The 47,089-nt window shown below is 59.8% G+C and carries 52 protein-coding genes; 24 read left to right on the top strand and 28 right to left on the bottom strand.

Going from position 1 to position 47,089, the window contains the following annotated elements; translation table 11 throughout:
• Window positions 1–97: 97 nt before the first annotated feature.
• The 3 genes from qatA to P2081_RS19085 all read right to left on the bottom strand — a co-directional run bounded on the left by qatA (window position 98) and on the right by P2081_RS19085 (window position 3,903).
• On the bottom strand, window positions 98–1,633 hold the full coding sequence (gene qatA / locus P2081_RS19095; RefSeq protein ID WP_278924390.1) for a Qat anti-phage system ATPase QatA: 1,536 nt from the start codon (window positions 1,631–1,633) through the stop codon (window positions 98–100).
• A 141-nt stretch (window positions 1,634–1,774) separates the two neighbouring features.
• On the bottom strand, window positions 1,775–2,680 hold the full coding sequence (locus P2081_RS19090) for a restriction endonuclease (protein ID WP_278924389.1): 906 nt from the start codon (window positions 2,678–2,680) through the stop codon (window positions 1,775–1,777).
• Entirely contained in the window at window positions 2,677–3,903 is a 1,227-nt protein-coding gene (locus P2081_RS19085) for an ATP-binding protein (RefSeq protein WP_278924388.1), read from the bottom strand. Before P2081_RS19085 ends, P2081_RS19090 begins: the two co-directional genes overlap by 4 nt.
• Before the next feature lie 797 nt (window positions 3,904–4,700).
• Here P2081_RS19085 and P2081_RS19080 point away from each other — a divergent pair.
• The 6 genes from P2081_RS19080 (at window position 4,701) to P2081_RS19060 (ending at window position 12,988) form a co-directional block, all read left to right on the top strand.
• The gene (locus tag P2081_RS19080; RefSeq protein WP_278924387.1) at window positions 4,701–5,630 is read left to right on the top strand and encodes a DUF2493 domain-containing protein; all 930 of its coding nucleotides are present in this window, start codon (window positions 4,701–4,703) and stop codon (window positions 5,628–5,630) included.
• A gap of 153 nt (window positions 5,631–5,783) precedes the next feature.
• Entirely contained in the window at window positions 5,784–6,938 is a 1,155-nt protein-coding gene (locus P2081_RS20980; protein WP_369011410.1) for an SH3 domain-containing protein, read from the top strand.
• 356 nt (window positions 6,939–7,294) lie between these two features.
• Complete coding sequence (locus P2081_RS19075) at window positions 7,295–7,501, top strand: hypothetical protein (protein WP_278924386.1); 207 nt, start codon at window positions 7,295–7,297, stop codon at window positions 7,499–7,501.
• 561 nt (window positions 7,502–8,062) lie between these two features.
• The gene (locus tag P2081_RS19070; protein WP_313790361.1) at window positions 8,063–8,656 is read left to right on the top strand and encodes a helix-turn-helix domain-containing protein; all 594 of its coding nucleotides are present in this window, start codon (window positions 8,063–8,065) and stop codon (window positions 8,654–8,656) included.
• Window positions 8,643–10,976 carry a relaxase/mobilization nuclease domain-containing protein gene (locus P2081_RS19065; protein ID WP_278924384.1) on the top strand — a complete coding sequence of 778 codons (2,334 nt, stop codon included), beginning with the start codon at window positions 8,643–8,645 and terminating at the stop codon, window positions 10,974–10,976. Before P2081_RS19070 ends, P2081_RS19065 begins: the two co-directional genes overlap by 14 nt.
• Before the next feature lie 8 nt (window positions 10,977–10,984).
• On the top strand, window positions 10,985–12,988 hold the full coding sequence (locus tag P2081_RS19060) for a type IV secretory system conjugative DNA transfer family protein (RefSeq protein WP_278924383.1): 2,004 nt from the start codon (window positions 10,985–10,987) through the stop codon (window positions 12,986–12,988).
• Window positions 12,989–13,350: 362 nt separating this feature from the next.
• Here P2081_RS19060 and P2081_RS19055 read toward each other — a convergent pair whose 3' ends face one another.
• The 5 genes from P2081_RS19055 to P2081_RS19035 all read right to left on the bottom strand — a co-directional run bounded on the left by P2081_RS19055 (window position 13,351) and on the right by P2081_RS19035 (window position 17,084).
• A complete protein-coding gene (locus P2081_RS19055) occupies window positions 13,351–13,458 on the bottom strand; it encodes a DUF2474 family protein (protein ID WP_278924382.1) in 108 nt (35 codons plus the stop codon).
• A complete protein-coding gene (gene cydB, locus P2081_RS19050; RefSeq protein ID WP_278924381.1) occupies window positions 13,458–14,462 on the bottom strand; it encodes a cytochrome d ubiquinol oxidase subunit II in 1,005 nt (334 codons plus the stop codon). Before cydB ends, P2081_RS19055 begins: the two co-directional genes overlap by 1 nt.
• A 12-nt stretch (window positions 14,463–14,474) precedes the next feature.
• Window positions 14,475–15,887 carry a cytochrome ubiquinol oxidase subunit I gene (locus P2081_RS19045; RefSeq protein ID WP_278924380.1) on the bottom strand — a complete coding sequence of 471 codons (1,413 nt, stop codon included), beginning with the start codon at window positions 15,885–15,887 and terminating at the stop codon, window positions 14,475–14,477.
• A gap of 71 nt (window positions 15,888–15,958) precedes the next feature.
• A complete protein-coding gene (locus P2081_RS19040; RefSeq protein ID WP_278924379.1) occupies window positions 15,959–16,390 on the bottom strand; it encodes a DsrE family protein in 432 nt (143 codons plus the stop codon).
• A 55-nt stretch (window positions 16,391–16,445) separates the two neighbouring features.
• A complete protein-coding gene (locus P2081_RS19035) occupies window positions 16,446–17,084 on the bottom strand; it encodes a peroxiredoxin (protein WP_278924378.1) in 639 nt (212 codons plus the stop codon).
• Between the two features lie 123 nt (window positions 17,085–17,207).
• Between P2081_RS19035 and P2081_RS19030 the strand changes: the two genes are divergently transcribed.
• Window positions 17,208–17,678 carry an RrF2 family transcriptional regulator gene (locus P2081_RS19030; protein ID WP_278924377.1) on the top strand — a complete coding sequence of 157 codons (471 nt, stop codon included), beginning with the start codon at window positions 17,208–17,210 and terminating at the stop codon, window positions 17,676–17,678.
• Window positions 17,675–18,340, top strand: coding sequence for a Crp/Fnr family transcriptional regulator (locus tag P2081_RS19025; protein WP_278924376.1), 666 nt, complete (start codon window positions 17,675–17,677; stop codon window positions 18,338–18,340). The genes P2081_RS19030 and P2081_RS19025 overlap by 4 nt, the downstream gene beginning before the upstream one ends.
• Here the strand turns inward: P2081_RS19025 and P2081_RS19020 are convergent.
• Both P2081_RS19020 and P2081_RS19015 read right to left on the bottom strand, forming a co-directional pair.
• Entirely contained in the window at window positions 18,314–18,913 is a 600-nt protein-coding gene (locus tag P2081_RS19020) for a DedA family protein (protein WP_278924375.1), read from the bottom strand. The genes P2081_RS19025 and P2081_RS19020 overlap by 27 nt on opposite strands.
• Window positions 18,910–19,269 (bottom strand): hypothetical protein, encoded by a 360-nt coding sequence (locus P2081_RS19015; RefSeq protein WP_278924374.1) that lies wholly within the window; start codon window positions 19,267–19,269, stop codon window positions 18,910–18,912. Before P2081_RS19015 ends, P2081_RS19020 begins: the two co-directional genes overlap by 4 nt.
• A 73-nt stretch (window positions 19,270–19,342) precedes the next feature.
• Between P2081_RS19015 and P2081_RS19010 the strand changes: the two genes are divergently transcribed.
• The 14 genes from P2081_RS19010 to P2081_RS18945 all read left to right on the top strand — a co-directional run bounded on the left by P2081_RS19010 (window position 19,343) and on the right by P2081_RS18945 (window position 31,292).
• Complete coding sequence (locus P2081_RS19010) at window positions 19,343–19,558, top strand: YgaP family membrane protein (RefSeq protein ID WP_278924373.1); 216 nt, start codon at window positions 19,343–19,345, stop codon at window positions 19,556–19,558.
• A gap of 1 nt (window position 19,559) precedes the next feature.
• Entirely contained in the window at window positions 19,560–19,991 is a 432-nt protein-coding gene (locus tag P2081_RS19005; RefSeq protein WP_278924372.1) for a YeeE/YedE family protein, read from the top strand.
• Between the two features lie 3 nt (window positions 19,992–19,994).
• The gene (locus tag P2081_RS19000) at window positions 19,995–20,426 is read left to right on the top strand and encodes a DUF6691 family protein (RefSeq protein ID WP_278924371.1); all 432 of its coding nucleotides are present in this window, start codon (window positions 19,995–19,997) and stop codon (window positions 20,424–20,426) included.
• Window positions 20,423–21,013 carry a hypothetical protein gene (locus P2081_RS18995; RefSeq protein WP_278924370.1) on the top strand — a complete coding sequence of 197 codons (591 nt, stop codon included), beginning with the start codon at window positions 20,423–20,425 and terminating at the stop codon, window positions 21,011–21,013. Before P2081_RS19000 ends, P2081_RS18995 begins: the two co-directional genes overlap by 4 nt.
• 33 nt (window positions 21,014–21,046) lie before the next feature.
• Entirely contained in the window at window positions 21,047–21,406 is a 360-nt protein-coding gene (locus tag P2081_RS18990; protein WP_278924369.1) for a rhodanese-like domain-containing protein, read from the top strand.
• 44 nt (window positions 21,407–21,450) lie between these two features.
• Window positions 21,451–22,335, top strand: a complete 885-nt coding sequence (locus P2081_RS18985) for an MBL fold metallo-hydrolase (RefSeq protein WP_278924368.1) — start codon at window positions 21,451–21,453, stop codon at window positions 22,333–22,335.
• Between the two features lie 34 nt (window positions 22,336–22,369).
• The gene (locus tag P2081_RS18980) at window positions 22,370–22,858 is read left to right on the top strand and encodes a bacterioferritin (protein WP_278924367.1); all 489 of its coding nucleotides are present in this window, start codon (window positions 22,370–22,372) and stop codon (window positions 22,856–22,858) included.
• A gap of 37 nt (window positions 22,859–22,895) precedes the next feature.
• A complete protein-coding gene (locus P2081_RS18975) occupies window positions 22,896–23,798 on the top strand; it encodes an MBL fold metallo-hydrolase (RefSeq protein ID WP_278924366.1) in 903 nt (300 codons plus the stop codon).
• Window positions 23,799–23,816: 18 nt separating this feature from the next.
• Window positions 23,817–25,496, top strand: coding sequence for a bifunctional protein tyrosine phosphatase family protein/NAD(P)/FAD-dependent oxidoreductase (locus P2081_RS18970; RefSeq protein WP_278924365.1), 1,680 nt, complete (start codon window positions 23,817–23,819; stop codon window positions 25,494–25,496).
• Window positions 25,497–25,590: 94 nt separating this feature from the next.
• Complete coding sequence (locus tag P2081_RS18965) at window positions 25,591–27,327, top strand: SulP family inorganic anion transporter (RefSeq protein WP_278924364.1); 1,737 nt, start codon at window positions 25,591–25,593, stop codon at window positions 27,325–27,327.
• Window positions 27,324–27,923: a class I SAM-dependent methyltransferase gene (locus P2081_RS18960; protein ID WP_278924363.1), complete on the top strand. Its 600-nt coding sequence runs from the start codon at window positions 27,324–27,326 to the stop codon at window positions 27,921–27,923. The genes P2081_RS18965 and P2081_RS18960 overlap by 4 nt, the downstream gene beginning before the upstream one ends.
• A 233-nt stretch (window positions 27,924–28,156) precedes the next feature.
• On the top strand, window positions 28,157–29,389 hold the full coding sequence (locus tag P2081_RS18955) for an HlyD family efflux transporter periplasmic adaptor subunit (protein ID WP_278924362.1): 1,233 nt from the start codon (window positions 28,157–28,159) through the stop codon (window positions 29,387–29,389).
• Window positions 29,386–30,558, top strand: coding sequence for an FtsX-like permease family protein (locus P2081_RS18950; protein ID WP_278924361.1), 1,173 nt, complete (start codon window positions 29,386–29,388; stop codon window positions 30,556–30,558). The genes P2081_RS18955 and P2081_RS18950 overlap by 4 nt, the downstream gene beginning before the upstream one ends.
• 11 nt (window positions 30,559–30,569) lie before the next feature.
• Window positions 30,570–31,292: an ATP-binding cassette domain-containing protein gene (locus P2081_RS18945; RefSeq protein WP_278924360.1), complete on the top strand. Its 723-nt coding sequence runs from the start codon at window positions 30,570–30,572 to the stop codon at window positions 31,290–31,292.
• A 443-nt stretch (window positions 31,293–31,735) separates the two neighbouring features.
• Here P2081_RS18945 and istB read toward each other — a convergent pair whose 3' ends face one another.
• The 17 genes from istB to P2081_RS18860 all read right to left on the bottom strand — a co-directional run bounded on the left by istB (window position 31,736) and on the right by P2081_RS18860 (window position 45,934).
• Window positions 31,736–32,500, bottom strand: a complete 765-nt coding sequence (istB, locus tag P2081_RS18940) for an IS21-like element helper ATPase IstB (RefSeq protein ID WP_278924359.1) — start codon at window positions 32,498–32,500, stop codon at window positions 31,736–31,738.
• A gap of 14 nt (window positions 32,501–32,514) precedes the next feature.
• Window positions 32,515–34,053 (bottom strand): IS21 family transposase, encoded by a 1,539-nt coding sequence (istA, locus tag P2081_RS18935; protein ID WP_278924358.1) that lies wholly within the window; start codon window positions 34,051–34,053, stop codon window positions 32,515–32,517.
• Between the two features lie 385 nt (window positions 34,054–34,438).
• A complete protein-coding gene (locus tag P2081_RS18930; RefSeq protein WP_278924357.1) occupies window positions 34,439–35,515 on the bottom strand; it encodes a TrbL/VirB6 family protein in 1,077 nt (358 codons plus the stop codon).
• 12 nt (window positions 35,516–35,527) lie between these two features.
• The gene (locus P2081_RS18925) at window positions 35,528–35,941 is read right to left on the bottom strand and encodes a hypothetical protein (RefSeq protein WP_278924356.1); all 414 of its coding nucleotides are present in this window, start codon (window positions 35,939–35,941) and stop codon (window positions 35,528–35,530) included.
• A complete protein-coding gene (locus P2081_RS18920; RefSeq protein WP_012187154.1) occupies window positions 35,938–36,132 on the bottom strand; it encodes a DUF4177 domain-containing protein in 195 nt (64 codons plus the stop codon). Before P2081_RS18920 ends, P2081_RS18925 begins: the two co-directional genes overlap by 4 nt.
• Window positions 36,129–37,115, bottom strand: a complete 987-nt coding sequence (locus P2081_RS18915) for an ATPase, T2SS/T4P/T4SS family (RefSeq protein ID WP_278924355.1) — start codon at window positions 37,113–37,115, stop codon at window positions 36,129–36,131. Before P2081_RS18915 ends, P2081_RS18920 begins: the two co-directional genes overlap by 4 nt.
• A 4-nt stretch (window positions 37,116–37,119) precedes the next feature.
• Window positions 37,120–38,499 carry a TraB/TrbI/VirB10 family type IV secretion system protein gene (locus P2081_RS18910; protein WP_278924354.1) on the bottom strand — a complete coding sequence of 460 codons (1,380 nt, stop codon included), beginning with the start codon at window positions 38,497–38,499 and terminating at the stop codon, window positions 37,120–37,122.
• Window positions 38,496–39,191 (bottom strand): TrbG/VirB9 family P-type conjugative transfer protein, encoded by a 696-nt coding sequence (locus P2081_RS18905; protein WP_278924353.1) that lies wholly within the window; start codon window positions 39,189–39,191, stop codon window positions 38,496–38,498. Before P2081_RS18905 ends, P2081_RS18910 begins: the two co-directional genes overlap by 4 nt.
• Before the next feature lie 2 nt (window positions 39,192–39,193).
• On the bottom strand, window positions 39,194–39,847 hold the full coding sequence (locus P2081_RS18900; RefSeq protein WP_278924352.1) for a VirB8 family type IV secretion system protein: 654 nt from the start codon (window positions 39,845–39,847) through the stop codon (window positions 39,194–39,196).
• Window positions 39,848–39,864: 17 nt separating this feature from the next.
• The gene (locus P2081_RS18895) at window positions 39,865–40,674 is read right to left on the bottom strand and encodes a type IV secretion system protein (protein WP_278924391.1); all 810 of its coding nucleotides are present in this window, start codon (window positions 40,672–40,674) and stop codon (window positions 39,865–39,867) included.
• Complete coding sequence (locus P2081_RS18890) at window positions 40,674–41,828, bottom strand: lytic transglycosylase domain-containing protein (protein WP_278924351.1); 1,155 nt, start codon at window positions 41,826–41,828, stop codon at window positions 40,674–40,676. The genes P2081_RS18895 and P2081_RS18890 overlap by 1 nt, the downstream gene beginning before the upstream one ends.
• Entirely contained in the window at window positions 41,818–41,985 is a 168-nt protein-coding gene (locus P2081_RS18885) for a hypothetical protein (protein ID WP_278924350.1), read from the bottom strand. The genes P2081_RS18890 and P2081_RS18885 overlap by 11 nt, the downstream gene beginning before the upstream one ends.
• Window positions 41,982–44,357, bottom strand: coding sequence for a VirB4 family type IV secretion/conjugal transfer ATPase (locus tag P2081_RS18880; protein WP_278924349.1), 2,376 nt, complete (start codon window positions 44,355–44,357; stop codon window positions 41,982–41,984). The genes P2081_RS18885 and P2081_RS18880 overlap by 4 nt, the downstream gene beginning before the upstream one ends.
• On the bottom strand, window positions 44,347–44,625 hold the full coding sequence (locus P2081_RS18875) for a VirB3 family type IV secretion system protein (RefSeq protein ID WP_040104433.1): 279 nt from the start codon (window positions 44,623–44,625) through the stop codon (window positions 44,347–44,349). Before P2081_RS18875 ends, P2081_RS18880 begins: the two co-directional genes overlap by 11 nt.
• Window positions 44,618–44,911: a TrbC/VirB2 family protein gene (locus P2081_RS18870; RefSeq protein ID WP_024099341.1), complete on the bottom strand. Its 294-nt coding sequence runs from the start codon at window positions 44,909–44,911 to the stop codon at window positions 44,618–44,620. The genes P2081_RS18875 and P2081_RS18870 overlap by 8 nt, the downstream gene beginning before the upstream one ends.
• Window positions 44,908–45,522 (bottom strand): lytic transglycosylase domain-containing protein, encoded by a 615-nt coding sequence (locus P2081_RS18865; RefSeq protein WP_024099342.1) that lies wholly within the window; start codon window positions 45,520–45,522, stop codon window positions 44,908–44,910. Before P2081_RS18865 ends, P2081_RS18870 begins: the two co-directional genes overlap by 4 nt.
• A 43-nt stretch (window positions 45,523–45,565) precedes the next feature.
• The gene (locus tag P2081_RS18860) at window positions 45,566–45,934 is read right to left on the bottom strand and encodes a hypothetical protein (RefSeq protein ID WP_024099343.1); all 369 of its coding nucleotides are present in this window, start codon (window positions 45,932–45,934) and stop codon (window positions 45,566–45,568) included.
• 210 nt (window positions 45,935–46,144) lie between these two features.
• Between P2081_RS18860 and P2081_RS18855 the strand changes: the two genes are divergently transcribed.
• Window positions 46,145–46,396, top strand: a complete 252-nt coding sequence (locus tag P2081_RS18855) for a hypothetical protein (protein WP_040104423.1) — start codon at window positions 46,145–46,147, stop codon at window positions 46,394–46,396.
• A gap of 124 nt (window positions 46,397–46,520) precedes the next feature.
• Window positions 46,521–46,778, top strand: a complete 258-nt coding sequence (locus P2081_RS18850; RefSeq protein ID WP_024099345.1) for a helix-turn-helix domain-containing protein — start codon at window positions 46,521–46,523, stop codon at window positions 46,776–46,778.
• A 71-nt stretch (window positions 46,779–46,849) separates the two neighbouring features.
• Here P2081_RS18850 and P2081_RS18845 read toward each other — a convergent pair.
• Window positions 46,850–47,089: hypothetical protein (locus P2081_RS18845; RefSeq protein WP_278924348.1), on the bottom strand; the 240-nt coding region annotated here is incomplete at its 5' end.

The raw sequence follows: 47,089 nt of genomic DNA, 5'->3' as shown, positions 1-47,089 counted from the left end.
ATCCCATGTCTATCACTCCCAATCCCCCCAACGAAAACCGTCGGGGCAGTGTGTTCACATGGGTCAATTCTCAGTGACAATTTATCGGCATACCGGGTCAGTTCTCAGTGACAATCAACACGAGATTGGTGCCTGCAGTGAATAGCGCCTTGCGATCTCGGGACACGAACAAATACGGACGCAGATCCTCGTCCGCGAGCGCGGGGGCCACCAAAGCCCATCGTCTGACCCATTCGCTCGCAAGAAGGTCGTCCTCCGGAAGTCTCTCCGTTTGACCCCGGCCCTTGGCGGTGGCCGGTTTCTTGGATTTTTCGGGCTCTTCATCATCTTTGCGCAACGCCTCCTCGAGTGTCGCAACGGTTATGGAGGAGCCGCTGACAGCGGCCTCGACCTCGAGGCGTTCGAAGAAATCGGCCTTGAAACGTTCGGCGAGCATCAGCTTGGCGAGGACCGCGGGGTTCACATCGTCACCGATCCCGCGCGCATCCGCGATGGCGAGACGGAGATTGAGCGTGTTCAAAAATCTCTTGATCTGCCTCGGGTTGCCTTGAGCGCCTTCAGCGAGCGGCAGCGCGAGTTGATCGGCGAGAATGAGCGCATTCTCCAGCTCCGCCGAGACCGCACCGAGACGCTTTTCGATCACACCGCGGCTCAGCCCGTTCCCGTCCCAGGGACGTCTGAGTGCTTCGCGACCTAAGTTGAGCAATGTGTCGAAGGGGGCCGAACCGGTGTCGAGCGAGCTACCGGCGACGAGAAGCGTGAGATAGATCTTGGTCTCGACGTATCCCAATGGCGGTAGTCGGAACGGCACCTGAATGAGCTTTTCGAGGTAGTTCCGGGCATAGGTCGACGGGCCCGACGATAGTGGCAAGTCCGGGAAATGGGACCTGACGGCGTATTCGATCATTCCCTCGTCGGCGGCGATGACAAAGGCCGCGCCGGGCACGAACAGGAAGAGCCGTATCGCCTCAAGTGTCTCGATCGCCGTGGCGGGAAGGCATCTGTCCAGATCGTCAACAACAACGACGAGGCGATCTATGTCCGCGGCCGCGAGCAGTTCCTCGAATTCCACCCTGAAGGCATGAATATGGGCAGGCAAGGTTTCGGCTTCAGGGTCGTTAAGACAATCTGTGACATTCTTGACGTACCCTGTCATATCGCCAACCGTCAGATCTTCGCCACCGGCCAAGAGCTTCTTCCCCTGTTCCATGAGCCCGCCGAGCATGTCCGGGGATGGGATGCCGGTAAGTCCGGTCAGGGCGAGGCCACCCGCCTTGGATGCGACTTTCATAAGATCGACGCGCTTAAGCAGTTTTTTGGATGCGTCTTTCAGCTTGGTGGTGAACGCCCGATCCCGCAGCAATTGCTCTACGATCGTTTCGATGATGACGGTCTTTGCGTCTTCGAGGCCCTGGAACAGCCAGCCGTTGAACCGGACGACGGATGTGCGATCGTCCTCTGAAAACGCGTCCTCTAGCATGAGCAACACGCTCGATTTTCCAGCACCCCAGTCCCCATGGACGCCGACCGTGAGAGGTTCGTTCCCAGAGTCTCTGATCACCTTCGCGACCGTCGCTGAGACGGCTTCCGAGTAGATCATGTCGATGGCGGTCTCGTTATCTGGAATAATCATGAAAGTCATTTCTGTAGGATTTAGAGGTTTCAATAATTGTCGATTGCGCGCAGCTTTGCCGCCTCGTCGCTGGCCGAGTGATTAGTTGTAAACCGGCAGGCTTGCCCGATCTATTGGTCTTCTTTCCTCGTTCGGTTCTCGTCATAACAAGTCTCGAACCGGAACAAATGCTTGGTTGGTTTCAGCGGCGCGTCGCAGCTTTTCGTCAAGCACGTCGATCAATGAGAGACGGTTGTGAACGACCTGATGCAGATCCAACCCATCAGCACAGATTATATTTGTGCGTCTACCCGTCCTGAAAGCCTTGAGGCCGTCTTCGGAGAAGCCCGAATTACTGATGAAAAGCCCGCGCGCCCAAGTCGCCTTGCCTGAGACCTTTCCCGAAAAGGTTAGCAGATCGGATTGTCCCGTGCGACCAGCCTGCCATTTGGCTTCCACGAGGTATGTTTCGCCGTGCAACTTGAAGCTTCCGTCAATCTGTTCGCCTGTCAGTTTGAAAGGCGCTCGCGGCGTCAGACCATACGCGGCGAAAAGTTCGGTTAGAAAGCGCTCATATTCAAAGCCGCGCCGCTGAGGCGGGTGTTCAAATAGGCCGATCAGGCGCGCCGATAGCGTGTGCGCTAACTCGTCCGAAAGCGTGGCCTTCTTTGGTTCCGGAGTCGCCTCCGGCTCGGTTTGGGCTCCCGCCAGTGATTCAAGAAACGTGGGATCGTTTAGCTCGGGCACCTTTATCGACAGACGCAAAAGGAGCGCGTTCAAACCATCTACTTCCGCGCGGGTTAGCGGCTCGCCTTTACCTCTGCGCCAAGTCATCGATTGCCGGACGATCGCCAACATCAACGCACTGAGCTTGTGTCGCCGTTGACTGAGGGTTGACGACAACATTTGAACAATGGCCGGACGCTTGCTCCCTCCGGTCCACAAGTCCTCGCATTGGACTTGTGCTGCTGCCAATGGGAATGCGGTCCGTGAGTTTCCGCTCCCAGGCAAGAAGTTGTAGAGAAGGTCCGCGAGATCCTCGACGCATTGTTCCTCGACGAGATTCATGAGCGACCCCACAGGCATGAGAGCGGAGCAGCGAACATGTTTTCGCCGAACGGTACGACCCGGTCATGGTCGTAGAGTATCATGCCTTGGACGAATTTCTTGCCGCAGGCGTCCGCTAGTTTTCGCATTCCCGAAAAATCACTTGCCGAAACGGTGGCGGACGACTTCACCTCGATCCCGACGACCTCACCTCGTCGGTTCTCCAATACGATGTCGACCTCGTTCTTGTCCTTGTCTCGGAAATGCGAGAATGTGCACCGCTGTTCGCTCCACGTCGCGATCTTCCGCAACTCGCCGAACACGAACGTCTCCAGGATCGCGCCAAAGCTCGTTTTGTCTTTTCGGACTACATCTGGCGAAATATCCCGCATTGCTGCCAAGAGGCCCGCATCGAAAAAATGGAGCTTGGGCGACTTGGTCAGGCGTTTTAGACGGTTCGTGAACCAGGGCTGCAGGGTGTGAACGAGATAGAGGCTCTCGAAAACACTCACATACTTTTGTGTGGTGACATGATTGAGGTCGATGCTGGCACCGATGCCAGTATAATTGACCAGCTGTCCTGAGTGCTCGGCAAGCACCGACATCAGTTTCGGCATGATGGCAAGTTGTTCGATCTGGGCCACGTCTCGGACGTCGCGCTGGACAATCGCATCAAGATACCCGTGATACCAATCCTGCTTCCGCGTCCATCGCACTCGACCGAGCGCTTCTGGATACCCTCCGGAGAGGACGTTTTCAACGAGGTCGTCACCGACAATCATGTGGTCAGCCGTCGGCATCTCCCGCGCAAAGGCCCGATCAATGAACCCCGATTTCGTCCCAAGGATTTCTGCTTGCGAGAGTGGCAACAATCGAACGACCTCCATTCGGCCGGCAAGGGAATCCGCCACTTTGGGAATGGTCATGAGATTGGCCGAACCTGTTAGGAGGAACCTCCCCGGTGTCTTGTCGTCATCGACCAAGTTCTTAATGGCGAGTAGAAGGTCGGGTGCGCGTTGGACTTCATCGATTACTGCGCGGTCCAATCCGCGGACGAAACCGACCGGATCATCGATCGCCGACCGCAATACGTTGGCATCGTCCAGTGTCAGGAAGGGTGTCTTGTCCGACGCGATTTCGGTTGCAAGTGTCGTTTTGCCGGATTGACGCGGCCCCGAGATGAGGACCACGCGGGTGTCGGACAGCGCCTCTTCCACTCTAGCCTTGGCAAATCTTGGGTACATCGCCGCGCGACTCCTTTTGACCGATTGAAAGTACGTCTCCGACCAATTGAAAGTCAACTGCCGACCAATTGAAAGTTGAGGCCCGACTGAATGAAAGCTCACAACCTCAGCTCGCAAGCCTAACGTGCTGGCGACAATCCTGCCTTCTTTGGCAACGCTGTTCGCCGGTTCTGCGAGATTTCGAGTACATCACCTCCGTCGTGCTGTGCGATCTCGAGTAGGAAGCGGGAGCACCTGATTCTCTGCTTAGCAACCAGCCTCACGGCCTCCCCTGCTCGGCTTCGCGTGTCGCAGGTGAGAACGGCCCTGTGGTCCGTCGCGCATTCGGCCATGCGGCCTCACCGCGGCGATGCGCTTGGCATCCCGGTTTGCTCGCCTCGCGAGCACGTCCCTCCCCGGCCGCGCCGCCGGATTGCGCTCTGGTCTGTTTTGGCCCGAGGCCAAAACGATCCCGCCGCTTCATCCGTCTCCCGCGTCCGGTCGGGCCGTTTGCCTGCTCGGGTCGGGCAAACCTACCGTCAAAACACACACACATGAGCGTGGAAGCATATCCTCCGGATGGCCCCCAAATCAGCCCGCGTCAAGGATCGCAAAACTTTTCGGCGAGGGCGGCGCGGTTGGGGAGGGCGGTCCAGCCATTGAGCGTATGCACAATGTTGGCGTCGCGCCTGGAAAACTTTTGCGCCCGGCAAGCCGGCGGCTGCGCCGTCCCTGACTCGGACAGATTCGGTGAACCAGACATTCGGCCATGCCACCACACTCACGTGGTGGTCAGTCAAACATCTGGAGATACCAAAATGGCTTACGACCAAGCGAACACCTACGAGACCATCGAGCTTTTCGGGCTGACCGAAAAGGACGCCCATCTGCCGATCCCGGAAGATCACATCCTGAAGGACAGCATCATCCGCGCAACCTTCGAGACCCTGCTCGGGCAATTGCGCGGGACCGGCCTCGAGGCAGAAATCGAACCGCTGGCCCACGGGTTCGCGACGATCCTGCAACGGCGCAAAGTGACGCTCGGCAAGGAGGTCGATCGCACAGCCGACAAGATCGGCGCGCTGGCAAAATCTCACGACGGATCGGAAATCGCCGAGACGGCGCTCGAAGAGGCGCAGGCGCGCTTTCTGCAGCTGCGCGAGATCGTCGGCGCCATCGAGGTGATGAGCGAAGCAGCAGCGGAATGCTACGAGATCGAGACGCGACATGCCTTCATCCCGGCGGCAGGGTCACGCGCCAGTGGTCGGGCGCAGGAGACCGGGGCCGTCTTCGAGGCCCGGCAGCTTCTGGAGCAGCATGATCGCGAGACGGCCGCGAAGTCCAAGGTCGAAGGCGTGCCGCTGATTGTCTCTGGCGCAACCGACTGGACCGATATCGATGTGATCTTCAATACGCTCGACAAGGTTCGGGAGCGGATCAAACAAAACCGCAATCAGGAGATCTTCCTCTGCCACAAGGGTGGCAAGCACGGGGCCGAGATGATCGCGGCCCGGTGGGCCCGGGCGCGCGGGGTCGCGCAGGCGCGCTTTGATCCTCGCTGGTCCGCGCATGGGCGGGCGGCACCGTTCAAGTGCAATGACGAGATGCTGGACGACAAGTTTGCGGCGACGGGGGTTGTTCTCTTCGGCGGCAATGGCGTGGCGCTGAACCTCGGGCAGAAGGCGGAAGCGAAAGGTCTGACGGTGATGCGGGTCGCTGATCCGGCGAAGAAGACCGCGGAGATGTAATTGATAGGGTCGCCTAAGGGCGGCCCTTTCTTCGTTTCTCAGAGGTGCGCGAACCTCAGGGGTATCGCAGTGAACTCCAGCAATGGGCATCGAAAGTCTTGGTGATTGCAATCTGGCCAATCTGGTTTTTGGGAATGACTGGATGGTATCTCGATGCAATCACAGCTTAATATGGCCGTGCGGCAGAAGACATTTGTTGCGCAGCTCAACACCCGAACAGGTTTTTCCTCGATGCCTTTTTCTCCGGAACGCACCAAAGAGATTCAATCGCGCATTGATGCGCGATTGCGGTCTGGGCAGGCAAACGATTGGGAAGTGTCTTTTCTCACAAACATGGCTGAACGGTTTCAGCGGTATGGGACGCAGACGCGCCTGAGCAAAGCTCAGTATGCCAGCCTGCACAAAGTCCTGAAACTGGAACGGGAAAAACCAGCCCAGACAAGGTCAGCTGCCGACGACGGCACTCCTCAACCAGCACCAAAGCGCAGCTCCAGAGCCGTACAGGCGAGACCCCGTCCGATCTCCGTGACCCGCGCGATCACCGCACCTCGGCGTGCCGTGCGCAAGGCTCAACGCCAAATCATGGTGCCGTTGGTTATTGCTGTCGCGTTTTTCGCGTTGGTTGGATCATTGTTTGAGTCTTCAAATTCACGATCCACACCCTACAGTCCGTCAGCGATACCCACATCGCAAACGACAAACACCACTTACGTCTATGTGACAGGGACACGTGTCAACCAACGTGCTGGGCCGTCTACCTCGAACGCCGTGATGGGCGTCTTGAGCGAAGGGACCCGCGTTGAAAAGCTTCGCGATGAGGGGCAGTGGACCCAAATTCGGTCTAACTTGGGAACGGGCTGGATGTCTTCCAGCTTCTTGTCGTCGGTGGCGCCACCTACAGAGCGACCCGCTGCGCAGGACCGGTCGCTTCGAGCCAGCGATATACGGATCATTGATGGTGATACGATTGATGTTCGAGGCATGACAGCGAACGTGCGACTCGTCGGGTTTAACGCGCCTGAGACATGGAGACCGTCCTGCACTGCGGAGCGGCAGGTCGGGGAACGCGCAACAGCGCGTCTTGGTCAATTGGTGCGGGGTGCGGCGTCAATTGAATTTGAGCGCGTGGCCTGTTCCTGTCGGCCCGGGACTGAAGGCACGGATCAGTGCAATTTCGGGCGGTTCTGTGGCTCGTTGTTCGTTGACGGTCGGGACGTGGGAAGTGCGCTCATCGCTGAAGGTTTGGCCGTGCCATACCGATGTGGCCGCACCAGTTGTCCCTCACGCCCTCAACCCTGGTGCCGATAGCAGGGGCACTCACCCGACATAGACGACGGATCTTCGCTCGCGGCTGAACGCTGACCCGCCATGTCTTGAGCGTGACGGATCATTATCCACGTGCGTTAGATTAGAACGAACCAAGCCATCTCAGATCGGGATCAACGGGATCGATGGCGGGTTCAAAGTGGCGGCACAGATTTGGGTTCCTCCTTTTTGCTCATGGATGGGGATCGCACGGGGTCGGCCCGTTCGTGCCCTCTGCTTCGCTCCGGCAAGCACAAATACGGCTTCCACGGCTGGCCGCGGACCCTCCGCATTTGCGCTTGCGACCGGGCCTCTTGCCCCGTGCCGGGTGATCCACATCGCAACAAGGAGTAACCCAAATGACCAACCACTACGTCGCCACCGTCCCCGTCAAGTTCACCGATACCGATGGCCAGGAGCGCACCCGTTTTCAGCGAGTGGGCGCGATGTTCGGCAACACCCGCAAAGGGGACGGCTCGGAGTTCTTCAGCCTCAAGCTCGACTTCCCGGTCGCGGTCTCGGAGCTGGTGATGTTCCCGCCGAGCGCGAAAGATCCCCAGGACTAAATCCTCTGACGAGGATGGGCCGCCCCAGGACGATCTTGGGGCGGCTCGATCCCTGTTCCAGGGATGCCGTCACCGGCGCGGGTGATCGCCGACAGCGACCCTTCTTGGTGCCGTTCGCTGCGCGTTCAACGGACGCACTCCCCCCGGAATGATCAGGCCGCGACAGACCGGCCAGTCAGCCTCAAGGGGGCCATCCACAAAAACCTATCGGCCAGGGCCTCCCGGTTTTTGCGGCAGAGATTTGGCAAGCCAAATCTGGCCCTCCTTGACCCTGCCTGTCCGCCCTGTCGGTGGGGTTTGCGCCCGCCCGCGGTTCCGTCCGAACACATGGTGTTCGGCCAGACCCTCGGGCGGGGCTGGTGGACGGGACCCCTAGGACAGGTGGGTCGCCTGGTGGTGAGGGCGGCAGAGCCGCGTCCCTGCGGGCCGCGGCGTGAAGCGGACACCAAGGCTGCATGAGCCTGAATGCGACGTAAGTATATAATTGACAGCGTGGTATATTATCGTAAGGTAGGGGCAGCCTTGGTGGAAGGTGGCAGGAAATAGGGGGTCTTTCTTCGCATGTCTCGATCAAAACGTCTCACAGATGCGGACCGCATGGAGATCGTTCGCGAGGCTGCGGAAGGTGTGACCACATCGGCCTTGGCGGAGCGGTTCGGCGTGTCAGTGCGGGCGATTCAGTACACGCTCAAAGCCGATGCCGAGCGCCAGACGGATGCCGCAATTCCGATCTCAGCGGTCAGTGTGAAGGTTACCACTTCAGAGCTCGCAGCCCTCGACGAGGTGTTGGCGAAGGCGGGGATCGAGAGCCGGGCCGAAGGGCTGCGGCGGCTCATTCAGGCGGCGGGTGGGGTGTTCGTTCCGGACGCGCAGATGGCGGCCGAGATGGCGCGCTACCGCGCCTCGTTGCACGAGGTCGGCAATGGGGTCGCGCAGATCGCCAAGCAGATGACGCGGGCCAACCGGCGGGGGCAGGAGGCCGTGGGGGGCACGAGTGCCGAGTTCACCGAATTGCGCCTTGCCCAGATGCGCGGGTTGGCGCGGTTCATTCTGGATTCTGCTGACGAGATCGATCTGCTTCTGCGCCGCCGTCGGGACGCGATGCAACGGCAGGCCACGGCCGCGCTGAGGGAGTTTGCCCATGCGGCTGAATGATGCCGTCCATGCCGTCACGGGCGAGGTCTTTCGGGATGGCTGGAGCCGCGTCCGGGGCTCAATGCAGGGGCTGCACGTGGCCAAGCAGACCCAGCTTACGCGCGCGGCAGCGGGGCATCGGCCAGCGGTCTTCAAGGCGATCCGGGGCGGGGGCACGCATACCAAATCGCAGCTCGCCAATCAGCTCGAGTACCTCACCACCAAGTCCACCCATATCGTGGACAGTAGCGGGTTTCTGGATGGCAAGGCGAAGCTCGAGGCGGGCGACATCAAGGACCTGACCGAGCGCTTCGCCAAGCGGTGGGATGCGGGCTTCAAGCCCAAGCTTGGCCAGACCACGCACATGCTCATGTCCTTCCCCATCGGTACGCGCGGCGAGGATGTGCGCGACATCGCGACGGATGTGGCCGAGCGATTCTTCCAGACCGACGCGGGGCATTTCGACTACATCATCGCGGTGCATGAGGACCGCGATCACCCCCATGCGCATCTGGTGCTGAACCGCCGCTCGCAGGAGGGCGAGTTCTTCTTTCTGGGGCGCAACCATCGCTTCAACTATGACGACTTCCGCCTCGCCATGGTCGAGGAGGCTGAGAAGTACGGCGTGCGGCTGGAAGCCACGCGCCGGGTGGATCGCGGCGTCGTGCATTACCCAGCCCGGACCAGCGAGGTCTATGCCGCGAAAGAAGGGGGTCGCGCGCCCCGCGAGCGCGAACGTGTGGGGACCGACTTGACGCGGACGCTGGCGGAGATCGCCAACACCAGAACCGTCTACCATTCGCTGGCCGCAGAGGCCTCCCGGGAGGCCCGCGAGGATATTGCCGCAGCCCTCTTCCGCGCGGGCGAGGTGCTGGCGCAGGGCGGGCAGGTGGACCGAACAGGAGATGTGTATATGGCCGAGGATCAAAGCTTTGAGGATCTGAGAAGCCTCTATGCGGAGAAGCTCGCGCGGGTGCAGGGCATGATCGCCGAAAAGTCTGACGCGGAACGTCCCGTGCTAGAAAAACGCCTCATCGAGATCCAGACGCAGGTCCAGCACATGCAGCCCTTGGGGCTGCGATCATCCACGCTGTCAGAGACCCCCTCGGAGGGCGGGATCTATTCCGAAGCCAATATCGACGCCAGCCAGCGCGAGCGTTTGGCAGAGCCCGATCTGAGATCGCGCATTGACGCGGCACTACGGGGCACCGGGATCAGCACATCGGAAGTGGTGGCCCGGATCGAGACGGGCGCCTCAAATGCAGCGCTCGAGCATCAATGGATCGCCAATGATCTCTCCAAGGTGGCCGAGGCGCGCGATCTGAACCTCGAGCGCCGCGCCGATCTGGAACAAGCCCGCGACATTCTCAATGACGTGCATGTGGAACTTGGCACGCTGTTGGAGCGCGAGAACGTGCTGCGCCGGGATGGCGTCATGGAAGCGGAACCGATCAGCGAGCGGTTCCATTATCACCGGGACGCGGTCCGGGCGATGGAAGGGACAATCCGTCAGGAGATGCGCGCAGAGGGCCTGACCGCGCAGCAGATCGAGGACCGGGACTGGGAGGTTGTCTCAAGGGCGGAGCGCCGGATCGAGACCGAGCAGCGCGCGTATCTCGAGGCACACCCGGAGCTGCTTCCACGCCCTGGCGATGTGATCGATCGGTCTGAGCCCTACAGGGAGACCGTCACCGATGCTGCCCGCGCCAGCGAGATCACCCGCGAGGTCGACCGGATCATGGAGGGACGCGACCTCCGCACGCCCGTTGCGCATGCTGTCACGGATGACTTGCGCGCGCGCTATCCGGACATGCCGTCCCACCTCGCCCGCGGGCTTGGCTCGACCTATGCGTCCGTCGTCGAGATACGCGACACGGAGGCCATCAATCAGGTCCGCCGCGAAAACGAGATGCGCGAGGGGCTTGGGTCTGGCACGCGCGACGCACTCCTCGCAGCCCGCGGTGAAACTGCGCCGCAGTCTGACCGTACCGACCGCCTTGCAGAGGAGATTGCGCGTGTTCTGGACCATGAGCGGGCGGGGGAGTTGTCCGCGCCCTTCGAGACCGAGGCGGAGCGGGACGCTTTCCGGGGCGAGATCGCGCGGGTGCTGGATGACCGTCAACTTGAGAGGCTCACATCCGGCGATGCCGATGCGCTGGAGAAGGTTCTCGAGGACCGCCTCGACCGGCTCTATGTCGCCAAGGTCTATCTGCAATCCGATCCAGCGACGGCCAACACGGAGGCCTTGCGCCAGGTGGTCGATGATCTCGCCGACACCGAATATGAAAAACACCGCACCACAGACGTGGATGGCGAGACCGAGCGGGGTCAGGTCCATTGAGCGCCTCCATGGGAAAAGCGCGGATCGCCACGGGCGTCCTGCTCGTGACGCTGGTGACCGGGGCCATGGGCTATACCATCGCCTCGGCGGTGCTGACCTACCAGGATCTCGGCTTCGGGGCCGAGATCGACTTTGCCTATATCGCGCAGAACTATCTGGCGATCCGCGATCGCCGCCCCGAAGATGCCCAGCTCATCCACCTGATCGTCGGCAGCTTCGCCGCCGCTGGCATGATGCTGAGCCTCGCCCTCTCGGGGTCAGCTCTCACACGCTTTGGCCAGACCCATTGGCAGTCTGCGCGCGAGATGAAGGCCAACGGGTTCTTCGGAGCACCTGGGACCGGGTTCATCCTCGGCAAACTGGGGCCACCGAGCTCCCGCGCCAATTACATCTGCTCCAAGGTTTTCCCCCACGCGCTGATCGTGGCGCCCACGGGCCGCGGCAAGACCACGGGCTTCGTCATTCCGAACCTGCTGACCTGGCAAGGCTCCGCCGTGACGCTCGATGTGAAGGGCGAGTGCTTTGAGGCCACGGCCCGACACCGCGCCGCCCAAGGCGACAAGGTCTATCGCTTTGCCCCCACCGATTGGGAGGGCAAGCGCACGCATCGCTACAACCCGCTCCTGCGCATCTATCAACTGAAAGATCCCGCGCGCCAGCAGATGGAATTACAGCTCCTGGCGACGCTGTTCCTGCAGAGTGACAATGACCGGGTGCAGGGCCTCCTCAAGGGCGGGATCGATCTCTTCGTGGCGGCAGGCTTGTTGGCCTTCCAGCGCAAGCGCCCGACCTTGGGCGAGATCTACCGCATCGCGGCCTCGGGCGGGAACAAGCAGAAGGAGTATTTTGCGCGGGGCCACGAGGTCGACAACAGGGCGGCCAAGCTGATTTTCACGCGGCTGGCTTCGACCAACAACGATACGCTGACGTCTTACGTTTCGCTCCTGATGACCTCGGGGCTCGATCAATGGCAGAACCCCGCGATCGATGAGGCGACGGCGGTGTCGGACTTTGATTTCCGCACGATCCGCAAGAAGCCCTTTTCAGTGTATCTCGTGGTCCAGCCGCTGATGGTGAAGCCGCTCGCGCCGCTGATCCGGCTGTTTTTCTCCGACCTGCTCTCCGCCATGCAGGAAAAGGATCCCGGGCCGGATGAGCCCTGGCCCGTGATGATCATGCTCGACGAGTTCAATCGCTTGGGCAAGATGCCCATCGTGGTCGAAAGCATCGAGACCCTGCGGACCTACCGTGGTCACCTGGCCGTGGTCACCCAAACCATTCCCGCCCTCGATGAAATCTACGGCGAGAACACCCGCCGCGCCCTGCAGGGCAACGCCGGCGTGAAACTCTACCTGACGCCCTCGGATGAGAAGACCGTCGAGGAGCTCAGCAAGGCGGTCGGTAAGACCACGAAGACCGTCATCACGCGCTCCCAGTCCATCGGCAAGAACCCCTTTGAAGGGCGCAGCCAATCCACACGGACCGAAGAAAGCTCTTTGTTGCCCGAAGATGAGGCGCGCCGTCTGCCCCTCGACGAGATCGTCATGGTGATCGATGCGCAAATGCCGGTCCGGGCGAAGCGGATCCAGTATTTTGACGACCGCCTGTTTAAGGCGACCCACGCGGCACAGACGGGGGAACTGCCGTTTCCGCAGCCGGGGGGAAGTGGGCCGCAGGGCACGCTGCCGCTGAGTCTGCGCGCCATGCCGATGACACCGCCATCCAACGGCCCCTGTGGTTCTGAAACTGATATGGAGCGGGCACGCGAGGGCGTTGACGGTCAACCGTCAGGGCAATCTGATGTTGTTCCAAAGAAGACCGCGCCTGTCGTTCAAGCCGTTATCGCCGAGGAACAGCGCCAGATGGAGATGGATTTTGGCAGCAGCGTCGTGGATTCTGAAGCTGCGAGCGTAGCTGATGAGGCGCAGATGCGCTCTGCAGTCGATGGCTTGGACGAAATGGAAGCGATGCTGAGAGAGGAGGATGGCGGTGAAAAGCTGGTTGTCCGATAGGGTGGCGGGCATCGCGAATCCGTCGTGTAGGGCGGTGAGCGGGCTTCCGCCGCAGTCAAGAGCGATACTCTCCTCTGGCGAACGGTCAGCTCTCCACCGGTGCAAACCGGGGGTCTTTCAGCCACTTGAAAATCAGTTTTGCGCTCATAAAATAGCGGCGGGCAACCTGAGCAACCGAAACGCTAGGCGTCAACGTCTGTTGTGCGCAAATCGTTCGCTTTTCGTCATCCGACCATACCTGCTTATTCAAACCCTTCTTCCCCGCCATCACCAACCTCAAGATGTCCACTATGAATGGTGGACACTATTACCCACTCCATCACGCAGGCAGCGCAGTCAGGCCGGACCGATACAAGCCGTTTCTAGATTGCGAGCTTGATCAGAAAGGCCACAAGGCCAAGGGCGGTGACGCTCGCGAACCAAAGCCCGACAAACCATGCGATGCGCGTGAGACTGTTCGATCTGCTCATCAGTGATACCCTTCGGCCGGGTCCATCTTTCCACGAAACACCCAGTATGCATAAGCCGTATATGCCAGAATGACGGGGATCAGGATCACAGCGCCGACCAGCGCGAAGGCAAGGCTGGAGTCCGGCGCCGCGACATCCCAGATGGTCAGTGACGGCGGCACCATCATCGGATAAAAGCTGACGCCGATGCCGATGAAGCTGACGACAAAAAAGCCCAACGCACTCAGGAAGGGTTGCAAGTCACGTTGGTCGTTCAATCCTGTAAAGAACTTCCAAATTAGGCCTAACATCAGAAGAGGAACGACCATCGTCCAAAGGCTGCCGGGCAGGTTGAACCATCGGTCGAAGTAGATCGGGTTCTGGAAAGGTGTCGCAATACTGATCACCCCGATCAAAAGAAGCGTAGCAGCGCCAAGCCACCATGCCCATTTGCGCATCTGGACCTGTATGTCGTTTTCTGTTTTCAGGACAATCCATGTGGCTCCGAGAAGCGCGTAGCCCACGACCACGGCCACGCCCGTCAAAATCGAAAACGGTGTGAGCCAATCAAACCAGCCCCCCGAATAGGCGCGGCCTGTCACTTCGATCCCCTGCACTAGCGCTCCCAGAGCGATGCCCTGAGACATGGCTGCAACGATCGAACCACCAAAGAAGGCAATATCCCAAACCCATTTTCCGCGCTTTGTGCGCCAGCGATATTCAAAGGATACCCCCCGGAAGACCAACGCCAGCAGCATCAGCGTGATCGGCATGTAGAGCGCGGGCATGATCACGGCATAGGCCAGCGGGAAGACGGCGAAAAGACCGCCACCGCCCAGAACCAGCCAGGTTTCATTGCCGTCCCATACGGGGGCGACAGAGTTCATCATCAGATCGCGATCCGCTTCTGATTTCGCAAATGGGAACAGGATACCGATGCCCAGATCAAATCCATCTAGGATGACATAGGTCAGGACGGCAAAGGCGATGAGGCCGGCCCAGATGAAGGCGAGGTCAAAAACCATGGACTATACTCCTTATTCGCCGGGAATGGCTTCTGGGTTGGTTTGTGCGACAGGGGTGATCCCGGCGGTCCGGATCGGCCCGTCGCGCAAGCCAAGCTTGGGGGTCGCGGGACGTTTGTTCATCATGCGCATCAGGTAGAAGGTGCCGGCACCGAAGACGGCGAAATACACAATGACGAAGGCAACCAACGATGCCGCGACTGCCGGCGCTTCTACGGGCGCCAAACTGTCGGAGGTGCGCAGCAGGCCGTAGACAGTGTAGGGCTGACGGCCGACCTCGGTTGTGATCCACCCGGCAAGGACTGCGATGAACCCAGTCGGCCCCATGGCGATACTTGCACCGTGCAGCCATGGCGACGTGTAGAGTTGACCGCGCCAGCGCGCCCACGCGGACCAAGCCCCAAGACCCAGCATCAGGAACCCGAGCCCGACCATCACGCGGAATGACCAGAACACGATGAACACCGGCGGTTGATCTTCGTCCGGAATGGTGTCGAGCCCCATGACGGCCTTGTCGAGCGGCTTTTCGAAGATCAGATTGCCCAATCCGGGAATGCCAACCGCATAATCCAGACGTTGCTCGGCATCATTTGGGATGCCGAAGAGATAAAGCGGTGCCCAACCTTCTGGATGGCTTTCATAATGACCTTCCATGGCCATGATCTTGACGGGCTGGTGTTCGAGAGTGTTGAGCCCATGTTCGTGGCCGGCGAAGATCTGGATCGGCGTTACGATCACTGCCATCCACATTGCCATTGAGAACATGCGCCGCGCTTCCTTGTCGGTCTTGTCACGCAGCAGGTGCAATGCACCAACTGCACCGACAACCAGCGCCGTGGTAAGGAACGCGGCAAGGACCATATGCGATAGGCGATAAGGGAAGGAGGGGTTGAAAACGATTTCCCACCAGTTCTCCGGCACGAACTGGCCAACCTCGTTGATGGAGAATCCCGCTGGTGTCTGCATCCAGCTATTGACGCTCAAAATCCAGGTTGCGGACATCAGCGTTCCAAAGGCCACCATGGCCGTGGCGAACATGTGAAGTTTCTCGCCCACGCGCTCTCGGCCAAATAGCATGATGCCAAGGAAACCCGCCTCGAGAAAAAAGGCTGAGAGGACTTCGTATGCCATAAGTGGACCCACAACCGGCCCCGCCTTGTCCGAGAATACGGACCAGTTGGTTCCGAACTGATAGGACATCACGATGCCTGACACGACGCCCATGCCAAAGGCGACCGCAAAGATCTTCTTCCAATAGGTGAAGAGCGTCAGATAGGTTTCATCCCGCGTCCGAAGATACAGACCATTGAGGACGGCCAAATAGCTGGCCAGCCCGATGGAAAAAGCCGGAAAGATGATATGGAAGGACACCGTGAAAGCGAATTGCACACGGGCCAAAGTCTCTGCGGAAAAGCCGTCAAGCATTGTGGATCCCTTTGGTTAGCTTAGAGGGGCCAATTCGCTTGGCCCCGCACACTGTTGTTCTGTCATTCGGGTCAGTTGGACATTATCCGTGTATTCGGTGCGAGCAGGCGTGCCGCCAGTTCCGCTGGATCAGCAGCGGAAATGCCGTCGAGCAGCGCATCTTGACCGACGCCATTATTGGGCAGATAGATCGCACAAACCTCTACAGTCGCACCATTTTGCATAATCGATTGCATCAGGCCCTGTGGACTCATTCCCCGTGGCTGCTGCGGTGCTGTCGCCGAGGCAGGAGCGTCGATCAGTGCGAGGTCGCCTGCGGGACCGCATAGCAAAATATGCACATCAGCGCCCTGCTGTAGCGCCTGCGCGCTCAGCACCATGCTCATCAGCTGTGTCTGTGGTTCGTCCGACGCCAGGATTGTTACGAGATCAGGCATTTCTTGTGCCTGCGCTGACGCGGTGATCCCGAGTGTGGCCGCAATGACTGATAGAATTCTCTTCATAAGAGTGTCCTTTCTGGGGTAAATTCGATTGGTTTTCACCGGACTAGAGGTCGCGCTAGCCTTTGGGTCCGATATCCACCGTCCGCAAATAGGGGCGAAGGGTTTGGAACCCTTGTGGGAACTTCGTCTGAGCATCTGCATCAGACAGGCTGGGCGGAATGATCGCATGATCGCCGGGACGCCAGTCGGCCGGTAGGGCAACGCCCATTTCATCGCCGATCTTAAGCGCATCGATCACACGCAGGATCTCGTCGAAATTGCGACCCACACTCATCGGGTAGGTCATCGTCAAACGCAGCGTCTTGTTGCTGTCGATGATGAAGACAGACCGCACCGCTGCGGTTTCGGATTGGGCGGGGTGAATCATCTCATACAGCTTCGCGATCTTGCAATCGGCATCGGCCACGATCGGGAAGCGCAGTGTGGTATTCTGCGTGTCGTTGACATCCTCGATCCACTTGAGGTGCTCTTCCACGGTGTCGGTGCTCAGCCCGATGGGCTTCACGCCGCGCTTGGTGAACTCGGCGCTCAACTGCGAAGTCCGACCCATTTCGGTGGTGCAGACGGGCGTGAAATCCGCAGGGTGGCTGAAGAAGAAGGCCCAGTCATCGCCAATCCAGTCATGGAATGAGATCGGGCCAAGTGTTGTGTCCGCGGTGAAATCGGGGACGATGTCTCCAAGAAGCAGGGTCATTTTCGTTTTCCTTTCATGTTATGTCACGGCATCTAAGGCTCGGGCGCCATGAACTCAGTGACAATGTCACCTTGCGCAAAAATAAGTTATATGCGAATTATATCTTCATAAAAGGAGGGCAAGATGAAACTTACAGCTTATTCGAATTATGCGCTGCGATCGCTTCAACTTGCCGCACTCAAGGCACCAAATCTGATCCGCGTGGACGATGTCGTGAAGGTGCACGGGTTAGCGCGTCCGCATATCGTCAAGATCGTCCATGAGTTGGGGCGTGCTGGCTATCTGGAGACTCAGCGGGGCAGGGGTGGCGGGTTCAAGCTCGCCAAAGCGCCAGAGGATATCATCGTAGGCGATGTGGTGCGGTTGACTGAAGGCCCGCTTGATCTGGTCGAGTGTTTCAACCCGGCGGTCAACACATGTCCTCTGATCGGGATTTGCAAGCTGTCACGCGCGCTGCAAAAGGCCACGCGCGCCTTCATGGCCGTGTTGGACGATCTGACGCTTGCGGACATCGCCTCAAACAAGGGTGAACTGCTAGCGCGGATCGCGCCCATCGAAGAGGGCCTCGTCGTACCGATGCGGAGAGCCCAATGAGCGCCGAAGACTGGACGGAGCGCTTTCGGGGAACGAAGGCATTGCCGCAGACCGTGCGAAATCGCTTGTTGCAGGTCGCGCAGGTTCGAACCTATCAGAAGGGTCATCAGGTCTTTGGCCAGAACAATGTCCCCGACAGCCTTCTGTTCCTGTTCGAAGGTACGATCCGGGTTTCGCAATCGTCGGACAATGGGCGCGATATCGTTCTCTATCGTGTTGATGCCGGTGAAAGTTGCGTCCTGACGACTGCCTGTATGCTCGCCGAGGAAGCCTACAACGCAGAAGGAATTGCCGAAACGGACATTACCGTCATTGTGCTTCCCAAGCTGTCGTTCGATAACCTTGTGGCCGACGAACCGGACTTCCGGAACTTTGTTTTCGTTGCATATTCCCAGCGTCTCATCGATTTGTTGCGTGTCGTCGATGACGTCGCTTTCGGCAGAATCGATGTGCGCCTTGCGGAACGGCTCCTCGCTCTTGTTGGAGTGGACAAGGAAATCACCGCGACTCATCAGCAGATCGCAAGCGAACTTGGCACGGCCCGGGAGGTCATTTCGCGCGTCTTAAACGATTTCCAGAAGCGTGGGCTCATTGCGCAATCGCGAGGACGGATCGCGGTCTTGGACAAACCGCGCTTAAGAACTCTCGCCGAAAGTGATTGATTTGCGCCCCCTAGCTACACGCCGCCGCAGCAACTTTATCGTGAACAACATGAGCGTCAGCGACGTCGCCAATCCAATCAAGGTCGACAGTGCGTCGGAGACCATTGTGAGCGCGTGCCCGAAGACTGCACCGAGCGATACATAGAGGCCAACCCAAACGACCTCTCCCGCCAGTTCGGGCACAAGAAACCTGCGCCAAGACACTCCACTGGCACCAGCGGCGAGATTGATAGCCGGACCAAGGGGCGCAACCAGCCATCGGCTGAGGAAGATGGCCCAAGCACCACGCTCTTGCAGGTAGCTGCCGACCTTCTTGGTCGCCTCGGCGTGACCCGCAAGCAGACCAGACGCGTATCGCCCGAGAAGGAAGCCGACATTGTCGCCGATCACAGCGGATCCGAATGCAACACCGACGGTTTGCAAGACCGGAAGATCGCCGGTGGCGACGAAGGCACCGGACAGGAGGAGGAGCATCGACGCGGGCAAAGGAATGCCGAAACTTGCGACAAGTATAACTATGGAAAGTGCGGGCAATCCGTAGGTCGGCAACGCGTTGAGGAGGAGTTCCGTCATTCTGATCGGAGGTCTTGGATGGCCGTTTCAACCTCACGAAACATGTCTTCAAAGCCTTTGCCGCGCATTTCGGCAAGGTCTTGAAGCGACAAACTTCTAAGCGATTCGGGGGGCAATTCGAGTGCCCTGGCAAGCGCTTCCCGTTCGACACCGTAGGATCTCGCGACAAAGCCGATTGGCATCCACGGTTCGAGGGTCTGATCGCGATGCGCCGGGTCGGACCAATACACGAACTGAACGACACCGCGGACGGTGAAGCAGACGGTTGCGAGAGCTGACACGACCAGAAGCACCCAAAGAAGGCGACGGTAGGTTCCGCGGGCTTGGATTGGGGCCTGATCCACATCTTTCGTCATTGGGTGACATTATCACTGAACGTAGCGACTTGAACTTATATATCAGGGTCAACTTATACATTTGGAGAAAACCATGACCACCAATGTTGGAACCATCGACCGCATCCTGCGCGCTGCGCTTGGCATCGTGCTTCTCTATCTCGCATTCTTCAGCGGCATCTCGTTTTTTGACGCAACGCTTTACAAATACGGCGCAGCCGTGATCGGCGTTGTCATGCTGGCGACCTCGACGCTGAAACTTTGCCCGATCTATTCGGTGCTCGGCCTCAAGACCTGCCGGAGCTGCTGATATGGAAACCGTGTTCACTCCATTCGCGTCCTTTGGTGGGGGCCTCGCCATTGGCTTCGGCGCTGTTCTGTTGATGCTCGGTTTGGGCCGTATTTTTGGTGCAACTGGGATCATGTCCGGCGCGCTGTTCTTTGAAAACCGCGATGAACTGTCGTGGCGGCTGGCGCTGATCGCTGGCATGATCCTTGCGCCACTTGCGATCTTTGCTGTGACCGGCACCATGCCTGCGGTCAACGTGCCAGTAAGCCCCGCGATGATCGCCATCGGAGGCGTCATCGTTGGCCTTGGAGCAAGCCTCGGGTCCGGTTGCACGTCCGGTCACGGTGTATGCGGTCTGTCCCGCCTCTCGATCCGGTCAATTGTTGCCGTGCCAACCTTTATGGCGACCGCCGCAATCACCGTCTTTATTGTTCGCCACGTGTTTGGAGCCTGATCCATGAAGCTTATTTTTGCCCTTATCACAGGTCTTGTTTTTGGGTCGGGAATTGCCGTTTCCGGCATGATGGATCCGGCGAAGGTCCTGAACTTTTTCGACGTGGCGGGAACGTGGGATCCAAGTCTTGCCTTCGTCATGGGGGGCGCTCTCGTCGTCACCTTTATTGGCTATCGTCTTGTCTGGCGACGCAACGCACCACTTTTTGGCGGACGATTCCAGATTCCGAACGGGTCAGATATCGACGTGAAGCTCATTGGCGGTTCGGCTCTGTTCGGGATTGGCTGGGGCATTGCGGGCTTTTGCCCCGGCGCGGCCATTCCTGCCCTAGGGACCGGACGCTGGGAGGTTGCGTTGTTCTTGGTGGCAGTTGCAGTAGGTTTTTACCTGCGCCGCCTTATTGCCCCGTTCCAGCCGGCGCGGGTGGCGTCTTGAAACGCAGCACAGTGTTTACAATCGCCGGTCTCGTAATCGCTTTGGGCATCGGGGCAGGTGGTGCCTTTATGGCGATGTCCCAAAGTGGGCATAGAATGACGTCTGGGATGAACAGGCATGGTGCCAATGGCGCGGACCATGACGAGGTCATCCTGCCGGGACTTCGCGGCAAGAACGCTACACCGGAAGAAAGTGCCGAGCTTGCGATCATGTTCCGTAGCTTTGCCACGATCACCCGTGAAGTCGAAAACCTGCCGAACGGCATCCGCACGGTGACACGATCTTCAGACCCGGAAGTCATGAACGTCCTTGTCAGCCACGCTGTCGGAATGATCGACCGTGTCGGCCAGCTCGACGATCCGGAAATCATGATCCAGAGCCCCACGTTGGACATCTTCTTCCTACGCGGCGAAAGCATCGCATCGGATATCGAAGTCACCGATGACGGATTGATAGTGCTGCAAACCTCGAGCGAGCCTGAAGTCGTGGCAGCACTTCAGAAGCACGTCGCGGAAGTGAGTGACATGTCTGATCGCGGCATGGCTGCTGTGCACGACATGATGATGGCAAACGGGGAAACCCACTAATCCCGAACCGGGCATACGAACAGGAACAAAACAATGGCCTACACCGAGAAATTCCAGGCACTCGCAGATGCGGCACAGGCAAAGGTCTGCTCCGTTGAGGCGACGGATGTGGATGAGCTGATCGCGGAAGGGGCCATTGCGCTCGATATCCGCGACAAAGAAGAACATGACGCGGGGCATATCCCCGGGTCATTGAACATCAGCCGCGGCAAGCTGGAAATGAATGTCGAAAGTTCGTTGCCGGATCTCGATGCGACGATCCTTTGCTACTGCAATGCGTTCAATCGCGGAGCGCTGTCCGCCGCGACGCTTCAGGACATGGGCTATCACAACGCCAAGTTCATTGCCGGCGGGCTGAACGCCTACAAGAGAGCGCGCGCCGACCAGAATTGACCTGCTCTGCCTCTGCGCGAAACCGGAATACCGAGGAGATCAAGATGACAAACTATCCCGTCAATATGGACATCAAACCGCAAGTCGAAGCCTTCTTCGATGAAGCCACCAACACCATCAGCTATATCGTGAAGGACCCGACCTCGGATGCTTGTGCGATCATCGACAGCGTGATGGACATCGATTACGCCGCCGGCCGGATTACCTATGATCACGCTGATGCTATGATCGCCCGCGTGCAGGAGATGGGTTGCAAGCTGGACTGGATTATAGAGACCCATGTCCACGCCGATCACCTGTCCGCAGCTCCTTACATCCAACGCAAACTCGGCGGCAAGATTGGCATCGGCTCCAAGATCATGGTCGTGCAGGACACCTTCGGGAAGGTCTTCAACGAGGGAACCGAGTTCCAGCGTGACGGCAGCCAATTCGATATGCTGTTCGAGGATGGCGACACTTACCAGATCGGCAACATACAGGGTTTTGCCATGTATACGCCGGGCCACACCCCTGCCTGCATGGTTCATGTCATCGGTGACACGGCCTTCACCGGTGATACTTTGTTCATGCCCGATGGTGGGTCAGCGCGGTGCGATTTCCCCGGCGGCAGCGCGGAAGAGCTGTACGACAGCATCATGAAGGTGCTGGCTCTGCCGGACGAAATGCGCCTGTTCATGTGCCACGATTACGGCCCGAATGGCCGCAACATCGCTTGGGAAACCACTGTAGGTGATGAAAAAGAGCACAATATCCATGTAGGTCGCGGCAAGACGAAGGAAGACTTCATCAAGTTCCGTACCGAGCGTGACGCACAACTTGCCATGCCCAAACTCATCATTCCGTCGTTGCAGGTGAACATGCGGGCTGGTGAAGTACCGACCGACAAGGATGGGAATCCAATGCTCAAAGTGCCCGTCAACACACTTTGAGGAAAGACCCAAAAAAACGAACTGGAGAAGTAATATGTCGAATACAAAAACGATCGAAAACCTGAACATGGCCCTCAAGATGGAGCTGAGTGCGACCCATCAGTACCAGATGCACGCGCATGTTCTTGAGGATTGGGGCCTCGTCGGTCTGGCAGAGCAGATGCGTGAAGAACAGGCCGAGGAACTAGGGCACTCGGATCTGTTTCTCGAACGGATCCTTGCGCTGAAAGGGAAACCCCAGATCGCATTCCAGAAGCAGCCTGTTCAGGTGAGTTCCCTGAAGGAAATGTTCGAAACGGACTTGGCGGACGAAGAAGAAGCCTTTGCTTTCTACAAACGCGCCGCCAAGGACGCTGCTGTAGAAGATGACATCGGGACGCGTAAGCTGTTCGAGCAGATCGCAATGGACGAGGAAGGCCACAAGGCTTGGCTTGAACTGCAACTCGATCTTCTCGAACGGTTGGGAGAAGCCCTTTACAGCGCACGCTTCCTTACATCGGGCGAGGCCGGTGGAGGGACCTGAACCCACTGTCAGAGATGTTAAAAAATGGAGTAAAAACGTGTCAGATATTCTATACAAGGTGTCGCAATCCTGCGGGCCAAACAGCCCAACTGTCGTCGGTTTCTATGAGCCCGATACCGGAAGCTGCCAGTACATCTGCATTGATGAGCAAACGCGCAAGTGCGCGGTCATCGATGTTGTTCAGGAGTTCGATCCCAAATCCTTTGCGACCGGTTTTGACCATGCCCAGTGGGCGTTGGATTACATCGCCAACAACAGGCTGGAGCTGGTATGGATACTCGACACGCATCCCCATGCGGATCACTTCATTGCGGCCAGCTGGTTGAAGGACAAGACCGGCGTACAGACGGCCATTGGAGAAAAGGTGCGCGACATCGCAAAGCTTTGGCGCGGCTACTACAATCTGCCCGATGCCTTTCCGATCGATCCGGACTTCGATCACCTGTTCGCGCACGGCGACACGTTCAAGATCGGCAATCTGGACGTCAGCGTGATGCTGTCGCCGGGCCATACGCTCGGCTCTATCAGCTATGTGGTCGGCGACGCCGTCTTTGCCCATGACACGCTGATGCAGCCGGACGCGGGATCGTCCCGGGCAGACTTTCCTGGTGGTTCGGCGTCGGAACTTTATGACAGCATCATGGCCATCTTCGACCGCCCCGACGATCACCGGATTTTCATTGGCCACGACTACGGAACCAAGAATCGGGAAGAACCTGCTTGGGAAAGCACAGTTGGTGAACAGAAGGCCGACAATATCCATTTGGGGGGGGGCGTTTCCAAGGAGGATTTCGTCAAGGTGCGTGAGGAACGCGACGCTACACTAGCATTGCCGAACAGAATGCTCGCCGCTTTGCAGGTCAACCTGCGCGACGGACGTTTGCCTGCAGCCGAGGATGACGGCCACAGCTACTTGAAAATGCCAGTGAACAAATTCTGATCGGGAGGATCAAATCGAATGCAAGTCAACAAGATAACAGACAAGGTCTCTGCCAGTCCCCAGATCGTTGCAGATGATGTGGCCGCCCTGAAAGCGGCAGGCTTCAAGGCGATTATCTGCAACCGGCCGGATGGTGAAGGATCTGACCAGCCGTCATTCGCCGAAATCGAAAATGCCGCAAAAGAGGCTGGCATGGAGGCGCGCTATGTACCTGTTGTGGCGGGCAAGATCAGTGACGCCGATGTCGCCGCTTTCGGTGCAGCTCTGAAAGACTTGCCTCGCCCGGTTTTGGCTTACTGCCGGACTGGTACGCGATCTGCAACGCTGTGGTCATTCCACGAGTCCCAGAAACGCCCGATGCCAGAAATCCTCGCGGCGACGCAAGCCGCCGGATACGACATGAACGGTGTGGCGCGTCGTATTGCCAACGGCGGCAAGACACCGACTGATACGGGCGATGCCAAGTTTGATGTTGTGATTGTCGGGGCGGGCGCGGGCGGTATTTCCGTTGCTGCCAGCCTGCAATCGCGCAAGTCGAACCTGTCGCTCGCAGTGATCGATCCTGCCGATATCCATTACTACCAACCCGGGTGGACGATGGTCGGCGGCGGTATCTTCGAAGCGCAAGAGACCGCAAAAACCATGGGCTCGTTGATCCCGCGCGGGGTCAAGTGGATCAAGGCTGCCGTTGCTGCGTTCGAGCCCGAGAAAAACGCCGTCATCCTCGATGGGTGTCGCGTTGTAAAATACGACCGTCTGGTTGTTTGTCCCGGTTTGAAGCTTGATTGGGGACAGGTCGAAGGCCTTGAGGATACGCTGGGCCGGAATGGCGTGACCTCCAACTATCGGTACGATCTAGCACCTTACACTTGGCAGCTGGTGCAAGAGATGAAGACAGGCCGCGCGATCTTCACCCAACCGCCGATGCCGATCAAATGTGCGGGCGCACCGCAAAAGGCGATGTATCTGTCAGCTGATGCCTGGTTCCGCAATGGAGCACTAAAGAACATCGACGTGCAGTTCATGAATGCTGGCGGCGTGCTTTTCGGGGTGAAGGACTATGTTCCCGCCCTGATGAAATACGTCGAGAAATACGATGCGTCGCTGAACTTCTTCCATAACCTCATCTCTGTCGATGGCCATGCAAAAAAAGCGACATTCAAGGTGGCGAAGCCCGAAACTGAGCCAACTGAGGTCACAGTAGAATTCGAAATGATGCACGTCTGTCCCCCGCAGGTGGCGCCAGACTTCATCCGCGTTTCGCCCTTGGCCGATGCGGCTGGCTGGGTCGATGTGGATCAGGCAACGTTACGCCACAAGACTTTTGATAATATCTGGTCGCTGGGCGATGTCATGAACGCACCGAACGCCAAGACAGCGGCAGCGGCACGGAAACAGGCGCCAACGGTGGCCGAGAACATCATGGCCGACATTGTCGGTCGTTCGGCTGTTGCGCAATACGATGGCTATGGCTCCTGCCCCTTGACCGTTGAACGCGGCAAGATCGTTCTGGCCGAGTTTGGCTATGGCGGTGTGCTGAAACCCAGCTTCCCTTCCTTGCTCCTCGATGGGACGAAGCCAAGCCGCGCGGCATGGTTTCTGAAGGAAAAACTGCTACCGCCAATTTACTGGAAGGCGATGCTTAAGGGTAAGGAATGGATGGCCAAGCCCGAGAAGCTCAAAGTTGCAGCCGAGTAAATGAAAGACCCTATTGCGCATACCCTCGCTTTATGCGCGATGACCGGCGGGCGGAGCGGGTTCGCTCCGTCTGTCCCTTTATCTGGACGATAAAATGATCGAACATCTTCGCCGCTACATCCCTGTCTTGGACTGGGGCCGCACTTACGACCGCAACGCTTTTTCGAACGACATGATCGCGGCGGTGATCGTGACGATCATGCTGATTCCGCAATCGCTTGCCTATGCCCTGCTGGCAGGGCTGCCACCTGAGGCGGGGATCTATGCATCGATTGCCCCGATCGTCCTCTACGCGATCTTCGGAACAAGCCGGGCGTTGGCCGTTGGACCCGTTGCCGTTGTCTCGCTTCTTACAGCGTCTGCTATCGGTCAAGTAGCAGAGCAGGGGACAGCGGGCTACGCAGTGGCCGCGCTCACTCTTGCATTCTTGTCAGGCGGAATCCTGATGCTGATGGGTGTGTTCCGGCTTGGGTTTCTCGCCAACTTTCTAAGCCACCCGGTGATTGCGGGTTTCATTACTGCTTCCGGAATCCTGATCGCTACAAGCCAGCTCAAGCATATTCTGGGCGTGAGCGCGTCTGGACACACTCTGCCGGAAATGCTCGGTTCGATCTTCGTGCATCTGTCCGAGATCAATTGGATCACAGTCGTGATTGGCGTTGTGGCGACCGGCTTCCTGTTCTGGGTGCGCAAGAACCTCAAGCCAACACTCCGACGGCTTGGCACACCTAACCTGATGGCCGACATCCTGACAAAGGCCGGACCGGTGGCAGCCGTTGTCACGACGACACTGGCTGTTTGGGGCCTTGGCCTCGACGGTCAAGGTGTAAAGATCGTGGGCGACGTGCCGCAAAGCCTGCCGCCCCTGACGTTGCCCGGCCTCTCGCCCGATCTTGTCAGCGCACTTCTGGTGCCCGCAATTCTCATCTCGGTCATTGGGTTCGTGGAATCCGTATCAGTGGCACAGACCCTGGCCGCCAAAAAACGCCAACGTATCGATCCCGACCAGGAGCTGATCGGCCTCGGTGCTGCGAACCTTGGCGCGGCGTTTACCGGGGGTTATCCTGTCACCGGCGGATTTGCGCGCTCGGTCGTGAACTTTGACGCCGGGGCTGAAACTCCTGCGGCCGGGGCATTTACGGCGATCGGCCTCGCGATTGCTGCGGTGGCCCTTACTCCGCTGGTCTACTACCTGCCAAATGCGACGCTTGCGGCGACCATTATCGTTGCGGTTCTGAGTCTTGTAGACCTCTCGATCCTTAAGAAAACTTGGGGATACTCTCGCGCCGATTTCACTGCAGTCGCAACGACGGTCTTCTTGACCCTCGGCCTTGGTGTCGAGATCGGTGTAGCTTCTGGCGTTGCAATCTCGGTCCTGTTGCATCTCTACAAGACATCACGTCCCCACGTCGCAGAGGTCGGCCTGGTGCCGGGAACGCAGCACTTCCGCAATATACACCGGCACAATGTCGAAACGGATCCCGCGCTCGTCTCTCTTCGTGTGGACGAAAGCCTCTATTTCGTGAATGCCCGGTTCCTCGAAGATTTTGTACAGAAACGTGTCACCAATGGCTGCGATGTTCGGAACGTGGTTTTGATCTTCTCTGCGGTGAACGAAGTCGATTACTCCGCCCTCGAAAGTCTGGAAGCGATCAATCACCGGCTGAAAGACATGGGCGTTGCTCTGCATCTCTCAGAGGTTAAAGGTCCCGTGATGGACCGATTGCAAAGGTCTCACCTCCTTGATGGCCTGAATGGGCGTGTTTTTCTGTCACAATACGATGCCTGGGAGGCTTTGGTTGGCAACATCGTTCCAAAGGCGGCTGAATGAGCGATTGGGACGATCGATACAAGGGAAGTGCTTACTTCTACGGAACAGAGCCGACGAACGCACTGCTGTCCAATGCGCACTTATTCCCGGCCTCGGCACGGGTGCTGTGCGTCGCCGATGGGGAAGGGCGCAATTCGGTTTGGTTGGCGGAAAATGGGTATCAAGTAACGGCCTGGGATGCATCGGGAGTTGCCGTTGAAAAGGCGCGGAAACTGGCAGCCAAGCGGGGCGTCGATGTTTCGTTCAGCGTGGCAGATGCTGCAGACTATGATTGGTCGGCGGCACAATACGATGTCGTGGTTGGAATCTTCATTCAGTTCGCAGCCCCTGAACTGCGGGATCGTATGTTTGAGGGGATGAAGATTGCGACGAAATCGGGGGGCCTGATCTTTCTGCATGGCTATGGCCAAAGGCAATTGGAATACGGCACAGGTGGGCCGCCTTGTGCCGATTTTCTCTACACTGAAGATCTTCTGCGTAATCGGTTCAGCGATATGCTCGTTCATAAGCTGGAAGCTTATGAGGTTATCCTTTCGGAGGGCGTGGGACATTCCGGTCGATCAGCGGTCATGGATTTGATCGCGAAGCGTCAATGAACTGGCCGACTATGAGGGCCAGCTGGGCGACCTGATTCAGGCTGTCGCCCACGACATATTGCTGATGGCGATGGCCGTGTGGGGCGGGAAGCATTCCTCGCTGTTACGGACGAGTGGTTCACCCAACTCGACAAGAACGCCGATGATGGCATCACCCTTGATGACTTCATCATGTAAGTACGCAAGGGCGGCGGACCCCGCCGCGCAAGATGGCAACGCGAAGGACATTTAACATGCCTACCAAAGATGCTCACGATCTACCGCTCGATCTGGGCTTGGCGTCTGAACCCACCGAGCACACCCGGCAGAAAAAGCGCCGCTTTTTCCGTAAGCGCTACCTGCTTGTCCTGCTGCTTCCGGTGTTCATGTTCTCTGGTGGGGTGATTGGCATGTACTACCAGCCGACCGGACTGCAAAAGTTCTATGCTCTAACTGGCCTGCAACCCGGTGGCGGGGCCGATAGCCCAATTGCGCTGCCCCCCGAAATCGAAATGCCGGAGGAGATGGCCGAAACGCTGTTGCCGACGGATGTAGTCGGGCTGGCCCGGTTGATGCCACGCGGCGATGTGGCAATTGTGGCGGCTCCATACGGGGCTGGCGACGCGCGGGTGGCCGAGCTTCTTGTCGCGGTCGGCGACAGGGTGACCCGTGGCACGTCGGTTGCGCGGCTCGACAATGCTCAGGCCTTCGAAGGGGCCGTGTTGATGGCCGAGGCCAATCTTGCTGTGCGGCAGGCAACACTTGCCCAGACCCGAAGTGCGGTTGCCGCCAGCCGGGCCGAGGCGCAGGCGACACTTGATCAGGCGCGTGCGTCCGCGCGCGAGGCTGATCGCAATCTCGCGCGCACCGAAGATCTTGCAGACCGCGGCGTGGCGACTGATGCGACTTTGGACGCCACGCGCACGGCGGCAGAGGAATCCGCACTTGCAGTGGCGCGCGCGCGGGCCACGCTGGCACGCTTTACGGCCCTTGCCCTGGATGACCAGCCAGATGTCGTCGTCGCGGCCCGCAACGTGGCTGCCGCAGAAGCCGAAATGACGCGCGCCCGGATGGACCTTGCCCGCGCCGAGGTGCGCGCGCCTATTGATGGCACGATCCTTGATATTCATGCAACACCGGGGCAGCGCCCGCCCGCCGAAGGGATCATGGAAATGGGCGATATCAGCCACATGATGGCCGAGGTCGAAATCTGGCAGGACAGGGTTGCCGCCGTTGCGGTTGGCCAACCGGTTGAGCTGGCGGCCCCCGCGCTGGGGCAATCCTTGCGTGGGACGGTGCAAGGCATTGGGCTGACCGTGGGACGCCAAGGGTTGATTTCCGATGATGCCGCTGCCAATTCCGATGCACGGGTGATTCGGGTCCTTGTCTCACTTGATGACGGATCTTCAGCCCTTGCCGCGCGCTATGTGGGACTTGAGGCCGTTGCGCGCATTGATACGGGTGCGACAGCGCGGATCGGACAATGAGCCGCCTTCTGCAATGGGTGTTTGGCCGCCTGCCAATAGGCTGGCTGCAACTGACCCACAAAAGGGGCGGTTTTATAGCTGCGCTTTCTGGAGTCGCCTTTGCCAATGTACTGGTCTTCGTCCAGTTGGGGATCATGAACTCCATGGCGACTGCCACGCTGCGCCCCTACGATTTCTTCCTGGCCGATATCATGATCTCTGCCGCCGATGCCAATGCGTTGGCCGAGGGCGGGAATGTCGCGCGGCAGTGGATGTTGCAATCTTTTGCTGACTCGGACGTGATTGCCGGCATGGGGCTGTTCGTCGGCAATGCCCCGTGGGATCGGGGTGACAAGGACATCACCTTTACCACCTTCGGCGTAGATCCCGGCCAGCCGGGGTTTCTGGCACCTGATATCGCCGGGGATGCAGTTTTGTTGCAAGTGCAGGACGTGGCAATCCTTGATCGGTTGGCCCGTGGCCTTTCGCGCGAGGATGCCGCCGCGATCCGCCCTCAAACGCCACTGTCTTTCGAGACCCAAGGCCGTACGCTCACTGCTCTCGACACCTTCGCGGGCGGAGGTGGTTTTGGGGGGGATGGTTACATGCTGGTTTCCGACCAGACTTTTCTGTCTTTGTTCGCCTCTCGCACATCGGGAGCACCGGACCACATTCTTTTGCGTCTGCGCTCTGGTGCGGATGTTGCGGTTGTGACTGAACGCCTGCGCGGCCTGATCTCGGACGATAAGATCCGGATCCGCAGCTTTGCTGAGGCGGCACAAGAGGACCTGCGCTATCAGCAAACACAGCGGCCTACCGGTGTGATCTTTGGCTTTGGCGTGCTGATTGGCGTTCTGGTCGGGCTGGTCATCGTCTATCAGGTGCTTTCTGCAGATGTCGCTGATCACCTGCGCGAATACGCGACCTTCAAGGCCATGGGCTATGGTCCCTGGTTCTTTCTGAGCATTGTCGTCGAAGAGGCGCTGGTTCTGGGCATCCTCGGGTTCCTGCCGGGTCTTGCCGTCGGCACGGGGATCCTCACGCTTATGGGCAAGGTGACGACCCTGCCGCTTGCGATGACGCCGGGCATGGCGGTGATCGTGTTTGCCGGAACGGTGATCTTTTCTGTCCTGTCCGGTGTGATTGCCACGCGTCGCCTCGCGGCTGCCGATCCTGCCGACCTATTCTGATGGAGGTGCCGATGAACCGTGACATGATCGTCGAGGCGCACGGGCTGAACCATTGGTTCGGTACCGGAGAAGCGCGCAAGCAGGCCTTGTTTAACATCAATCTTGCACTGCCGCGCGGCAGTCTGACCGTGCTGATGGGGCCATCGGGATCAGGCAAGACGACGGTGTTGACCTTACTGGGATGCCTGCGTGCGGTGCAGGACGGCTCGGTGCAACTGATGGGGCAAGAACTGTGCGGTGCGACAGAGGCGGAACTGACCGCGCTGCGCTGGCGACTTGGCTTCATCTTTCAATCCCACAACCTGCATGAAAGCCTGACCGCATTGCAGAATGTGATGATGGGCGTGCAGGTCCGCACCGGCGTGAAAGACGACCTGACCCGCCGCGCCGCTGCACGCGCCCTGAGCCTTGTTGGCCTATCTGATCGCGTGGATTATCTGTCGGCCAATCTGTCCGGCGGACAGAAACAGCGCGTCGCCGTTGCCCGGGCGCTGGTCGGCAATCCTGCCATGGTCCTGGCGGACGAGCCGACTGCGGCACTCGACAAGGACAGCGCTGCAGAGGTTGTCGATCTGCTTAAGCGGCTTGGGGCAGAGCGAGGCACAACAACGCTGCTTGTCACCCACGACAATCGCATCCTTGACCGCGCCGACCGCATCCTGACGCTGGAGGATGGCCGGATCGTTGCCAGCAAAGTTAGTACGGGTGATGATCTTGATGAAACGCTTGAGTGAGAACTCCAAGCTGCGCACGCCATAGATCGGAGCATGACCGCCAAAAGGAAAACCGCTGGTTCTTCTGTTTCATAGGTTTTGACAGTGTGCCGACTTGACAGCCCGCTACCAGATGCGGGTGCAGCGCACCCGTTCGGCAGGTCGCACAAGTCGATTGTGTTCCATGCGGATCGAAGCGGTCGCGACAAAGAACAACGCACCGGTGATCTGGTAGATGACGACATCGGGGTTAGCGGCCTGCTGCTTGTAGTACTCGCCGCGAGGGTGGGCGCTGTCGGCTTCGTCGCGGTCGGCAAAGGCACCGTCCTATGCAACCTCGGTTGTGCGGTGCGCATTTCGCGGAAGTTGGGCAGTGATTTCGCGTGATCTCGGGCACGCATTTCACGGCATCGCGGGCAGCCATTTCATGCCCTCGGGCAGGCTGGCCAACAGGTGATATAGAGTCAGGGCGCGACGCCCTGGTCAAGCGTTTTCATCGTGCTCATTTTTCTGCGCATGCTGTCGCCGATGAGCGTCAGGCGGTGTGCATTATGGACAAGGCGGTCAAGGATGGCATCTGCGAGGGTAGGATCTCCGATCACCTCGAACCATTGATCGACAGGCAGCTGGCTGGTCACAATGGTCGAGCCACGACCTTGGCGATCATCGAGGATTTCAAGCAGGTCGCGACGCTCGGTCGGTGACAGAACTGACAGCCCCCAATCATCGAGGATCAACAATTCAGTGCGTTCGATCGCCTTGAGGACACGGGCATGCCGCCCATCGCCTCTGGCAATGGCCAGCATCTGGAACAGGCGGGGCACGCGGTGATAAACGACGCGCCGGTCATCGCGGCAGGCCTTGTTTTCGAGGGCGCAGGCAATCCAGCTTTTTCCCAAGCCTGTTGGGCCAGTGATCAGCAGATTCTCATGGCGGTTGATCCAGCCACCATCGATCAGATGCGCCATGACACCTGCATCGATGCCGCGCGGGCTGCGCATATCAATATCTTCAACGCAGGCTGCGTGACGCAGGGCGGCAAAGCGCAACCGGGTTGCCAGTCTCTTGGCGTCACGCTCTGCTGTTTCGCGATCGACAAGCAGGCCCAGCCTTTCTTCGAAGCTGAGGCTTTCGAACATGGCGCCAGCGCGGCGCTGCTCGTGCAGGGCCTGTGCCATACCGGTCAGCCCGATCGCCTCCAGGCGGTCGCAAGTAGGATGTGTCAGCAAGGGTCGTCTCCTTTTCAGTGATAATATTTCTGGCCGCGGATGTTGGGGTGTTGCAGCGGCAGTTCGTCGGGTTCTGGCTCCATGAAAGCCTGATCAAGGCCGGTCTTCAGGATGGAACGGATGGATGAGACCGACCGAGCCTTGATGCTGATCCCGCGACGACACGCAGCATCAATCCGCTGCGGCTCAAAGCTTCTGGCCAGCGACAGTATGCCCAGGCAGGTCCGAAAGCCCTGCTCGGGATGCGGCCTGTCCTGCATCACGATGTCGCAAAACGCAGCTACCGATGGTCCCAGCTTTGCAGCACTGCTCAGGATCCGCGCAGGCGACCATTCCGCATAGCGGCGGTGGGCCGAAGGCATATGCTCTGGCACCGTGATATGGCTGCGGTGTCCGGGGTCGCGCATGTGACTGGCGACGCGGGTGCCACGATGGAAGACTTCCACGGTTCTGTGGGTGATGCGCGCGTCAACCACCTGCCGGATCAGGCTGAACGGCACAGAATACCAGCAGCGATCCACCTCGATGTGATAATCCGGCGCAACACGGGCACGTTTCCAGCGCGCAAAGACATAGGGTTCTGCTGGCAATGGCTGCAGGTTCGGGCGATCGAGCGTCGCAAACAGATCCGCCCGGCTTGCCCCATAATCGCGCATGACACGCATGTTCAGTTCGTCCAGCAACGGCCGGATGGCGGCATTCAGCTCTGCCAGCGAGAAGAACCTATGATTGCGCAACCGCGCGAGGATCCAGCGTTGGGCAACCTGAACGGCCACCTCAACCTTGGCTTTGTCTTTGGGTTTGCGCACGCGCGCCGGCAGAATCGCCGTGCCGTAATGTTCCGCCATTTCAGCATAGGTCCGGTTCAAGCCGGGATCATACCGGTCTGCCTTGATCACAGCTGACTTGAGATTGTCGGGCACGACGACCTGCGGCACGCCGCCCAGATAAGCGAACATTCCGACATGGGCCGCAATCCAGTCCTCAAGCCCTTCGCTGGCGACAGCCACAGCGTAGGTATAGCTCGAGGCACCCATCGCCGCGACAAACAGCTTGGCCTCGCTGATCTCCCCCGTAGCCGGATCGACAATGTCGATCGTGTCACCCGCAAAATCGATAAATACCTTCTCGCCGCCGACATGTGATTGCCGCATGCTTGGCCGGACGCGGCCCTTCCACGCCTCAAAATGGGTGCAAAACCAAGTGTAACCAAACCCATTGGGGTGCTGCGCACGATATTCCTGCCACAGCAATATGCGGGTCACGCTGCGCCGGCGCAGCTCTTTGTCCACCGCCGCCCAATCCGGAACCGGACGGTCCGGATCGGATACATCTGACGCGTTTGGAAACAACAACAGCTCGAGGCTGTCGTCATCCAGACCTTCCGGCAGCGGCCACGCCAAGCCAGCGTCACGCGCGCGGCGCAGGTAGGTCCCAACACTTCCTTTCCCAAGTCCCAGCGACGCGGCAATCGCACGCTCGCTCAGCCCTTGGGCAAATTTCAATCTCAATACGTCCCGAATACGGCGCATGGTCAAACGTCCTGTCGGCATTCCGATCCTCCTGTTCTTCAGGAGACGGAGTAACTGCAGTTCGTTGGCCAGTCCTGCCCATGATCGCGTGAAATCAATGCCCGCGATCGCGTGAAACAGGTGCCCGCCTTCCCGTGAAATCGCTGCCCACGATCAGCTGAAATCAGTGCCCGCCATCATGCGAAACGCGCATGCGGCTCATGCGGTGAATGAAGAGAACCGAGCCGAGCGTGAAGTCGACGACGATAGCCTCAGTAAGGTCCCAGATGATGGTGAGGAAGAAAGTGATGCCGAGGACTGTCGCCTCGCCCCTGCCTGAGCAGACAACGATACCGAAAACCGCGCCGCCTGATGACGCGCTTCACCCAAATTCAATCATAGCTCCAGGCTGAACTCATTAGACCCGTCACCGTCGCCCAAGCCGTCCCAGTCTCGCCAGCTGCGCTAGCATTTTTGACCCTGAGTCTGCAGACCCTGTGCCGCCCGCGGAACCCGTCTGCCCCATGCCTTGCCTTGCAGGCATCTGCTGCACGCCAAAGAACTGCCGCGCCCTGAGGGCTGCGTATTCTGCGCCGCTCGCACCGCCGATCAGATAGCGGTTGTAGGCTTGCTGGCTGCCCATCGCTGCGCGAGCGAAGCTGTATCCGCCACCAAGGCCGCCGGAGAGGGCAGGCATCATGATGTTGCCGGAGATCGCACGGACGATGAAGGGCGTGGCGATAATGAAGCCCTTGGCCATGAGCACCATCATGAAGAAGGGGATGAGCGCGCCGATGTTTGATGCCCCTTCGGGATCGCCTAGTTCACCGATGAGCGCGGAGGAAACGCCTGTGATCGTTGCGAACACGCCTGCGACGACGATGGGGTACAGCGCAAAGGAAATCAGCGCGGACAGCCAGCGCGCGAAATAATCCTTGGTGACCTCGAAGAGGGTCAGGAAAATCATCACCGGGGCGATTCCGATCAGAAGCGCGATCATCAGTCGGGAGGCCACGAGGATGAAGGCGGCCAGCCCTCCGAGGATCGAGAGCAGAAGCACACCGACGATGTCGAGCATGGCGCCGGCCATCCAGTTCAGCTCGGACCCGGCAGCGTTCAGATAGTCGCCCAGCTCCGCGATCAGCCGGTCGAATTCTTCAGCGAAAGTTCCAGAGGGCCCCGGACTGCCGCCGCCGACGGAGGCCACCAGCGCGCCCGCGATACTGTCGATCCCATACAGAATGGCAGACGAAAACGCGTTGAACTGCATCCAATTGGTCGCGAATATCCCGATGAGCCCGATCTTGACCGCGAGCCAGAAGGCTGTGTGCCCATCCATGGCCCGATATTGATAGATCATGTTGATGCCGACGAGGATCACCACCAGCGTTGTCCCCAAAACCAGGAGCGTGCCGACCGTTGCCGCAACCGCACCAAACTGGGTCTCAGCGGCGGTGTCGAGATAGGCTTGGGAGGTTTCAACGAAATAGGTGACGACACTCATCGCGGGGCTGCCTTACCAATTACCTGCGGCGTCGCAGATGGCCTTGGCGGCAGTTCGGGCGGCGTTGGCGCGGCGGTTGTAGCCATCCGAGGCTTCGAGCATTTCCCATCGTTCGTCGCTCGCGTAGCTCTCCCGAAACACGGCCTCGGCAGCGTCCCAGGACGGGAACCGGGTCGTGCAGTCGCAGTTGCCGATCTCGACGACCCGCTCGAGATTCTGGGCGCGATAGATGTCCTGAACCAGAACCCGCTGATAGGCTTGGCGCAGGGGGATCTCCTGCATCCAGACGGGCTCGGCGGGCCGGTCCGGGCAGACGGTGAACCTGCGCTCGAGGGTCGGCACCAGGTTGCGCTCGGCGAAAGTGGGGGCGGCCGTCAGTCCCAGGACCAGCGCCGCCAGCACAAGGGTACAGCGCGCTTGCCTCATGCCGTGGCTCCAGCGGGTGTGGTTTCGCGCTTTAGGAAAACGGTGTGCCCGATATTGGCGAATTCCGAAGTGCTGATCGACACCACCTCCCACCCGTCTGCGCCCTTCTCGTTCAGGCTGGCCTGCATGTCGGAGAGGCTGGTCTTACGGGTCATGGGAAAGGACAGGATATTGTATTCAAAGGTCTTCATGGGGAAATTCCAATCTCAGTTGCGCCGGGCAGGTAGAATTCGGTGATGCCGCGTTTGCCGTCATGGCGACCGGCCTGGATGATCACATCGATGGAATTTTCGATGTACTGGATCATGTCGGCATAGGTCATCGGTATCTCGGTTTTGAGCGCGGCGATCGCGAGCCGCTGCACGGCCAGTTGCGGGGTTTCGGCATGCAGCGTGGTCATCGAGCCGCCATGGCCGGTGTTGATGGCTTCCAGAAAGGTCATGGCCTCCTTGCCGCGCACCTCGCCGAGGATAATCCGGTCGGGGCGCATGCGCAGGGTTGCCGTGAGCAACACATCGGCGGATTGGAATTCCGCATCGCGATTGGCGATGAGGGTCACGGCATTTGGCTGGATCGGCAGAAGCTCGGCCGCTTCTTCGATGGTGACGATGCGTTCCTCGGCCGGTACGTGAGAGAGGATCTTGCGCGCGGCGACGGTCTTGCCGGTGGAGGTGCCACCCGAGACGATCATGTTGAGTTTGTTCTCGACGCAGAAGGCGAGCGCATCATCGATCAAACCCGCGGCCACCACGGCACGTAAGGCGCGCTTTTTTTCGACGCGTAGGTCTTCGAGCTTGCGCTCTTTTCCGTAGAGGAAATCGAGCGCAATGCCCTCGAGTGGCAGGCTTGAGAAGAACCGCAGGCTGATCGACATGGCCGAGAGCACGGCGGGCGGGGTGATGACCTGTGCGCGGATCGGGCGCCCCTTGTAGGTGATCGAAACCGACACGATGGGGCGGTCCTTGCTCATCGTGGTATTGGCCGATGAGGCGATCTGGTTGCCGAGGTCCCTGACCTGAACGCCGGTCAGCCTCTGGTCCAGCGCGCGCATGAAGTGATCGCCCTGGAATTCGCCCCAGCAGGTGCCGTCAGGGTTGATGCAGATCTCGATGACATCGTCGCGAGCGGCGGCGTCGATCCGGTCGAGCGAGGTTTCGAGATAGCTCAGCGACATGGGCTCAGAATATCTCCAGATCGCGGTCGACCATGACCGTGACGCGCGCGCCCTGGTCGACATAGATGACGGGGCCGATGGAGAGGTAATCGCCTATGACGCTGTCCGTGGCATCTGCCAGATCATCGCCAACGTCTTCGAGAACGTCGGCGGCAGTCTCATCCTGGACCTCTGAGGCGGCGGCACTTGGTGCCGCGGAAATCAGCGAGATCAGGGCGGCCGACCCGAAACGCTCGGCGAAGCGTGTGTCCACGAAACCCGTGACGCCAGAACGGCCCAGTTCATCACCCCCGAATGAACTGATCTGGACGGTCTGGTTGTCGGGCAGGATGATCCGGTCCCAGGCAATCGTGACGCGGCGCTGCGCGATATCGACGCCGGCGCGGTAGCGCCCGATGAGGCGGGATCCGCGGGGGATCAAGAGGCGCGCGCCATCGACGCTGTAGACATCCTCGGAAACCACGGCACGGGTTTGGCCGGGCAGGGAGCTGTCGAGGGCAGTTTCCATGACGGCCTGGATCATGGTGCCCTGGATGACGGTGTTGGAGGGATTGGCGATCACCTCGGCCTGCGTCACGGTAGAGGGCAGCGCCCCGTTCAGCACGAAATCCGTCACCTCGCCAAAAGTGCGTTCGGTCAGAGCCGTTTCATTCGCTCCGGAGGCACCGCCAAAAGCGATGGTGGGAGAGGCGATGCGCCGCTCCTGGAAGGCGCGTTCCTCCGCGGCGCGGCGCTCCAGCTCGGCCATGCGCCGGGCTTCTTCCTCGCGGCGCAGTCGCTCTTCTTCGCGTGCGCGCAGCTCATCTTCCGTGGGGCCCACTGGCGCGGGTTGCGGTCGGCTGGCCTCGAGTTGGGCCAGTTCCAGATCCATGCGGAGTTGCTCAAGGCTGCGATCCCGCGCCGTCAGTTCGTCCTGAAATCGTTGCTGTGCGGCTTCCGAGGCGGCTTGCAGCGCCGCAATCTGAGCGGTCAGCGCGTCGATCGCCTCTGCGGCGGCGGTGTCTTCTTCGACGATCGGTTCAGGGGCGTTGCGCAACTCCTCAATCTGGGCCTGCAGGGCGGTGATCTGCGCCAGAAGCTCCGCGTTCGGCTCGACTGGATCGGGTCCGACAAACACAACCTCGGGCTCGGGCGGAGGCAAGGTCTCGATAGCGCCAAAGCCATCCCCTTCGTTTTGGAAGACGTCCGGGGTGGCCGTTGGCAAGGCTTCCTCTTCGTCGGGCTGTGAGAGGAGATAAAGCAGGGCACCACCTGCGCCGATGACGAGGACCACGATCAGCGCGAGAAGGGGCGACCGGCGCTGCGCCGCCGTGGGGGCGCGGGCACTGCCTTTCTCAAGGGCGGCGAGGCGCCTTTCCAGCTCGGTGTTCTCGGTATCGCTCATGAGGTGGCCTCCGCGGGCGGGATCGCCTCGATGCAGACCACCTCTTCGCCAAGTCGCAGGACCCATTGGCGGTTCACGCCGCTGACGCGGATCACGCCGTCTTCAGGAGTTTGCGTGTTGACCGTGCGCTCGCGGCCGCCCGCGTAGCGGAAGATCGCGGGCACAGGCGCGTTTCTTGGAAACGCGAAATACGTGAACGTCCCGTCATCCCAGATGCGGGTTGGCGTGAACTCGGTCCGCGCGCTGGCACCGTAGTTGTAGTTCGGCGCTTGGGCCGCGATGGCCCGGGTCGGGCGCGCAGCGTCGTCCGGATAGCGGAACTGCACCACGTAGAAGGTTGGGCTGCGGACCTCCTGGACGTTGAAGTAGTAGCTCCGGCGGTTCGTATAGACGGTCACATTGGTATGGACGCCACGCGCGACGGGCTTGATCGCGAAGGCCTGACCGCCGGGCACGCCGTCGATCTCGAAGCCTTCCGTGTCGCCAGCGATGATCGAACGGATGCTTTCGCCGATCCCGAACTCGATGGTGGTCACATGGGTGAGCGACACGCTGAGACGGTAGACCTGACCCTCCTGGTAGGTGGCCAAGCGCACCCGGCTGTCGTTGGGACCGCCACGCGGGATGGCTTCGGCAGAGGCGAGGCCGGGCAACAGGGCAATGACAAAAATAAGCGATCTTAGAAACAACAACGTCAGTTCTCCAATCTGTCGGAGCGGATGGAATATTCGAGGACGGTGAAGCCGAATGGATTGGTCCAGACCTCATCGATGGAGCGGCGGGTCTCCGGGCGGAACTCGAAGAGAAGCGTCGCAGTGAAGAGGCCGGTCTGGGTGCCGTTAATGGACGTCAGGCGCTTGCGCAGGCGGACCGTCGCGCGGTTGGTTCCGATCCGGTTGATGCTGAGGATTTCCACGTCGAGCCGAGCATTGGGGCCATAGACCGTCGGCGGGTAATTCTCGTTGGCGCTGTTCCAGATCTGGCGCAGCCCGCTCTCGGCGGCCCCGTCCGAGCGGCGCAGGACGCTGCGGATGCGCAGATCGTTGTCGAGCTGGTTGTAGACCTCCCGGTCGGTCACATAGCGGAACACCTCCGCCTCGATGATCGCCTGGTTGGCGGTGACGGATGTGGCCCCAACGGACGCCTCGGGCAGGGCAAAACCAGTAGCGGGATCATAGGGGACAACGACGGGGGGTGGGTCGACATCGAGGATCGCGACTGCTGCTGCGCTCAGACAGCCGATGATACCGAAGACAAGACCTGTCAGACCAAGGCGTTGCCAGAGTCGTTCGCGGCGCAGGGCACCGTAGACCAGTTCTTCCTCGATGATTTCTTGTTCAGTCGCCACCCGTCAGGCCCCCACGATCAGTCTGCCCGGACGTCTGGCAAGGTGAAATCCATGAAGCGCTGTTCTTCGGCGATGGTGGCGGCATCGATCACGCCGCCGGTGCCATCGCCCACGGTCTGGATGGCTTCGAGTTGCCACATGGCGACCAGCGCAATGGCGAGCTCCGCGGTCACGCGCGTGTTGAGATCGACGCTTTGCTTGAGCTCTTCCATGTCGTCGATGAGCCCGACAAGGCGGTCTACCCGCTCAAGCGATTGGCCAGCGTCCTCATAGCTGTTTTGGGCGGCGGCTGAGACGAGTGCGCCGGTTGTTGCCTGCGTGGCCACGCGGTTCGCGCCTGCATTGCCGCTCGTGGCCATTTCCGAGAGGGTGTCCTCGTCAAAACCGAGGTCGGCCAGCACCCGGTCCATCTGGGTTTCGATCTCGCCTGCGCCAGAACCGGACAGGCCGGAGAAATCCCCCGTCTTGATCGCCTCAATCGTCGCAAGGATGTCCCCGAACTCCTGGTCGAGCAGACCGTTCAACTCGTCTTCCATTTCCGTCCGGATGATTTCTGGAAGCTCGGCGAGGCGGGTGAGGGCCTCGTAGGTTCTTTGCAGCTCCGCGAGTTGGTCCGTGAGTGTGGCAAGCTGTTCGCGGAGCTGCGTCAGCTGCTCGTTTTGCAGAATCTCGTCCTCGATCATCTGCCGGAGCTGCTGGATGTTTTGCGCGATGTTCTGGGTATCGACGACGGGCACGCCTTGCGCTGCGGCAGGGGAGAGGGCTCCCAGATGCAGGCCAATTCCAAGCGTTGTGGCCAAGGCCGCTCTCAGAAACTTCCGTCTCATCATTCAATCTCCCTGATCGTAAAATCCATGAACGCGCCTTCGGCCATGCGGGCGCTGGCCTGGGCCAGCTCCTCGGCAGAAAGGACACGGGTGCGGGCTGCCTGAAGCCTTATGCGGGCGGAGACGAGGCGCACCAGTTCGGCGCGCGCATAGGTGTTGAGCGCGATGCTTTCCTGCACGTCCTCTGTATCGGAAATCCGCTCGACGATATCCGCAATACGCAGGGCGGCTTGGCGGATCGCGGCTGGTGAGTTGCTGCCATAAAAGGCCGCCCCATGACCCGTGAGTGAGAGGTTGGCATTGGCGAGAAGGGCCGGATCGATCGTGCCGAGCGCATCGATCCCGCCGATACGGGTCAGATAGAGATTGTAGCGTTCGGGGATCACCTGGACGTAGTGCTGGGTCTCGCGAAAGGGCGGAACGCCGCCATACTCGAAGACCCGGCCGGGTCCGGCGTTATAGGCCGCGAGGGCGTTGATGATGTTGCCATCGAATGTGTTGAGCTGGGTCGCGAGATAGCGCGCGCCGCCATGCACCTGAAGGTAGGGGCTGTCGTAATATTCCGGGTTGATGCCCAGATCGCTGGCCGTGCCCGGCATGATCTGGGTGAGACCATAGGCGCCGACGGGAGACCGTGCCCCAATCGTAAACCGGCTCTCCTGCCAGATCAGCGCTTGCAGCAGCGCGCGCCATTGGACGGGGGAAAGACCCGCGCGGCCAACACCCGCAAAGCCACTGGTCTCCTGAGCCACGCGGATGATGAGCTGCTCGATGGTCTCAGACGCATCCCCAAACATCTGTTCACCGCCGGGATTGGGATCGATCTCGCCCGTGCCATAGACCGCCTCGACTGACCGGGCCGGATCCCCGCTGCCGCTTTCCAGCCCCGAGACCATAGCTGGCAAGCCCTGACCGCCGAAGCTGGTCTGGGCATCAAGGATGCGTTGCAGGGTTTCCAGCTGCTCCCGTTCGATCTCGGCAATGAGTTCGCGCACGGCAAGCTTGTCCGACTGAACGGCCAAGTCAGCCTCGCGATCGCCGGTCTCGACGATGTCACGCGCGGTCAGCCCACTGTCATTGGTCGGCACGCCTTGGGCGAATCCGAGACCGGGCAGCAAGCAAAATGCGAGGATATGAGGCAGGCTAGACTTCAATGTCGCCCTCCGGCGCATCGAGAGGCGTGAAGGTGCAATCAGGCGCGACAGGGGCTGTCGAGGCTAGGAAGGTGAAGCAATTGGCCTGCGGTTCCTGGTACTGGGCGCAGGAGGCTAAAGCGCCGAGCGCAGCCAAAGCGACAAGAATACGGATCATGAAAGCCTCCAAAAATCTGGGCGGGTGCGGTAATCGGCGCCGACAAGCGCTTCGCCCTTTTCCATGCCACCAAGGATGGTGAGATTGGGCCCAAGGGCGCTCAGATCGGCATCGACGACGATTGAGCCCTGATCGTCGCGGATCAGTGCGAGGCGGCTGTTGCTGCCCGTGTTGAGAAGGACGTCGAGCTCCTTCTCCGTGAGGTTCAGCATGGCGTAATCCGCAGGCTGCGCGCGGATATTGGGGAGCAGGATCTGCGTCGGAACGGCTTCGACGATGGTCTTGCCGGTCCGGGTGCGCTCGAGCTGGCTCGCGTATTGCGTCATCATCACCGCGACGGTGTTCTGCTTGCGCGCGGTCACCAGCCAGTTCGACAGCCGTTCGGCGAAATACGCGTTATCGAGGGCCTTCCAGGCCTCGTCGATCACGATGATGGTGGGGCGGCGATCCTCGATCTCGCGTTCGACCCGCCGGAAGAGATAGGAAAGGACCGCCATCCGCTCCTTGTCGGCCTCGCTGTCGAGAATGCCAGTGAGATCGAAGCCAACGACATCGCCCTTGAGCGAGAACGTGTCCTCGAGGCTCTGCCCGAAGATCCAGCCATAGCGGCCGTCCTCGGTCCACTCGAGCAGTCGCTGGTGCAGATCGCCGCCATCATCGGTGGAGACGAACAGCGATGCGAAATCCCGCCAGTTCCGCAGGGCCGGGTTGGTGGCCTGGGCATTCTGGCGCACGACTTCCTGGATGCGGTTGGTCTGTGCCGGCGTCAGAGGCTTGTCGTCGCGGTAGAGCAAGGTCGTAAGCCAGTCCGAGAGCCAGGCGGTGCCGCGGGCATCGGTCTCTGTCCAGAGCGGGTTGAGACCCGTGGGCTGGCCGGCGTTCAGAGACGCGTAGCGCCCGCCATTGGCGCGCACCGCCATCTCCATGCCAAGACGGTAATCAAAGACGAAGATCCGCGCCCCTGCGCGACGGGCCTGGGTCATCAGAAAGGCTGACAGCACCGATTTGCCGGACCCGGGCCGCCCCATGATCAGGGTATGGCCGCTGGTCGGTTCTTTGTCAGGCGAGCCCTGCTCGTGATAGGAAAACCGGTAGGCGCTCTGCTCCGGCGTGGGCAAATATGTGACGACCCGGCCCCAGGGGGTAAGTGCTGCAGGTTTGCCGAGCTGTGTCCGGTGGAAGGCCGCAAAATCCGCGAAGTTGCGGTTGGTGACGGCGCTGGCGCGGACGCGCTTTGGCTGGTTGCCGGGGTGCTGGCTGAGGTAATGCGCCTTGGCCGCGACCCGCTCGCCAATCATCTTCACGCCTTCGGTTGCGGCGGCGTTCACGATCTCGGCGCTGAGGGTTTGCAGTTCTTCGAGCGTGTCGCAAAAGAGCGTCACGACCATGTGGTGTTCGCCGAAGCTTTGGCGCTTGGCCTCGAGATCATCGGCGGCGATATCGAGGGCTTCTAGGAGCGAGAGGGCCGCGTCCTGGCTGGCCTGCATCTGGCGCTTTTGCCGTTTGATGCGGCCCGCCATGAGGTTCGAATTGATCGGGGTGAAGGAATGCGTGACGATCATGTCGACCGGCAGGTTCAGCATGTCGAACATGGTGCAGGAGGTGCCTTCCGAGTATTCCCCGATGGTGAAACTTTTGCCGTAGCGATGGCCCACAACGCCTTCGGAAAGCTCGAAATGATCGCCATGAAACGTCACGCGGGTATTGGCGACGTTGAAGGACAAAAAGCCGTAGGTGTTTGCCGGGTAGAGCGGCAGCTCTGTTCCCGTGTTGAGCGCGCCCAGAAACCCCACCAATTCCCCCGATGCGGCTGACAGCAGGCGCGGCTTGAGCTCGGTGAGCCCCGAGAGGAAGACGTTCACGGCCTCGCCGAGGCGCTGCAGGCGCTTGCGGGTTTCCTCCTTCAACCGATCGGGCGCGCTGCGGCTGAGAAACGGCAGTAGGCTTTTGGGGGGCGGGCGGTGAATGACGGTGAGCGTCAGTGTTTTGTCGCGGAGCCCGCTGGTCTCGAGTTTTGCGCGCCAGCGCCGGTCCACCTCGCCCGCGAAGCTGTCCTCACGGATGGGGTCGAGATCAGGTTTGATGGCCTTGGAGACCTTGTGGACGTAATAGCTGAATTCCGGCCCAAGCTGCGCGATGATGCGGGCAAAAAGCGCTGTCACCTTGTCGAGATAGGCATCGTCCGTCGTGTAGCTGTTGATCCCCTCGAGCCGGATGCAGCGGAAGAGTTCATTCACCCGGGTCCGCACGGTCTGGTCGTCAACGAGGCTCACATAGGGCAGCATATGCGCGAGGCGGGTCTCGCGCGCATACCAATCCGGCGTCATTGTGCGGGGGTCGAGCGCAGCATCACGGGTGTCATCACGGGGCATAGCTGTCCCCGCCATGGATGCTGCGGTTTCGCGTGGGTGGCGTCTCCTGCAGCGCGGTCATCATCACGTCGATAAAACGCGGGTCCCAATCGGCGGCCTTCCAGAGCACGGGATAGAGCAGGGCGGCGAAACCCAGCACCGCGATGTGCTGGACCCAGACGAACAAGAGCACCGAACCGAAGAGCCAGACCATCGCGTACATGATGGGCAGGCCCAGAAGCTTCGGCGGGCGCACGAGGCCGAGGAAGAGAGGCGCGCGCTCAGCCACCGGCAAAGACCGCGGCAACGATGGTGGGGGCGGCGGCGACACCGGCGATCCCGACAAGCACCCAAAGCGCCTGGCGCAGATCGATGATGTTGAAGAACCAGCTCAAGAAAACGCCGAGGACCGCGAGTGTGGCGATGACCACACCAAGAGGTCCGGTCAGCGCATCGACAATGCCCTGCAACAGGCTTTGGATCGGGGAGAGATCGATGCTCTGTGCAAGTGCGGGCTCGGCAATGAGCAGGGATAGTGCCAGCGAGGCGACAAAGAGGTTTGAAATCTGTCTCATGAATTTGATCCTTCCAATCGGGCCACAACGGCCATGACGCGGGCCACGTGGTTCTGGGTTTCTCGGTAAGGGGGAATGCCACCGTGTTGGCGCACTGCTTCCGGCCCAGCGTTGTAGGCGGCAAGCGCCAGATGCGGATCGCCGAAGCTTTCCAGCATCATCGCGAGGTAGCGAGCGGAACCGTCGAGGTTCTGTTGTGGATCGCGCGGGTCGACGCCGAGGTCGCGCGCGGTGTCGGGCATAAGCTGACCAAGGCCAATGGCGCCCGCGTGTGAGATCGCATCCTGCCGGTAGGCGCTCTCAACCTCGATATTCGCCCGATAGAGAGCCAGCCAATCCGTCACGGAAAGCCCCGCGCGACGCAGGCCGGGATGGCCGGCATAGCGCAAGGCCGTGGTCTGAATCCCGGAGAGGACATCGGCGCGGGGCAGGGGAGTCGGGCGGGCAAGGGCCGCGACTTGGACGCCCTCTTGCTCGGCCTCTACCTCGCCGAAGATCGCGATCCCATCGGAGGCCGAACCCTGACCAATCCCGTCATTGTAGTTTCGAGCAAAGCTGCTTTGGGAGCGTGACGGGATCAGGGAGCCGTCGCTCTCCATGACCAGGACCATTTGAGCTGAGGCAGGTGCTGCGACCAGCCAGAGACAGACGAGGTTAGCTGCCAGCGTCCTTGTCTGATGGGGCTTTGTCTGGCGGCGCAAGTTTGTGCGTACGGCTTGTCCCCGCCTCAAGCGGCAGGTCGACATGCGCAAAACCAAGGCCAATGAAGAAAGACACCACGCCGGAGATCGTCTTGAACTCGCGGATCTTGATATCGTTGTAGGTCGTCCGCGTGCGGGCGGTGACCAGGAGCTTTTCCACCCCGTCATCAGAGACAACGCGCATGATCCAGACCCCGTAATAGCTGGGGCCTTTCTTATGTGCCGACTCCTGGCACAGGATTTCTGCGCTATAGCCGCTTTCCACGAGCTCGCGGAACCTGGCTTCCGTAACCACATTTGGTGCTTCGATGTCCCAGTTCATGGCCCGGCTCACGCTTTCTCCAATGGCGCGACCCCAGGCATTCCCACTTGAAGCCCAGAGTTACGATAGTATACTATCAACCGCAAGATGTAATATCGTGCTTTAGCTGTAGTTTGGTCACGCAAACACTAGTCACGGCCAGTGTCTGCGATCAAGGAGATAACAGGTTTGAGAAACCCAAGGTTGACATGCCTGCTCCCATTGCAAGCTATGATCCTTCTAATCTGCGTTCCCGGGCCGGTTTTGGCGGAATCCTGCTTCGCCCCGGCCCGTCCTTTCCTGCCAAGCGATTCGCAGGCGGCGCGGGACTATGCGGATATCATCCGCGGCGACTTCGAAGATTACATTCAGGATATCCAGAGCTACTTCCGTTGCCTCGACGGTGAACGGGCCCGCGCGTTCGAGGAAGCGAGGGAGGTCAGTGAGGACTACGGCCGATTTCTGCAATTGGTAGGGGATTGATGGGCAACCTCGGGAGCATCAGACTTGCAGCCCATGGAAACCAGACGCCGATAACACCCTCATATATCTACTTTTTAGATAACAGATTTCATCCGCTAGCGACGTCACAAAAGGTATGTGACGCGTGGCAAAGACAATCAGAAGCAAGGGACAGGTGGCACTCTGCCAGGCGTTGGTCGACGCGCGCATCAAAGCGGGCCTCGGTCAGGAGGACTTGGCGGTCAAGCTCAAGTGCCATCAATCCCTCGTGGCGCGCATTGAAAGCGGCCAGCGCCGGGTCGACGTCGTCGAACTGGTCGTCCTCGCCCGGGCCATCGGCTTTGACCCCTTCGATGTTCTGGCGATCGTTGAAGCAGCCACGGAGCCCGACCACCGGATTTGAAGCCAATGAATTGTTGAGAAAACAGGAACCCATTTCCCCGGTCTGATGATCATTTCCTCATCGAGGACCAGTTAGCCAGAATCAACGAAGTCCGGCGCACGGTCGTAGTGAACGCTCTGCAACCCCACGCCGCATTTCGCAGCGCCACAGTGCAGGAAGTCAGTAAAAAGTGAACGAAGATAAGGTCGAAGTGACCTGAGCCCCTGAATTTCCTCCAGTTTTGTGTAGAGTCCGCCCAACCGAAGGACGGACAAATGAAGACGAGATTCACGGACGAACAGATCATCCAAATGATCAAGGAGCAGGAAGCT

Origin of the sequence: Pseudophaeobacter profundi, from assembly GCF_029697505.1 — a bacterium.
GTDB lineage: Bacteria > Pseudomonadota > Alphaproteobacteria > Rhodobacterales > Rhodobacteraceae > Pseudophaeobacter > Pseudophaeobacter profundi.
Note: the sequence above shows the minus strand (reverse complement) of the source record. Positions and strands in the feature narration are given on the sequence as shown.

What these genes read in the sequence shown, in the direction of transcription:
- P2081_RS19065 (WP_278924384.1), top strand. Translation starts at nt 8,643, where the DNA reads ATGCGGCTGAATGATGCCGTCCATGCCGTCACGGGCGAGGTCTTTCGG.
- P2081_RS18945 (WP_278924360.1), top strand. Translation starts at nt 30,570, where the DNA reads ATGAACCGTGACATGATCGTCGAGGCGCACGGGCTGAACCATTGGTTC.
- P2081_RS18990 (WP_278924369.1), top strand. Translation starts at nt 21,047, where the DNA reads ATGGCCTACACCGAGAAATTCCAGGCACTCGCAGATGCGGCACAGGCA.
- P2081_RS18860 (WP_024099343.1), bottom strand. Translation starts at nt 45,934, where the DNA reads ATGAACTGGGACATCGAAGCACCAAATGTGGTTACGGAAGCCAGGTTC.
- P2081_RS19080 (WP_278924387.1), top strand. Translation starts at nt 4,701, where the DNA reads ATGGCTTACGACCAAGCGAACACCTACGAGACCATCGAGCTTTTCGGG.
- P2081_RS18855 (WP_040104423.1), top strand. Translation starts at nt 46,145, where the DNA reads ATGATCCTTCTAATCTGCGTTCCCGGGCCGGTTTTGGCGGAATCCTGC.
- P2081_RS18920 (WP_012187154.1), bottom strand. Translation starts at nt 36,132, where the DNA reads ATGAAGACCTTTGAATACAATATCCTGTCCTTTCCCATGACCCGTAAG.
- P2081_RS20980 (WP_369011410.1), top strand. Translation starts at nt 5,784, where the DNA reads ATGCAATCACAGCTTAATATGGCCGTGCGGCAGAAGACATTTGTTGCG.
- P2081_RS18870 (WP_024099341.1), bottom strand. Translation starts at nt 44,911, where the DNA reads ATGAGACAGATTTCAAACCTCTTTGTCGCCTCGCTGGCACTATCCCTG.
- P2081_RS19015 (WP_278924374.1), bottom strand. Translation starts at nt 19,269, where the DNA reads ATGACGAAAGATGTGGATCAGGCCCCAATCCAAGCCCGCGGAACCTAC.
- P2081_RS19025 (WP_278924376.1), top strand. Translation starts at nt 17,675, where the DNA reads ATGAGCGCCGAAGACTGGACGGAGCGCTTTCGGGGAACGAAGGCATTG.
- P2081_RS19030 (WP_278924377.1), top strand. Translation starts at nt 17,208, where the DNA reads ATGAAACTTACAGCTTATTCGAATTATGCGCTGCGATCGCTTCAACTT.
- P2081_RS19060 (WP_278924383.1), top strand. Translation starts at nt 10,985, where the DNA reads ATGGGAAAAGCGCGGATCGCCACGGGCGTCCTGCTCGTGACGCTGGTG.
- P2081_RS19085 (WP_278924388.1), bottom strand. Translation starts at nt 3,903, where the DNA reads ATGTACCCAAGATTTGCCAAGGCTAGAGTGGAAGAGGCGCTGTCCGAC.
- P2081_RS18980 (WP_278924367.1), top strand. Translation starts at nt 22,370, where the DNA reads ATGTCGAATACAAAAACGATCGAAAACCTGAACATGGCCCTCAAGATG.
- P2081_RS19010 (WP_278924373.1), top strand. Translation starts at nt 19,343, where the DNA reads ATGACCACCAATGTTGGAACCATCGACCGCATCCTGCGCGCTGCGCTT.
- istA (WP_278924358.1), bottom strand. Translation starts at nt 34,053, where the DNA reads ATGCCGACAGGACGTTTGACCATGCGCCGTATTCGGGACGTATTGAGA.
- qatA (WP_278924390.1), bottom strand. Translation starts at nt 1,633, where the DNA reads ATGATTATTCCAGATAACGAGACCGCCATCGACATGATCTACTCGGAA.
- P2081_RS18910 (WP_278924354.1), bottom strand. Translation starts at nt 38,499, where the DNA reads ATGAGCGATACCGAGAACACCGAGCTGGAAAGGCGCCTCGCCGCCCTT.
- P2081_RS19000 (WP_278924371.1), top strand. Translation starts at nt 19,995, where the DNA reads ATGAAGCTTATTTTTGCCCTTATCACAGGTCTTGTTTTTGGGTCGGGA.
- P2081_RS19055 (WP_278924382.1), bottom strand. Translation starts at nt 13,458, where the DNA reads ATGAGCAGATCGAACAGTCTCACGCGCATCGCATGGTTTGTCGGGCTT.
- P2081_RS18880 (WP_278924349.1), bottom strand. Translation starts at nt 44,357, where the DNA reads ATGCCCCGTGATGACACCCGTGATGCTGCGCTCGACCCCCGCACAATG.
- P2081_RS18930 (WP_278924357.1), bottom strand. Translation starts at nt 35,515, where the DNA reads ATGAGTGTCGTCACCTATTTCGTTGAAACCTCCCAAGCCTATCTCGAC.
- P2081_RS18960 (WP_278924363.1), top strand. Translation starts at nt 27,324, where the DNA reads ATGAGCGATTGGGACGATCGATACAAGGGAAGTGCTTACTTCTACGGA.
- P2081_RS19075 (WP_278924386.1), top strand. Translation starts at nt 7,295, where the DNA reads ATGACCAACCACTACGTCGCCACCGTCCCCGTCAAGTTCACCGATACC.
- P2081_RS18925 (WP_278924356.1), bottom strand. Translation starts at nt 35,941, where the DNA reads ATGAGGCAAGCGCGCTGTACCCTTGTGCTGGCGGCGCTGGTCCTGGGA.
- P2081_RS18985 (WP_278924368.1), top strand. Translation starts at nt 21,451, where the DNA reads ATGACAAACTATCCCGTCAATATGGACATCAAACCGCAAGTCGAAGCC.
- P2081_RS18885 (WP_278924350.1), bottom strand. Translation starts at nt 41,985, where the DNA reads ATGATCCGTATTCTTGTCGCTTTGGCTGCGCTCGGCGCTTTAGCCTCC.
- P2081_RS19040 (WP_278924379.1), bottom strand. Translation starts at nt 16,390, where the DNA reads ATGAAGAGAATTCTATCAGTCATTGCGGCCACACTCGGGATCACCGCG.
- P2081_RS18895 (WP_278924391.1), bottom strand. Translation starts at nt 40,674, where the DNA reads ATGAGACGGAAGTTTCTGAGAGCGGCCTTGGCCACAACGCTTGGAATT.
- P2081_RS19070 (WP_313790361.1), top strand. Translation starts at nt 8,063, where the DNA reads ATGTCTCGATCAAAACGTCTCACAGATGCGGACCGCATGGAGATCGTT.
- P2081_RS19020 (WP_278924375.1), bottom strand. Translation starts at nt 18,913, where the DNA reads ATGACGGAACTCCTCCTCAACGCGTTGCCGACCTACGGATTGCCCGCA.
- P2081_RS18950 (WP_278924361.1), top strand. Translation starts at nt 29,386, where the DNA reads ATGAGCCGCCTTCTGCAATGGGTGTTTGGCCGCCTGCCAATAGGCTGG.
- P2081_RS19035 (WP_278924378.1), bottom strand. Translation starts at nt 17,084, where the DNA reads ATGACCCTGCTTCTTGGAGACATCGTCCCCGATTTCACCGCGGACACA.
- P2081_RS19090 (WP_278924389.1), bottom strand. Translation starts at nt 2,680, where the DNA reads ATGAATCTCGTCGAGGAACAATGCGTCGAGGATCTCGCGGACCTTCTC.
- P2081_RS18955 (WP_278924362.1), top strand. Translation starts at nt 28,157, where the DNA reads ATGCCTACCAAAGATGCTCACGATCTACCGCTCGATCTGGGCTTGGCG.
- P2081_RS18970 (WP_278924365.1), top strand. Translation starts at nt 23,817, where the DNA reads ATGCAAGTCAACAAGATAACAGACAAGGTCTCTGCCAGTCCCCAGATC.
- P2081_RS18915 (WP_278924355.1), bottom strand. Translation starts at nt 37,115, where the DNA reads ATGTCGCTGAGCTATCTCGAAACCTCGCTCGACCGGATCGACGCCGCC.
- P2081_RS19005 (WP_278924372.1), top strand. Translation starts at nt 19,560, where the DNA reads ATGGAAACCGTGTTCACTCCATTCGCGTCCTTTGGTGGGGGCCTCGCC.
- cydB (WP_278924381.1), bottom strand. Translation starts at nt 14,462, where the DNA reads ATGGTTTTTGACCTCGCCTTCATCTGGGCCGGCCTCATCGCCTTTGCC.
- P2081_RS18965 (WP_278924364.1), top strand. Translation starts at nt 25,591, where the DNA reads ATGATCGAACATCTTCGCCGCTACATCCCTGTCTTGGACTGGGGCCGC.
- P2081_RS18865 (WP_024099342.1), bottom strand. Translation starts at nt 45,522, where the DNA reads ATGGTCCTGGTCATGGAGAGCGACGGCTCCCTGATCCCGTCACGCTCC.
- P2081_RS19045 (WP_278924380.1), bottom strand. Translation starts at nt 15,887, where the DNA reads ATGCTTGACGGCTTTTCCGCAGAGACTTTGGCCCGTGTGCAATTCGCT.